At 60.4% G+C, this 57,671-nt stretch carries 53 protein-coding genes and 1 pseudogene (2 of these 54 running past the window's edge); 41 read left to right on the top strand and 13 right to left on the bottom strand.

Annotated features, from left to right (window positions below; genetic code table 11):
• The 4 genes from L0U82_RS39565 to L0U82_RS39550 all read left to right on the top strand — a co-directional run.
• Nucleotides 1–23, top strand: the end of a protein-coding gene (locus L0U82_RS39565; protein ID WP_233839275.1) for a haloacid dehalogenase type II. The gene continues 658 nt to the left of window position 1, outside the view; only the last 23 of its 681 coding nucleotides appear in the window; the start codon falls outside the window, past its left edge; it ends in the stop codon at nt 21–23.
• Between the two features lie 253 nt (nt 24–276).
• A complete protein-coding gene (locus L0U82_RS39560) occupies nt 277–1,500 on the top strand; it encodes a DUF5621 domain-containing protein (protein ID WP_233839268.1) in 1,224 nt (407 codons plus the stop codon).
• A 212-nt stretch (nt 1,501–1,712) separates the two neighbouring features.
• Complete coding sequence (locus L0U82_RS39555; protein WP_233839267.1) at nt 1,713–2,345, top strand: CGNR zinc finger domain-containing protein; 633 nt, start codon at nt 1,713–1,715, stop codon at nt 2,343–2,345.
• 99 nt (nt 2,346–2,444) lie between these two features.
• On the top strand, nt 2,445–3,029 hold the full coding sequence (locus L0U82_RS39550) for a TMEM175 family protein (RefSeq protein ID WP_233839266.1): 585 nt from the start codon (nt 2,445–2,447) through the stop codon (nt 3,027–3,029).
• Nucleotides 3,030–3,044: 15 nt separating this feature from the next.
• Here the strand turns inward: L0U82_RS39550 and L0U82_RS39545 are convergent, their stop codons facing one another.
• Nucleotides 3,045–4,817, bottom strand: a complete 1,773-nt coding sequence (locus tag L0U82_RS39545; protein WP_233839265.1) for an MOSC and FAD-binding oxidoreductase domain-containing protein — start codon at nt 4,815–4,817, stop codon at nt 3,045–3,047.
• Between L0U82_RS39545 and L0U82_RS39945 the strand changes: the two genes are divergently transcribed.
• The 6 genes from L0U82_RS39945 (at nt 4,816) to ggt (ending at nt 10,205) form a co-directional block, all read left to right on the top strand.
• Nucleotides 4,816–5,094 (top strand): hypothetical protein, encoded by a 279-nt coding sequence (locus tag L0U82_RS39945; protein WP_326489805.1) that lies wholly within the window; start codon nt 4,816–4,818, stop codon nt 5,092–5,094. The two genes, L0U82_RS39545 and L0U82_RS39945, sit on opposite strands and share 2 nt — an antisense overlap.
• Before the next feature lie 167 nt (nt 5,095–5,261).
• Nucleotides 5,262–5,945 carry a GntR family transcriptional regulator gene (locus L0U82_RS39535; protein ID WP_233839264.1) on the top strand — a complete coding sequence of 228 codons (684 nt, stop codon included), beginning with the start codon at nt 5,262–5,264 and terminating at the stop codon, nt 5,943–5,945.
• Between the two features lie 87 nt (nt 5,946–6,032).
• A complete protein-coding gene (locus L0U82_RS39530; RefSeq protein WP_233839263.1) occupies nt 6,033–6,854 on the top strand; it encodes an ABC transporter substrate-binding protein in 822 nt (273 codons plus the stop codon).
• 13 nt (nt 6,855–6,867) lie between these two features.
• Nucleotides 6,868–7,635 (top strand): amino acid ABC transporter permease, encoded by a 768-nt coding sequence (locus L0U82_RS39525; protein WP_233839262.1) that lies wholly within the window; start codon nt 6,868–6,870, stop codon nt 7,633–7,635.
• Between the two features lies 1 nt (nt 7,636).
• The gene (locus L0U82_RS39520; protein WP_326489804.1) at nt 7,637–8,467 is read left to right on the top strand and encodes an amino acid ABC transporter ATP-binding protein; all 831 of its coding nucleotides are present in this window, start codon (nt 7,637–7,639) and stop codon (nt 8,465–8,467) included.
• Nucleotides 8,468–8,612: 145 nt separating this feature from the next.
• Nucleotides 8,613–10,205 carry a gamma-glutamyltransferase gene (gene ggt, locus L0U82_RS39515; protein WP_233839260.1) on the top strand — a complete coding sequence of 531 codons (1,593 nt, stop codon included), beginning with the start codon at nt 8,613–8,615 and terminating at the stop codon, nt 10,203–10,205.
• An 87-nt stretch (nt 10,206–10,292) separates the two neighbouring features.
• On the opposite strand, the gene L0U82_RS39510 is transcribed toward ggt, so the two are convergent.
• Nucleotides 10,293–10,769 (bottom strand): SRPBCC family protein, encoded by a 477-nt coding sequence (locus L0U82_RS39510; RefSeq protein ID WP_233839258.1) that lies wholly within the window; start codon nt 10,767–10,769, stop codon nt 10,293–10,295.
• Nucleotides 10,766–11,098 carry an ArsR/SmtB family transcription factor gene (locus L0U82_RS39505; protein WP_233839256.1) on the bottom strand — a complete coding sequence of 111 codons (333 nt, stop codon included), beginning with the start codon at nt 11,096–11,098 and terminating at the stop codon, nt 10,766–10,768. Before L0U82_RS39505 ends, L0U82_RS39510 begins: the two co-directional genes overlap by 4 nt.
• A 281-nt stretch (nt 11,099–11,379) precedes the next feature.
• Between L0U82_RS39505 and L0U82_RS39500 the strand changes: the two are divergent.
• Nucleotides 11,380–11,788, top strand: a pseudogene (locus L0U82_RS39500) (IS6 family transposase); the annotation flags it as partial.
• Nucleotides 11,789–11,873: 85 nt separating this feature from the next.
• Here the strand turns inward: L0U82_RS39500 and L0U82_RS39495 are convergent.
• Nucleotides 11,874–12,599, bottom strand: a complete 726-nt coding sequence (locus L0U82_RS39495; protein ID WP_233839253.1) for a GntR family transcriptional regulator — start codon at nt 12,597–12,599, stop codon at nt 11,874–11,876.
• Nucleotides 12,600–12,719: 120 nt separating this feature from the next.
• Nucleotides 12,720–13,625, bottom strand: coding sequence for a dihydrodipicolinate synthase family protein (locus L0U82_RS39490; RefSeq protein WP_233839448.1), 906 nt, complete (start codon nt 13,623–13,625; stop codon nt 12,720–12,722).
• Between the two features lie 683 nt (nt 13,626–14,308).
• On the opposite strand from L0U82_RS39490, the gene L0U82_RS39485 reads away from it, so the two are divergent.
• Together L0U82_RS39485 and L0U82_RS39480 are read left to right on the top strand one after the other, a co-directional pair.
• Complete coding sequence (locus L0U82_RS39485) at nt 14,309–15,340, top strand: proline racemase family protein (RefSeq protein WP_233839248.1); 1,032 nt, start codon at nt 14,309–14,311, stop codon at nt 15,338–15,340.
• An 86-nt stretch (nt 15,341–15,426) separates the two neighbouring features.
• Nucleotides 15,427–16,548 (top strand): branched-chain amino acid ABC transporter substrate-binding protein, encoded by a 1,122-nt coding sequence (locus L0U82_RS39480; RefSeq protein WP_233839447.1) that lies wholly within the window; start codon nt 15,427–15,429, stop codon nt 16,546–16,548.
• Nucleotides 16,549–16,618: 70 nt separating this feature from the next.
• Here the strand turns inward: L0U82_RS39480 and L0U82_RS39475 are convergent, their stop codons facing one another.
• Nucleotides 16,619–17,422 (bottom strand): pyrroline-5-carboxylate reductase, encoded by an 804-nt coding sequence (locus L0U82_RS39475; protein WP_233839243.1) that lies wholly within the window; start codon nt 17,420–17,422, stop codon nt 16,619–16,621.
• 240 nt (nt 17,423–17,662) lie between these two features.
• Here L0U82_RS39475 and L0U82_RS39470 point away from each other — a divergent pair, with 240 nt between their 5' ends.
• From L0U82_RS39470 to L0U82_RS39455, 4 genes are read left to right on the top strand one after another with little or no spacing between them, the layout of a single operon-like run.
• Nucleotides 17,663–18,496 carry an ABC transporter substrate-binding protein gene (locus L0U82_RS39470; RefSeq protein WP_233839242.1) on the top strand — a complete coding sequence of 278 codons (834 nt, stop codon included), beginning with the start codon at nt 17,663–17,665 and terminating at the stop codon, nt 18,494–18,496.
• A gap of 30 nt (nt 18,497–18,526) precedes the next feature.
• Nucleotides 18,527–19,243, top strand: a complete 717-nt coding sequence (locus tag L0U82_RS39465; RefSeq protein WP_233839241.1) for an amino acid ABC transporter permease — start codon at nt 18,527–18,529, stop codon at nt 19,241–19,243.
• Nucleotides 19,244–19,273: 30 nt separating this feature from the next.
• Entirely contained in the window at nt 19,274–19,924 is a 651-nt protein-coding gene (locus L0U82_RS39460; protein ID WP_233839240.1) for an amino acid ABC transporter permease, read from the top strand.
• On the top strand, nt 19,918–20,664 hold the full coding sequence (locus L0U82_RS39455; RefSeq protein WP_326489811.1) for an amino acid ABC transporter ATP-binding protein: 747 nt from the start codon (nt 19,918–19,920) through the stop codon (nt 20,662–20,664). The genes L0U82_RS39460 and L0U82_RS39455 overlap by 7 nt, the downstream gene beginning before the upstream one ends.
• A gap of 64 nt (nt 20,665–20,728) precedes the next feature.
• On the opposite strand, the gene L0U82_RS39450 is transcribed toward L0U82_RS39455, so the two are convergent.
• Nucleotides 20,729–22,198, bottom strand: coding sequence for an amidase (locus L0U82_RS39450; protein WP_233839239.1), 1,470 nt, complete (start codon nt 22,196–22,198; stop codon nt 20,729–20,731).
• A gap of 121 nt (nt 22,199–22,319) precedes the next feature.
• Nucleotides 22,320–24,158 carry a gamma-glutamyltransferase family protein gene (locus tag L0U82_RS39445; RefSeq protein ID WP_233839238.1) on the bottom strand — a complete coding sequence of 613 codons (1,839 nt, stop codon included), beginning with the start codon at nt 24,156–24,158 and terminating at the stop codon, nt 22,320–22,322.
• A 107-nt stretch (nt 24,159–24,265) separates the two neighbouring features.
• Between L0U82_RS39445 and L0U82_RS39440 the strand changes: the two genes are divergently transcribed.
• From L0U82_RS39440 to L0U82_RS39410, 7 genes are all read left to right on the top strand, one after another.
• A complete protein-coding gene (locus L0U82_RS39440) occupies nt 24,266–25,225 on the top strand; it encodes a LysR family transcriptional regulator (protein ID WP_233839237.1) in 960 nt (319 codons plus the stop codon).
• A 238-nt stretch (nt 25,226–25,463) separates the two neighbouring features.
• Complete coding sequence (locus tag L0U82_RS39435) at nt 25,464–26,489, top strand: Bug family tripartite tricarboxylate transporter substrate binding protein (protein WP_233839236.1); 1,026 nt, start codon at nt 25,464–25,466, stop codon at nt 26,487–26,489.
• A 603-nt stretch (nt 26,490–27,092) separates the two neighbouring features.
• Complete coding sequence (locus tag L0U82_RS39430; protein WP_233839235.1) at nt 27,093–28,064, top strand: Bug family tripartite tricarboxylate transporter substrate binding protein; 972 nt, start codon at nt 27,093–27,095, stop codon at nt 28,062–28,064.
• A gap of 56 nt (nt 28,065–28,120) precedes the next feature.
• On the top strand, nt 28,121–30,184 hold the full coding sequence (locus tag L0U82_RS39425; protein ID WP_233839234.1) for an alpha/beta hydrolase domain-containing protein: 2,064 nt from the start codon (nt 28,121–28,123) through the stop codon (nt 30,182–30,184).
• Between the two features lie 222 nt (nt 30,185–30,406).
• Nucleotides 30,407–30,823, top strand: coding sequence for a tripartite tricarboxylate transporter TctB family protein (locus L0U82_RS39420; RefSeq protein WP_233839440.1), 417 nt, complete (start codon nt 30,407–30,409; stop codon nt 30,821–30,823).
• A gap of 3 nt (nt 30,824–30,826) precedes the next feature.
• Nucleotides 30,827–32,368: a tripartite tricarboxylate transporter permease gene (locus tag L0U82_RS39415; RefSeq protein WP_233839233.1), complete on the top strand. Its 1,542-nt coding sequence runs from the start codon at nt 30,827–30,829 to the stop codon at nt 32,366–32,368.
• Between the two features lie 162 nt (nt 32,369–32,530).
• Nucleotides 32,531–33,730, top strand: a complete 1,200-nt coding sequence (locus L0U82_RS39410; protein WP_233839232.1) for a porin — start codon at nt 32,531–32,533, stop codon at nt 33,728–33,730.
• Nucleotides 33,731–34,126: 396 nt separating this feature from the next.
• Here L0U82_RS39410 and L0U82_RS39405 read toward each other — a convergent pair whose 3' ends face one another.
• Nucleotides 34,127–35,017, bottom strand: a complete 891-nt coding sequence (locus L0U82_RS39405) for a LysR family transcriptional regulator (RefSeq protein ID WP_326489803.1) — start codon at nt 35,015–35,017, stop codon at nt 34,127–34,129.
• A gap of 99 nt (nt 35,018–35,116) precedes the next feature.
• Between L0U82_RS39405 and L0U82_RS39400 the strand changes: the two genes are divergently transcribed.
• The 5 genes from L0U82_RS39400 (at nt 35,117) to L0U82_RS39380 (ending at nt 38,703) form a co-directional block, all read left to right on the top strand.
• Nucleotides 35,117–35,509 (top strand): tautomerase family protein, encoded by a 393-nt coding sequence (locus L0U82_RS39400; RefSeq protein WP_233839231.1) that lies wholly within the window; start codon nt 35,117–35,119, stop codon nt 35,507–35,509.
• A 92-nt stretch (nt 35,510–35,601) separates the two neighbouring features.
• Complete coding sequence (locus tag L0U82_RS39395; protein WP_233839230.1) at nt 35,602–36,018, top strand: hypothetical protein; 417 nt, start codon at nt 35,602–35,604, stop codon at nt 36,016–36,018.
• A 102-nt stretch (nt 36,019–36,120) separates the two neighbouring features.
• Nucleotides 36,121–37,053, top strand: coding sequence for a 2-dehydropantoate 2-reductase (locus L0U82_RS39390; protein ID WP_233839229.1), 933 nt, complete (start codon nt 36,121–36,123; stop codon nt 37,051–37,053).
• A gap of 642 nt (nt 37,054–37,695) precedes the next feature.
• Nucleotides 37,696–38,091 carry an aldehyde dehydrogenase family protein gene (locus L0U82_RS39385; protein WP_267930084.1) on the top strand — a complete coding sequence of 132 codons (396 nt, stop codon included), beginning with the start codon at nt 37,696–37,698 and terminating at the stop codon, nt 38,089–38,091.
• A 60-nt stretch (nt 38,092–38,151) separates the two neighbouring features.
• The gene (locus L0U82_RS39380) at nt 38,152–38,703 is read left to right on the top strand and encodes an alpha/beta fold hydrolase (RefSeq protein ID WP_233839227.1); all 552 of its coding nucleotides are present in this window, start codon (nt 38,152–38,154) and stop codon (nt 38,701–38,703) included.
• Nucleotides 38,704–38,955: 252 nt separating this feature from the next.
• On the opposite strand, the gene L0U82_RS39375 is transcribed toward L0U82_RS39380, so the two are convergent.
• Nucleotides 38,956–39,540, bottom strand: coding sequence for a TetR/AcrR family transcriptional regulator (locus L0U82_RS39375; RefSeq protein ID WP_233839226.1), 585 nt, complete (start codon nt 39,538–39,540; stop codon nt 38,956–38,958).
• A gap of 158 nt (nt 39,541–39,698) precedes the next feature.
• On the opposite strand from L0U82_RS39375, the gene L0U82_RS39370 reads away from it, so the two are divergent.
• From L0U82_RS39370 to L0U82_RS39355, 4 genes are read left to right on the top strand one after another with little or no spacing between them, the layout of a single operon-like run.
• Entirely contained in the window at nt 39,699–40,982 is a 1,284-nt protein-coding gene (locus tag L0U82_RS39370; protein ID WP_233839225.1) for an efflux RND transporter periplasmic adaptor subunit, read from the top strand.
• A 9-nt stretch (nt 40,983–40,991) separates the two neighbouring features.
• A complete protein-coding gene (locus L0U82_RS39365; protein WP_233839224.1) occupies nt 40,992–44,156 on the top strand; it encodes an efflux RND transporter permease subunit in 3,165 nt (1,054 codons plus the stop codon).
• Complete coding sequence (locus L0U82_RS39360; protein WP_267929978.1) at nt 44,156–45,703, top strand: efflux transporter outer membrane subunit; 1,548 nt, start codon at nt 44,156–44,158, stop codon at nt 45,701–45,703. The genes L0U82_RS39365 and L0U82_RS39360 overlap by 1 nt, the downstream gene beginning before the upstream one ends.
• Entirely contained in the window at nt 45,687–46,319 is a 633-nt protein-coding gene (locus L0U82_RS39355) for a glutathione S-transferase family protein (RefSeq protein ID WP_233839223.1), read from the top strand. Before L0U82_RS39360 ends, L0U82_RS39355 begins: the two co-directional genes overlap by 17 nt.
• Before the next feature lie 68 nt (nt 46,320–46,387).
• Here the strand turns inward: L0U82_RS39355 and L0U82_RS39350 are convergent, their stop codons facing one another.
• The 3 genes from L0U82_RS39350 to L0U82_RS39340 form a co-directional block, all read right to left on the bottom strand.
• A complete protein-coding gene (locus tag L0U82_RS39350) occupies nt 46,388–47,419 on the bottom strand; it encodes an NADP-dependent oxidoreductase (protein WP_233839222.1) in 1,032 nt (343 codons plus the stop codon).
• Nucleotides 47,420–47,709: 290 nt separating this feature from the next.
• Entirely contained in the window at nt 47,710–48,183 is a 474-nt protein-coding gene (locus L0U82_RS39345; RefSeq protein ID WP_267929977.1) for an RrF2 family transcriptional regulator, read from the bottom strand.
• Between the two features lie 92 nt (nt 48,184–48,275).
• Nucleotides 48,276–49,031 (bottom strand): enoyl-CoA hydratase-related protein, encoded by a 756-nt coding sequence (locus L0U82_RS39340; RefSeq protein WP_233839220.1) that lies wholly within the window; start codon nt 49,029–49,031, stop codon nt 48,276–48,278.
• Between the two features lie 351 nt (nt 49,032–49,382).
• On the opposite strand from L0U82_RS39340, the gene L0U82_RS39335 reads away from it, so the two are divergent.
• The 8 genes from L0U82_RS39335 to hpaH form a co-directional block, all read left to right on the top strand.
• Nucleotides 49,383–51,551, top strand: a complete 2,169-nt coding sequence (locus L0U82_RS39335; RefSeq protein ID WP_233839219.1) for a molybdopterin-containing oxidoreductase family protein — start codon at nt 49,383–49,385, stop codon at nt 51,549–51,551.
• A gap of 146 nt (nt 51,552–51,697) precedes the next feature.
• Entirely contained in the window at nt 51,698–52,879 is a 1,182-nt protein-coding gene (bktB, locus tag L0U82_RS39330; RefSeq protein ID WP_233839218.1) for a beta-ketothiolase BktB, read from the top strand.
• Between the two features lie 101 nt (nt 52,880–52,980).
• Nucleotides 52,981–54,387, top strand: coding sequence for an AMP-binding protein (locus tag L0U82_RS39325; RefSeq protein ID WP_233839217.1), 1,407 nt, complete (start codon nt 52,981–52,983; stop codon nt 54,385–54,387).
• A 3-nt stretch (nt 54,388–54,390) separates the two neighbouring features.
• The gene (locus L0U82_RS39320) at nt 54,391–54,642 is read left to right on the top strand and encodes an AMP-binding enzyme (protein ID WP_233839216.1); all 252 of its coding nucleotides are present in this window, start codon (nt 54,391–54,393) and stop codon (nt 54,640–54,642) included.
• Nucleotides 54,643–54,783: 141 nt separating this feature from the next.
• Complete coding sequence (locus L0U82_RS39315; protein ID WP_233839215.1) at nt 54,784–55,371, top strand: TetR/AcrR family transcriptional regulator; 588 nt, start codon at nt 54,784–54,786, stop codon at nt 55,369–55,371.
• A gap of 371 nt (nt 55,372–55,742) precedes the next feature.
• Nucleotides 55,743–56,969, top strand: a complete 1,227-nt coding sequence (locus tag L0U82_RS39310) for an NAD(P)/FAD-dependent oxidoreductase (protein ID WP_233839214.1) — start codon at nt 55,743–55,745, stop codon at nt 56,967–56,969.
• 68 nt (nt 56,970–57,037) lie between these two features.
• Nucleotides 57,038–57,445, top strand: a complete 408-nt coding sequence (locus L0U82_RS39305) for a nuclear transport factor 2 family protein (protein WP_233839213.1) — start codon at nt 57,038–57,040, stop codon at nt 57,443–57,445.
• A gap of 30 nt (nt 57,446–57,475) precedes the next feature.
• Nucleotides 57,476–57,671, top strand: the beginning of a protein-coding gene (gene hpaH, locus L0U82_RS39300; RefSeq protein WP_233839212.1) for a 2-oxo-hept-4-ene-1,7-dioate hydratase. 608 nt of this gene lie beyond the right edge of the window; only the first 196 of its 804 coding nucleotides appear in the window; the start codon lies at nt 57,476–57,478; the stop codon falls past the right edge of the window.

Here is a 57,671-nt window from a genome sequence, read left to right as displayed (position 1 = left end):
AGTTGTTCAGCGCGACTGCGTAAGCGTTATCCGCGTGAGCGGACGTTGCACTCACTCCGAACGAACGCGCGATTCGCATCGAAAGCACGATCGATCGTTGACCTATTAGTCGTGATTCGCGCTTATTTTCCAGTCGCCATCGAACCGCCATCCGGGCGTTGCAAAATCGATTAGCACACTGGTAAGCTGCGACGCGGTGGCGCACTCGGGCATGGCAATCTGTGTCCGGCGAATCCGGCTAAATAACGTCGCGCTATCTGACTGGAGGAAGATTCGATGCCTGCATTTACGCCACCGGTATTTACCGTGTTCAATCATGGGACCAACGCCAGCCGCGACGGGCAGGGCGAAATCGTCGCCGAATTCGGCCGCCTCGCCGCGGGCGCCGAATATCAGGACTTCCTCATTTGCGACGGGCCGGGCAGCAGTCCGACCACGAGCGTGATACCCGGACAATTCAATCCGTTTACGCGCGACAAACAGCAAAAGGAAACCTTCGGCAACAAGGAGATGGGGCATACCCACATCAACTGGAAATTGACCGGTACGTTGTCGGGTGCGGGATGGGACGACAACGTGATGCATGCGGTTGCGACGATCGCTGGATTGAATCCGCCGCCCAAAACGATCAACATGCTCGGGTGGAGCCGAGGCGCGGTAACGTGCACGAAATTGGCATTCAAGCTTCGTGAAATCTTTCCGGATATCGCCGTCAATATTTTCGCGGTCGACCCTGTTGCCGGCATCGGCAACAAAAGCGATGAGGATGCCAGCACGATCCGCGGCAACGTGAAGAATTATTTTGCCGTGCTGTCGATGCATGAGACCCGCGGTTACTTCAAACCGCAGGACGCCAAGCGCGTCACTTTCACGAACCGTGGCACGAACGCGATATTCGTGCCGTTCCCGGGCAATCACAGCGGTCAGGTCAATCTCGACAAGAGCGTGAATAAAGATCTGGGCGAAGCGGCTCAGATGGTGTGGTTTCTTGCCTGGAAATTTCTCGATCATTTCGGCACACAGTTCACGTCGCAGCCCTCACCGAATTACGACGAGTTGGCTCAGTGCAACCTGTATGCGAAGATGAAACAGAAGATGCCCGGCTATCAGAAAACCGCGCCCGGCATGAGCTCGACGATGTTCATGGGCGGCGGCAAGACGCGCGATTTTCTCAACAACCGTATCGACCAATACGTCAAGTTCTCGGATTTTTTTATCAACGAGCACCATCGACGCATCTTCAAGCGCGCGATGCCGAACCTGTACAAGTGGGTGTTCGAGAATCAGGGCAGCGATTCCATTGCTGTCGCCACCGATTTCAAGAAAGCGGAGTTCCATGCCGCGCTGAAGCAGAGCCTCGTCGATATCGGTTTCCAGCCGACGGTGATGATGGGGCGGGCCACCGTGCTGCTGCCGATCCGCGGCGGCGGCCAGCAGACGATCACGACGATGAGCCAGCAGATTCAGGCAAGCATGTCGCAGATGGGGCTGTACGTCTGACCGTCGTTGCAATGGCTGGCGGCGGTGTCGACGCGGCGCCGATGCCGGTCGCGTCATTGTCATCAATCGCGAAGCCTTCGCGCCTATCACGGCCATTTTTGAGTAACCCTTCAATTTCCGCGTTGAAGGTTACTTTTTGCGTCATGTAACTTGTCAAAGATCGATTTGAAGGTTACGATGCGTTATCGTTTACCTGACATCCGTTTCCGCAAATGGACTATCAACCGATTCCCGCGATCTTCCTGGCCGATGCAACGGGCCTCGATTTCCTCAATTCGATCGCCACGCCGGTCGACGAGCAGATCGACTGGATCAGCGACGGCGAGGGCCTGCTCGCGTGGCTGGAACAGGCCGAGCTGGTGCCGGCCACTGCATTGGCGACGCTGCGCGCGCAGTCCAAACCGGCCGAGCTGGACGCGATAGCGTCGCAAGCCCGCGAACTGCGCGAGTGGTTCAGGGGATTCGTGCAGAAGCGCAAGGGCAAGCCGCTTGCGGCCAAAGATCTGCGCGAACTCGGCCGTTTGAATGCACTGCTCGAACGGGACGAGCGATACGGAGAAATCGTTGCCGACAGCACAGGCGGCGACACAGCTTTTGAATTGCGTACGAATCGACGCTGGAAATCGCCCGAATCGCTGTTGCTGCCGATTGCCGAGGCGATGGCAAAACTGGTGTGCGACGAAGACTTCACTTACGTGAAAGCGTGTGAAGGGCCGCGCTGCACGCTGATGTTCGCCGATCACACGCGAGGCCACGCGCGTCGGTGGTGCAGCATGGCGATCTGCGGCAATCGCGCGAAGGTAGCGGCGCATCGCAAACGGCTCAAGGAACAGGCGAACGGCTAAGGCGGCAGTGCAGTGGCGCGGTGTGTCGCGCCGTCACTGCCGCCATCGATCTGTCGCGATCGATCTGAACGGAAGTCCCCTTCACCGCAGGAGCGTGCGATGCATGAAGCAAAGACGACCGCGGATCGACTGATCGCGTTTTCCGATGCCGTGTTCGCGGTCATTGTGACGATCATGGTGCTGGAACTGAAGGCCCCGGACGACCCTGCGTTCTCGGCGCTGTTGCCGCTGTGGCCGGAGGCGGTCAGCTACGCGGTGAGCTTTCTGTTCGTCGTGATCATCTGGATCAATCACCACCACCTGATGCGTTTTGTCGAGCGGCCCACGCTCGGCCTGATGTGGGTCAACTTCGTTCATCTGTTCATCGTGTCGCTGCTGCCGTTCGCAACCGCGTGGGTCGCGCGCACGAAGCTCGCATCGAACCCGGTCGCCTTTTACGCGGGATTGTTCGTCTGCATCGACATTGCCTACAACATGTTCGAGCGTCAGGTGTTCGCGGGCGCGAGCGCGTCGCAGGTGTCCGCGCCCGCGCGGCGGGTGGCGCGGCGCCGTTCGCTGGCGGTGCTCGCAAGCTTCGTGATCGCGATGCTGGTCGCGTTCGTCGCGCCGCGCGTGAGCTTTGCTCTGATATGCGCGGCGTTGCTGCTGCATGTGCGTCCGGATGTTTCAGGCCACGGCCGGTGACGCGTACGCCGCGCCTCACACATCGACCACGACGTCGCCTTGCGGCTGCGCGCAACAGATCAGCACATTGCCTTGGGCGGGCGCATCGAGCGGATCCGGATCGTAGCTGACGGCACCGGAAATCAGGCCACTTTCGCAGTTGTGACAGACGCCGCTGCGGCACGACCATCGCACCGGCACGTCGCATGCCTCGGCGAGTTCGAGAATGCTGTGATAAGTCGAGCCGTTCCAGTGCGCGCTGATGCCGCTGCGCGCGAACGAAACGAGCGGTCCGACGCCGGCATTGCTGGCATCGTCCTTGGGCAGATGCGGCGTGCTCTGCGGTGCGGCGACGATACCCGGCGTCAGCGATTCGCCGCCGTTGAAGATTTCCGCGTGAATTCGCTCGGGTGTCACGCCTAACGCCGCGAGCGCGGTTTTCATATCCGCCATGAACCGCGTCGGTCCACACAGGTACGCATCCGCGTCGCGCGACACGCCAGCTTTCTCCAGCAATGCTTGCGACAGATGCCCCGTCGCATCGAAATCCCGGCCGAGCCTGTCGAGCGCATCGGGCCGGCTGTAACAGACGAAGCCGCGACCGTGCGGGAGCGCGAGCAGCAGATCGCGCGCTTCGGCACTGAACGGATGATGTTGCCGGTCGCGCGCCGCGTGAAGCCACAGCACGGGCCGCGTCGAACCGCTGGCGGCTAGCGCATGCAGCATCGCCAGCACCGGTGTCGCGCCGATGCCCGCGCTCAGCAGTACCACCGGCCCGGTGCCGGCCTGCAGCGTGAAGCTGCCGCGCGGCGAACTGACGTCGAGCACGTCGTCCACGCGCACATGCTCGCGCAGGAAAGTGCCCGCTGCGCCGTTCGGCTCGATTTTCACGCTGATCCGGTAATGCTCGGTTGAAAGCCCTCCCGACAGCGAGTAACTGCGCAACAGCGGCGCGCCATCTTGCGTGCGTTGCAGACGCAACACCACGTATTGGCCGGGCAGCGCGCTCGGTAGCGGTTGATTGTCTGCGGCTTGCAACGTCAGCGACAGCACGTCCGCGCATTCCTCGTCGATGGCCGTGACCGCGAGCGGACGAAACCCCGCTGCAACCGGATGCGCGGCAGAGGCGGGCGCGAGGCCCGCATTGCCGTTCGTGACGCCTGCCGTCTGGCTTCTCAGCAGCGCGTCGAACGAGCCGCGCCATCCGGGCGACAACGCATCGATTCGCAATGCACGTTCGAGCCGATCGCGCGGATGATCGGACGAATACAGCAATGCGTTGACTTCCGCGATGCTCATGCGCTCGCTGGCCTCACCGATCTTGATGATTTCGTCGCCCGGCGTAACGTCGCCTTCGCTCAGCACGCGCAAGTAGAAACCGGGCCGTCCGCTCGATGTCAGCAAGGCGGGCATGCGTGGCTCATTCATCCGGATTCCGACGCGATAGCAGGTGACGCGCGGCTGGGTCACTTCGAACAGCGCGCTGCCGATCCGATAGCGGTCGCCGATGCAAACGGTCGAATCGGCGAGTCCTTCGATCGTGAAGTTTTCGCCGAACTGTCCGTAGACGAAGTCGGTCCGCTTCAGTTGCGCCTGCCAGTAGCGGTATGACTCGATCTGATAGACGAATACGGCGCGCTGCTCGCCGCCGTGTCCGGCCAGATCGCCTTGACCGTCGCCGGTGAGATTCAGCCGGCCGGCCCGGCAGCGGCCAGGTACCGCGCTTTTCCAGATTCCGGTGCGAACGGTGCGGCCGTTCCATTCGATGTCGCGCGGCAAGCCGACATTGACCGACAGCAGTTGGGCCATGAGTGCTCTCCTTCGCGCATGCCTGTACCGCACTTCAATCCCACGCGACCTCGACCCGATTCCGCCCGGCGTTTTTCGCCTTGTACAGCGCCACGTCCGCGCGCTTCACCAGCGCTTCCACATCGCGTTCGCCGGCCGTTCAGCCCGCGACGCCGATGCTGACCGTGAATGGAACCGGTTTGCCCAGCCGCCACCGATGATCGAAGTCACCTCGCTCGATCGTCAATCTGAGATTCTCCGCGATCGACGCGGCTTCATCCACGCCATATCCCGGTAACGCGGCGACGAATCGAAAGATTTTGGTAAGAATTGACTGAGCTGCTGCAAGCTTTTCCGCGCGCGTTCCAGCCTCAGGACATTCCCTGATTCGTTTTTGAAAAACTGGATACAAAAAGCCACTTTGAGTATCCTGCCTCCGTGTTCCCGTGCGTTTGCCTCCGATTCATGCATAAATCCGCCGCGTTACGAAAGTCCGAACTCGGATCCACCGCCGAGCAGGCGGCCTATCGCTTCCTGTTCGACGCGATCTCGCAAGGGCGCTTCGCGACCGGGCAGCGCATCGTCGCCGAAACCATCGCGGCCGAACTGTCGATGAGCCGCATGCCGGTGCGCGAAGCGCTGCGCCGGCTGCATGCCGAAGGTCTTGTGGTGTTGCGCCCGAATCGCGGCGCGATCGTGCGCGGCCTGAGCGCGGACGAGCTGGAGGACATCTTCGATATGCGCGTCGCGCTAGAAGGCCTCGCGATGCGCGTCGCGGCGCCGCGCTGCACGGACGAGCACCTGCGCACGCTCGAACGCCTGCTCGACGACATGGACAGCTCCATCGGCGATATCGACCTGTGGGTTCAGCGTCATTGCGCGTTTCACGAATATCTGTGCGGTATCAGCGGCCGCACGCGCCTGTACGAACAGATCTGCTCGCTGTACGCGTTGATCGAAGGGCCGATGCGGCTGTGGATCGAGCAGGCAACCTTCAGACGCAAAAGCGCGCGCGACTACCACCAACTGCTGATCGACGCGCTTCGCAGCCGCGATCCGGAAGTCGCGGAGCAGGCCATGCGCGAACACATCGAATCGACGGTGCCGCGCGTGCTCACGCTTCTCGGCACCCCCAAACCTCGCGACTGACGGTCGTGCCAGGCCCCCGCATCGATGCCGGAACGCAGGGACGACATCGCGCGGTCGGAGATTACTCATCACAACAGGAGCAAGCCGATGTCAGGAAAAACAATCACGCGCTTTCGTTTTGCCGCGGTCTGCGCGGGCGTTTCGATGCTGTTGCACGCAGGTATCACGCTCGCGGACGACGCGCAGCCCACGGGCCTCGTCAAGAACGGCACGCTCACTTACTGCGCAAGCATGGACGCGCCGCCGCTCGCGTTCTATGACGAGCAGCAGCAGCCGCAGGGCTTTTCGATCGACGTCGCGCGCGATGTCGCGAAGTCGATGGGTAATCTGAAGGTCGACTGGCATATCGTGCCGTTCAGCGGCCTGATTCCGGCGCTGAAGGCACATCAGTGCGATCTGATCATCGGCCAGTTGTTCGACAAGCCGGAGCGGCGCGAGATCATCGATATTCACGACTATATGTACTCGAGCCAGTCGATCATGGTGCCGCGCGGCAACCCGCGCAAAGTGCATTCGCTCGATGATCTGTCCGGCCAGAAGGTCGCGGTGATCAACGGTTCGACGATGCGCTCGCTGCTGGAAAAGGAAAACGACAAACTGACCGCCGCGCATAAGCCGCCGATGAACATCGTCGTCTACAACACCGACGCCGACGCGTTCCAGGCATTCCGTCTGCAGCAGGTCGACTCTTACGGCACGACCGCCGAAAGCGCCGCGCAATTCCAGAAGGTGTCCGGCGACATGTTCGAGCAGGCGGTGACCGGCTTCGCGCGAATCGCGACGGGCATCGGCGCGCGCAAGGGCGAACCGCTGTCAGGCGCGGTCGCGAAGGCCACTTCCGATCTGACGAAGAGCGACCGCTATACGCAAATGCTCGCGAAGTGGCAACTGCAGAACGAGCGCTATTGAGCGGGACGACGCCATGAACTTCAGTTGGGAAATTTTCCGCAAGTTTCTGATGACGCCCAGTCCCGCGTATCTGCACGGACTGTGGCTGACTTGCGGGATCAGCGTTTCGGCGATTCTGCTCGGAGTGATGCTGGGTCTGTTCATCGCACTGTTGCGGTTGTCGCCGAACCGTCCGCTGCAGTACCTGGCGCGCGGCTATATCTGGGCGGTACGCGGCACGCCGCTGCTGGTGCAGATCGTGTTTCTGTACACCGCGTTCGCGGCCGCCAACATCTTCCGCTTTCACGATCTCGACTTCGGTGTATTCACGCTGCCCGGCAATATTCAGGCAGCGGTGCTTGCGCTCGGCATGAATTCGGCCGCGTATATGGCGGAAATCATTCGCGCGGGTCTGAGCGCGGTCGATCGCGGTCAGTACGAAGCATCGCGCTCGCTCGGCATGACCTCGGTGCTGCTGATGCGGCGCATCGTGCTGCCGCAGGCGTTGCGCGTGATCGTGCCGCCGATGGGCAACGAGTTCAACGTGATGCTGAAGAACACCACGCTCGTCAGCGTGATCGGCGTGCCGGAACTGATGCTGAGCACGCAGATGGTTACGTCGGTCAATTTCCGCGTCTTCGAGCTGTATCTCGTTCTCGCGATCTACTTCCTGCTGCTCACCACGTTATGGGGTTTCGTGCAGCGCCGCCTCGAAGCGCACTTCGGCCGTGGCGAAGCGCATGCGTCGTCCGGTAACCGCCTGTTCGGCGCGCAAACCATGAAGCTTCTGAGAGGGCGTTGAAGTGAGTCAGACAGACGAAGTCATTATCGAAGCGTCGGAGATTCACAAGTCGTTCGGCGCAACGAAAGTGCTCAACGGTATTTCGTTGAGCGTGAAGAAAGGCGAGGTGGTCGTATTGATCGGCTCGTCGGGCTCGGGCAAAACGACCTTCATTCGCTGCCTGAATCTGCTGGAAACCTTCGATGCCGGCCGGGTGCGCGTCAATGGCCGGTTGCTCGGCTTCGTCGAGCATGCGGACGGCCGGGTCGCGCGCGATTCGGCGCGTGAGCTGGCGCGGCAGCGTCGCGATATCGGCATGGTGTTCCAGCGCTTCAACCTGTTTCCCCATATGACGGCGCTCGAAAACATCATCGAGGCGCCGGTTCATGTGCTGAAAGTGCCGCGCGCCGAAGCGCTTCAGCAGGCCAAGCGGCTGCTGGCTCGCGTCGGCCTCGCCGATCGCGCGGATCACTACCCGTCGCAATTATCGGGTGGTCAGCAACAGCGCGTCGCAATTGCGCGCGCGCTGGCGATGCAGCCGAAGGTGCTGCTGTTCGACGAACCGACTAGCGCGCTCGATCCGGAGACGGTCGGCGAAGTGTTGCAGGTGATGAAGGAACTGGCCCGCGACGGCATGACGATGGTCGTCGTCACGCACGAGATGGAGTTTGCCCGCGAGGTCGCGCATCGTGTCGTCGTGCTCGACCAGGGCGAGCTGATCGAGCAGGGACCGCCCGAGCAGATCTTCACCGCGCCGACGCATGCGCGCACGCGTGCGTTCCTGCGCCGCACGCTGAAGGCGGCACCGGTGCTTGCGCCCGAATCCGCGCCGCTGTCGCCGCTTCCCGAATAGCCTGACGGCCTCGTCGCCGTCACTGTCAGCGCCGATGCCGCTTGTGCGGCGCGGCGTCACCTTTTCCCGAAGCGCGCATTCGATCAGGCGGCAGGATCTTCATAGGCCGCCGCGCGCGCTTCCATCATGGATGGAGAACGTTTGTATGCGTAACTTCGAAAAGCCCGGCCGTTCGCTCGCGTTTGCCCGCAACGGCATGGCGGCGACGTCGCACGCCGCGGCCACGCTCGCCGCGGTCAATGTGCTCGCCGCCGGCGGCAACGCGATGGATGCGGCCATTGCCGCGTGCGCGGTGCAGTGCGTGGTCGAGCCGGGTTCGACCGGAGTCGGCGGCGATTGCTTCGCTTTGTACTCGCGCGGCGGCAGCGACGATATCGTCGCGTATGACGGCTCGGGCTGGGCGCCGGCCGCGGCGACGGTCGAGCGTTTGCAGCAGCTTGGCGTGAGCACGATCGAGCGGCATTCGCCGCATGCGGTGACGGTGCCCGGCGCCGTGCATGCGTGGACGACATTGCATCGCGATCACGGCCGCATGCCGCTGCGCGAAATCTTCGCGCAGGCGATCCGCTACGCGGAGGACGGTTACGCGGTCACGCCGCGCAGTTCGTCGGACTGGTCGCACGAAGTCGACACGCTGCTGCGCGACGCCGAGGCTCGCACGACGATGCTGGTCGACGGCGCCGCACCGCGGCAGGGCACCGTGCATCGTCAGCCGCATCTGGCCAACACGTTGCGGCTGATTGCCGAAGAAGGGCGCGACGCGTTCTATCGCGGCCCGCTCGCGGAAAAGATCGTCGCGCATTTGCGCGCGCACGGCGGGCTGCATTCGCTCGACGATTTCGCCGACTACCACGGCGACTACGTGACGCCGATTCGCGCGAGCTTCCGCGGCTATGACGTGGTCGAATGTCCGCCGGGCGGGCAGGGCGTGATCGCGCTGATGATCCTGAAGATCCTGGAGAAGTTCGAAGCCGAAGGCGATCCGCTTGATGTTGATCGCATCCATCGCGAAGTCGAGGCGGCCAAGCTTGCCTATTCGGTGCGCGATGCAGTGCTCGGCGATCCGCGCAATCAGAAGATCGATGTGGACTGGCTGCTGTCCGATGCGCTCGCCGACGAACTGCGCGGCCGCATCGATCTCGCGCGCGCATTGCCGCCCGCGCCGGCGCTGACCCCGGTCGAGCACAAGGACACGGTGTACATCACCGTCGTCGATAAGGACCGCAACTGCGTGAGTTTCATCAACTCGCTGTTTCATCCGTTCGGCAGCGGTTTCATGGCGCCGGGGACGGGCGTGCTGCTGCATAACCGCGGGCAGAGCTTCGTCGTCGAACCGGGGCACCCGAATGCAATCGGTCCACGCAAGCGTCCGATGCATACGATCATCCCGGGCATGGTCACGCAAGGCGGACGTGTGCGCATGAGCTTCGGCGTGATGGGCGGCCACTACCAGGCGATGGGGCACGCGCACTTCCTGTCGAAAGTGCTGCACTACGGCGTGGATATGCAATCGGCGATGGACCTGCCGCGCATCTTCCCGCGCCCGGGCACCGATTCGGTCGACGTCGAGGGGACGATGCCCGCATCGGTGTGCGCGGAGTTGGCTGAGCGCGGCTTCAGGCTCGCGGCGCCGTCGTCGGCAATTGGCGGCTCGCAGGCGATCTGGATCGATTGGGAGCAGGGTGTGCTGGCCGGCGCATCGGATCATCGCAAGGATGGTTGCGCGCTTGGGTATTGAATTGATGGTGGCTTTGGGATCTTTGGGCGACCGGCGTGACGCTGTTGCAAACACACGCCGGCACCAACCACCCGCCGACACAACGTTTTAATGCTTTGCCGAACCGGCACTCTCCGCCGGATACGGTTCGTCCATCACGACCGAACCGGTTTCCAGCAGCGATTTGAGGTTGGAAATGACTTTCGGCCAGCCGCCCGACACCGCCTCGATGAGTTTCGACGGATCGCGCTCGATCGTGTGCGTGATCGACAGCTTGACCGCCGCGCCGAGCGGCTCGAGTTCCATCGTGCAGCGCGAATCGCCTTCGGCCGCAAGTTCCGGCCGGTTCTGATGCTGCCAGCGGATCACCAGACGCCGCGGCGGCTCAGCCTCGATGATCTCGCCCGCGTCGAAGATCTCCCCGCCGGGTGACACGAGTTGCCACGGCGAACCCGCCGTCCAGCCGCTTTCGCAGTGCATGCCGAACCAGTACTGCTTCATGAACTCCGCGTCGGTCAATGCGGACCACAGCTTCTCCGGCGTGGTGCGGATGTAAGTGACGTACACAAAGGTCGATCGGCTCATTTGTCCTTCTCCAGGCGTCGTTTCAGATTCGACAGCGCTTTGAGGCGCGGTTTCTCGAACTTGGCAATCCAGCGCTCGTAGATTGCCTGCAGCGGTACGGGATTCAGGAAGTGCAGCTTTTCACGGCCGCGCCGCATCGTGACGACGAGGTTCGCCGCTTCAAGCAGGCCGAGATGCTGTGTCACGCCTTGCCGCGTCATGTCGAGGTGCTCGCACAGTTCGTTGAGCGTCTGGCCGTCGTTTGCATGTAGCAGGTCGAGCAGTTTGCGGCGGCTTGGATCGGCGAGCGCTTTGAATAGCAGGTCGGTGTCTTCGGGGCGTTCGGCCATTGACGGCGATAGGCAAGTGATTTGTTGCTTTTAATATAGGCAAGGGATTGGTTGCGTGTCAAGCGAGTGGGGATTCGATTGCGCGGCAACTATGGGTGCACAACAAAGTCTGGTGGATGCGGCGGTTATGGGTATGACTCAGAAGTTCTAAAGAGAACGGCTGAAACCCACCCGACCTTATATAGATTGGAATGCCCTGCGACTGGATGCTGACGACGGTATCTGGCCACAGGGCGCTGTCATGTTGACGAGGTGTGCGCGTAACGTGATGCGATGACGACATCAACGAAATCGCTTTTTACGGCCACCGGTTTCCGGCGAGGGTCATCAGCCGCGCGGTGCGCTGGTACTTCCGGTTCCAGCTCAGCCTTGGGCGATATCGAAGAGTTGCTGTTCGAGCACGAAGTGACGGTCGGCTACGAGACGATCCGCACGCTGGTGCGAGAAAGTTCGGCGCGGCTTTGCTCACCGGGTGAAAGCGGCGCGCCGAGAGCCGGGTAGCACCTGGCACCTCAATGAGATGTTCTTCACACTGCGTGGCGAACCGTACCTGCTGTGGCGTGCAGTCGACGAGCACGGCGCCGAACTCGACATCCTGCTGCAAAAGCGGCGCGACAAAACCGCAGCCAGACGTTTCTTCACGCTGGTGCTGCGTTCGAACCCGGTGCCCGCAAGATCGTCACCGATCAATTTTGAGCCAATTCCCACTCCGTTTAATAACTCAAGCCGGTAACGAAAACCTACCAGCCCAGACGTCAGAGTGCGGAAAGCGAATTCAACGCGTAATGACAGACTCAACTACGGACACAATCTGGCGAGCCGCCGTTTTCACGTGCTGCTCGAGCAATTTCTCGCCCAGTTTGCGATCGCGCCTTCGACACGTGTCGACAAGCGCCATGTGTTCCGCGTGGGCCTGTTCGCGAATGGGAACCTGAACGATCTGGAAGCGGAAATAGCGATCGCTGCGGTCGTGAAGCACGCGCAGCATCTGCAGCGTGATCTCGCGTTGCGCGGGTATATAAAGCGTTTCGTGGAAACGCCAGTTCAACTGCCCCCACTCGCCCTCGTCTGCGCTGTCCATCTCGCTTACGAGACGCTCGGCCTTTTCGATTTCAGCTTCGGAGATTCGTGCAATCGCTTCAGAGAAAAGCCATGGCTCGAGGCGCAGGCGGATCTCGAAGGTTTCCTGAACGTCTTCGACCGACAGCTCCGCCACGTACGCGCCTTTGTGCGGCACATTCGTGAGCAACCCTTCGCCGGTAAGGCGAGTGATGGCTTCGCGAATGGGCACCCGGCTGACGCCGAGTTCGTCCGCGAGCGCTTCCTGCCGGAGGGCTTCCCCCGGAGCGAGTTCGCCTTTCAGGATTCGCTGCCGGATGGCCGTCGTGACAAGTTCGACCGTGGTCGGCCGCACGATTTTTCGCGTGACGACATCAGCGGCGACCCCGGCAGGAGCGGGGGGCGGATTTGTACGGCGGGGTTTGGCGGCAACCGGAGACATGGACTCTAAGTCGAATTGGATGTTCCGGCATCCTAGCATAATGTCGGACTTAGGATACAAAATCCAGAATGTGCGCTCCTCTGTTGCTCGCCATTACCAACCGGCACTCACTGTCGTTGGTTATTCGTTCGAGATAGCCTTGACGTTCGCCAGCGCCTTTTCAATGGTCGCGATCACGTTCCGGCGTTCTTCGCCCTCGAGCTTCAGACGCGGCGCTTTGACATTCTCCGAATAGCCGGCCGTGATGTGCTCGGCGAGCTTGATGTATTGGACCAACTTGACATGCACATCGAGGTGGAACAGATCGATAAGCGCGCGATATAGCGTGCGCGCCTTGGCGTAGTCACCCGAGACAGCCAGATTCAGCAGTTCGACGGATTCTTTCGGCACGGCATTGGCCATTCCCGATACCCAGCCTGTCACGCCGAGCGCGACCGATTCCAGCACCAGATCGTCTACGCCGCAGAACACCACAAAGCGATCGCCGAAGCGGTTGAAGAGGTCCGTCACGCGAGTCGTGTCGTAGGTCTCTTCCTTGATTGCGACGATGTTCGCCTCGTCCTTCAGTTGCTCGAGGAGGTCGGGGCGCATATCCACGCCATAGCCGCGCGGGTTGTTGTACACCATGATGCCGACATTGGTAGCCCGCGCAATCGCGCGATAGTACGCGACCGTTTCGCGATCGTCGGAGCGATACGTCAGGCCCGGAAACACCATCAGACCTTGCACGCCGATGGCTTGCGCATCCTTTGCGAATTGCTCCGCACTCGCGGTATTCGTTTCGGCCAGACCCGAAATTACGGGCACGCGACCAGCAACGGTTTCGACGGCGAGCTTCAGCACGGTACGCTTTTCTTCTGGCGAGAGCTGGGCGTTTTCCCCCACCATTCCCATCATCACCACACCGCCGACGCCGTTCTCGATAAGGCGATTCAGCCCCTTCCTGATGGCGTCGTGATCGAGCGAACCATCGTCCTTGAGTTTCGTAGTGACAGCGGGAAAAACACCTTTCCAATCGACTTTCATGGCTACACCTTTGTAGAAGAGTGAAACGTGGCAGGAAAGGTCAGCCTCAAAAGACCAACGGTCCGCTACCGGAGCCCGAGGCCATTCTTTGACTAACGTTAATATCCTGGATCCAATATACATGAACGAGGCGTATGATGCCGATGTACGGGTCACATGTCAAATCCTTTTGGAACGCGATGGAGGCTCTCCCCGATCAATTGGCGAACTCCGGGACGTTGGGGCTATTACGTGTAAATTCGCATTGACTCTTTTTTTTGTACGCAATATTTTGGATCCAGATTACAACATCCACAAACGATCGCGAAGGAGAGATGCGTTGAACTTCGGCAACGATTTCAGCGAAGCAGCGCCGACACCGGCATCAGACGCTCACGCCGCTGTCAGAAACGGAGTGCAATCGATGTGCGCCGTTCGGGCCGCGATTCGCGCGTCGAAGATCCGTCTCGCTACCCAACCACGCTTAATCAGCAAGGCCTCAATGTCTTCATAAAGAACGAGCGCTTTGTCGATAACACTTCTGTGCCGAACTCGCTGCCCCGACGCTGCCTTCGCAGCGTGACGAGGCGTCCAACGCGTTCCTCGGTCGTCGCGCGGCTCGGCGTTATGCGGCACCCACATCGCACGGCGATTCGCTTATCGACCGTGCATCCATCGGATCCCGTGCAGTTAAGGAAGACATCATGAAATTGGAGAGAAACGTCACCGTCGTTGGTGCTCATGCTGAAGGCGAAGTCGGGCGCGTGATTACGGGCGGCGTCCTGAGCCCCCGCGCTCGCGACATGTTCGAATGCCAACAAGCCCTGATCGCCGAGAAAGACTGGCTTCGAGGCATGCTGCTGTCGGATCCACGCGGAAGCGTCAATGCCGCGGTCAACCTCATAACACCGCCGCTCGCAGCCGAGGCCGATTTCGGCATGATCGTCATCGAAGCCGATTATTACCCGGCAATGTCCGGCTCGAATCTGATGTGTACGGTAACAGTCGCGCTGGAAACAGGCATCGTGCCCATGCATGAGCCCGTCACGACCCTGGTCGTCGATACGCCCGCGGGACTCGTACGTGTGAAGGCCGAGTGCGTGGATGGCAAGTGCCGCCGGGTCTCATTTTCAAACGTGCCTTCGTTCGTGATGCATCGCGCAGCGCCAGTCGAAGTGTCCGGCTTCGGCACGCTTACCGTGGATGTGTGCTACGGCGGCATGATCTACGTGATCGTCGATGCAAACGCCTTGGGCTTCAGCCTGGACAGGTCGGAAGCGCGCACGCTGGTCGAGGTGGGCGAGCGGATCAAGCTCGCCGCGGCAGAGCAGTTGCCTTCGGTACACCCGGAAAATCCCGGCATCCACACCATCAACCAAACACTTTTTGCGGGCCCGGTCGAGCAGCACGGCAACGAGGTCGTCGCGAAGAACACCGTCGTGGTCTCGCCCGGGCGACACGACCGTAGTCCATGCGGCACCGGAAGCTCGGCGCGCATGGCACTGCTTCACGCAACGGGCCAGCTCGCGGTCGGCCAGACGTTTCGCCATCAGTCGATTATCGACACCGAGTTCCTTTGCAGGATCGAGGCAACGACGATGGTCGGCCAGACGCCCGCTGTCGTAACGAACGTGAGTGGCCGCGCATGGCTGACGGGCATTTCGTACTACGGTGTCGATCCCGAAGATCCCTATCCGGAGGGCTATCGCCTCAACGACACCTGGTTTTCAAGCTGATCCCTGAACCAAAGCCGGGAGCAGCGGTTTCACCGGGCTCCCTGTCATTCGTCAGTTTCCCTGAATTATCTCAACTGGAGTTCGGTATGCGCTATCTAGCAATGATGGCGGTCGCGCTGGCGACGGCTGGCTTGACCCTTTCCGCAAGTGCCCAGGTGGTCGTCACCATCGGACATTCGGCTCCGCTTACGGGCCCCCAGGCAGCGAATGGCAAGGACAACGAGAACGGCGCGCGACTCGCCGTCGACGAGTTGAATAAAAGTGGCATCACTGTCGCGGGTCAGAAGGTAACGTTCAAACTGGACTCGGAAGATGACCAGGCGGACCCGAAGATCGGCGTGCAGATCGCCCAGAAACTGGTCGACAGTGGCGTGTTTGCCGTATTGGGTCCGTACAACTCTGGCGTGGCCATTCCTGCGTCGCGCATCCTCAATGCCGCCAATATGCCGATGCTGACAGTCGCATCCAATCCGTCGCTGACGAAGCAAGGCTTCAAGAACGTCTTCCGGATCAGCGCGAGCGACGAACAACTCGGTGGCACGATGGGTGTATTCGCCGCAAAAACGCTGAAAGCCAGGACGGCGGCAGTCGTCGATGACCGCACCGCTTATGGCGAAGGCGTCGCCGAGCAGTTCATCAAGGCGGCCAAGGCGAACGGCGTGCAGATAGTTGACCAGGAGTTCACAACCTCGTCGGCAACGGACTTTCTCGGGATTCTCACGAACATCAAGAGCAAGAATCCGGATGTGATCTTCTTTGGCGGGTATGCGGCACAAGGTGCGCCGATGGCCAAACAGATGCGCGAGCGCGGCATTCGCGCCAAGCTCCTGGGCGGTGACGGCATCTGCTCGGCCGATATGGGCAAGGTTGCGGGCGATGCCGCGTCGATTGTCTACTGCGCGCAGGGCGGCGTTGCGCTCGACAAGACACCGGCGGGTCGAGAGTTCCTGAAAAAATACAAAGCCGCCTACAGCACGGATATTCAGGTGTATGCAGTGAGCTTCTACGACGGCGTGAAGTTGCTCGCGGACGCAATGGTCAAGGCAGGCACGACGACCGACAAGACCAGGCTGATCGCCGAACTGGCGAAGGAAAACTACAAGGGCGTCGCGGGCACGTATTCGTTCGACGAGAATGGCAACATCAAGGGTGCGCCTACCGCTGTCTACGTCATCAAGGACGGCCAGCCCGTCCCGTATGAGAAGTAATCGCGACTGATGCACGGGGCAGGGGGAATGCTCCTGCGCCCCGCGCGGCGATCCAGACCGGTACTGCCGCTTACGCTTTCCGACCAGACTGACGTATCGCGGCAAGTCGCTTTTCAATGCTGTCGTAAGTGGAGTCGATATGTTCGAACATACCGGCTTGTGTCATCAGGGACACGACCTGCTCGTTAATGCCGCCGGTAGTCGAATAATGCCGCGCTAGCTGGTCGAGCGGGGTGTCATCGAGCAGCGCCGTGTCGGCCAGGCCCCGATATAGGGACATGAGATAAGCGCGCGCGACAGCGTAATCCACACCTCGCTCCGCTGCCCAACTGCTTTGTGCGTGCGCGGTCGCAAAGAAGAGACCCATACTCGCGCTGAGCGCAAGCATCGCGTCGTACTGATCCTCCGAATCGACGCTAAGAGAGCCGCCGATCGAATCGAAGATGTCCCGCACGCGCGTCTCCACGGGATAGAGAACAGTGCGGCTTGCGGCTCGCGCGACCATGAGAAGCGGCAGTGCCCGCACGATGCGCTCGGGCGCGTCGCGCAAGGATTCGCGCACCTTCTGCGTCCCATATCCGGCGATCAGACTTACCGCGCATTGATCCGGACGAAAGCTCAGCGCGCCCAGCACCTCCGATGCTATCTGCGGACGCACCGCGAGAAAAACGATCTCCGCCTGGCTGACCACGTGCTGATTGTCCTGAGCCACATGGACCTCGGGGTAGCGATCAGCAAGCTCTTTCGAGATGTGTGCATTGCGCGGAGAAAGCCAGACTTCGTAGCGCTGTCCGGTTTGTGCAAAAAGACCTGTCACGATGGCATGCGTGATGTCACCGCTACCTACGAATCCCAACGAAATTGGATGAATCATGCTCGATCTACTCGTCTAAGGAAGGGACCCGAACATCATGGATCCAACATTTTGATTCAATTATTGCACCGTGAAAAAGGATACCATATACTGGATCCAATGTTTTAAAGACAGTAAGTTCGTCTTATCGATGATCTCGAATCCGTTATTTCGAGTTCCGAAATCAGCCCCAAAAGCCGGGGTTCCGCGCACAACCATGATGATGGCTATCGCCGTCCCCACTAGCCGAGCACACATACCATGACTTTCGTCGGAGACAAGGCGCGCCTTGCGTGTCTGATTGCCGTGGCCGGCCTGCTGGCACTCGCCGGTTGCACCAGAATCGGCTCGACCGGTCAGGGCAGCCCGGAGGAATCAACACTCAAGGCCGTCCTGCAGCGTGGCACCTTGCGCGTCGGCGAATGCCTGTCGTCCGCGCCCTTCGGCTTCTACGACAAGAGTGGCAACCCCGATGGCTACGACGTGGACATTGCAAAAGAACTCGCCAGCCGGATGGGCGTGAAGCTCGAAGAAATCAACATCACGGGTGCCAACCGCATCCTGAATATCCAGACCAACAAGGTCGACGTCGTCATCTGCAATTTCACGCGCAATATGGAGCGGGCGAAAGAAGTTGCTTTCACCCATCCCTATGTCGTCGCGGGCCAGGCTCTGATCGTCAGAAAAAGCAGCGGGATCAAGTCGCTCAAGGACATGTCCGGTCACACCATTGCCACGGTGAAGGGCTCGACCAATGGGGACGAAGTGCGTTCGTTGAACACACAGATGAAGATTCAGGAATACGACAATTCGCTTGCGGCGATCCTGGCGGTCAAGCAAGGTCAGGTCGACGCCATGCTCGAAGATACCAACTTCCTCGCATACCAGGCGAAGCTCAATCCTGAACTGACGGTTACGGACGAAGCGCCCATTCCCTTGCAATACAACGGCTTTGGTGTGAGACAGGGTGACCAGATCTGGCTCAATTACCTCAACGAATTCCTGTTCGAGATCAACGCGTCCAAGCTCAATGCGCGGCTCTACAACAAGTGGTTCGGTGTCGATCCGCGTTTCCCGCTGAATCCGCAATACTGACGCCACCGACATGCACCCCGGGAGAAGCCGATGAGCTATCAATGGTTAACGCTGGCGGGCTACTGGGACGATTTTCTGAGCGCGGTATCGCTGACACTGCAGGTGACGTTCCTTGCTTTTGCACTCGGGCTCGCACTCGGAATGCTGGCGGCGCTCGCCAACGCATCGCGTATCGGGCCGTTACGCGCGGTATCGGGCGCCTATGTCGAAGTTATCCGCAATACACCGATGCTGCTGCAGATCTTTATCGTGTTCTTCGGCTTGCCGTCGCTAGGCATCAAGCTCGATGCGTACTGGGCTGGTGTGATCGGGCTGGGAATGAACGTGGGTGCCTACCTTGCCGAGGTGTTTCGCGCGGGGATCCAGTCGGTCCCGCGCGGTCAGATAGAGGCGGCCACCATTCTCGGGGTCGGGCGAGCGCAGATCTTCACCCACGTCGTGTTGCCGCAAGCGGCGCGCGCCGTGTACCCGGCCATCGTCAACAACCTGATCCACGTGTTGCTCAGCACATCGCTCCTGTCTGCGATCGCGTTGCCGGAACTGACCGGCACCGCGACCGTCATCAATTCGCGCACGCTGCTGTATGTGCAGACCTTCACGATCACCTTGGCCGGTTACCTGATCATGAGCAACGCGCTCTCATGGTTCGCGTCGTGCCTCGGACGCAGGCTCTTCCATCCGCCGCTCGTGATGCGCAAACAGCGGCAACGGCCGCGCTTCGGCAGGCTGCTTGCTGGACGGCAATGATCTCATGACCTTTACGAACGGAGGCTCGACATGCCGGACGACATCCTGACAGGCAGCATCCCGATACTGCTGCAGGGATTGGTCGTGACGCTCGCCCTGGCTCTGGCAGCTGCCGTCGGAGGCACGCTTCTCGGCTTGCTTGCCGCCGTGCTCCGCAGTTTCGGGTCGTGGGGCACGCCGCGGCTCGCGATCATCTATACGGAACTGTTTCGCGGCAGTCCGGCGCTCATCACGCTGATGCTCATCTACTTCGGCGTCTCGTACTTCGGCTACGTGATCGATGTCTTCGCCGCGGGCGTCGTGGGCTTGAGTGTCTATCAAGGTGCCTACATCGCCGAAGTGTTTCGTTCGGGCATCGAATCGGTTCCGAAGGGCCAGTGGGAGGTGTCGCAGATCCTCGGTTTGAGCAGGACGCAAGCCTTCTTCTCGGTCATCCTGCCGCAGACGGCGAAGCTCGTCATGCCGCCGCTCGTTGGTCAATATCTCGCGCTCATCAAGGACACGTCGATCGTGAGCATGATCGGCATGTCGGAACTGATGCACCAGGGCCAGGCCATCGTGGACAGAATCGGGCAGCCAGCGGAGATCTACGGGCTGGTGGCGGTGATCTATTTCATCATCTGCTTCCCACTTTCACGGTGGGTGCGCCGGCACGATTCCATAAGGAGGCAACTATCTTGACCACGCCGAACCCCATCATCAAATTGAACGGTGTCACCAAGTCGTTCGGGTCGACGCAGGTGCTCAACTCGATCGATCTCGACGTATCGCAGGGCGAAGTACTGGTCCTGGTCGGCGCGTCGGGTTCCGGCAAGAGCACGGTGCTGCGTATCATGAGCGGTCTTGAGAGCGCCGATTCGGGCGAGGTGTGGGTGAACGCCGTACCGCTGCACGACGCCCGCCGCGCGAAGGAAATCCGTGGCCACGTAGGCATGGTTTTCCAGCAGTTCAACCTGTTCCCGCACAAGAACGCACTCGGCAATGTGTCCCTCGCGCTCGTCAAGGCGCGCAAGATGAGTCCCGCCGCGGCGCGCGCACGCGCAATGGAGGCGCTCGAGCGCGTGGGGCTCGCGGATCGCGCGGAACACTTCCCGAGCCAATTGTCCGGCGGCCAGCAGCAGCGGGTGGCGATTGCGCGGGCGCTCGCAGTCGAGCCCGGCATCATGTTCTTCGACGAAGCGACCTCCGCGCTCGATCCCGAACTGGTCGGCGAAGTCACCGAAGTGATGCGCGGACTCGCGCGCGACGGTATGACCATGGTGGTCGTCACACATGAGATGGGCTTTGCGCGCAAGACCGCGGACCGCGTCGTCTTCATGGACAAGGGGGCGATCGCAGAACAGGGCTCGCCGGAGCAGATCTTCACGAACCCGCGGAATGCTCGCACGCAACAATTCCTGCATCGCGTACTCGATCATTAAGCCGCCGGCTCAAGCCTGACCGGCAACTGCCGGTCAGGCCTGAGGTACAGTACGTCGTCCACCGTCAGGCAGTTCCCAGCAACGGGCTCGACACGTTGACGCAATCGCATGCCTGCTCGTACGCATGACCGAGTTGCAGCAACGACCAGTCGGCGTCCGGACTGCCGATGACCTGCATGCCCATCGGTAGCCCGCCGGCGCCAAAACCGGCCGGCACATTAAGCACGGGCAGCCCGGCCATCGATGCCGGCACGACCACCTCCATCCAGCGATGATAAGTGTCCATCGCACGGCCCGCGACCTGCCGCGGCCAGTCGATCGAAGCGTCGAACGGAAACAGTTGCGCGGAAGGCAGCACGAGGAAATCGAAGCGCTGGAAGAGCCGCATGAGCGCCTCAAACCATGCGGTGCGTGTGACGGACGCGAGGTACACGGCGCTTGCGGATAACGCGTTGCCCGACTCGATCTCCCAGATTGCTTCGGGTTTCAGCAACGCTCGCTTCGCGGGATCCGCGTAATGCATGCGCTGCGCGCCGGCAATCTGAAAGCTCCGAAGCGTGGTCCATGCCTGCCAGAGTTGCTCCAGCTCGAAATCGACACGCGCGGGTTCTACTACGCATCCAATGGCCTCGAATCGACGCAGCGCGTTGCCGCACACATCGAGCACGCCCGATTCGATCGGCAAATAACCCTCGAGGTCGCCTAGCCAGCCGATACGCACATCGCGGCAATCGCGCGTCAGGGGCTTCGCGAACTGCGCTGGATCATCCCGCCTGCCGAGCGGCGATGACTGGTCGTAACCCGCCTGCACCGACAGCAGCATCGCCAGATCGGCAACCGAGCGGGCCATCGGGCCGCCCGTGCTCAATTGATCGAAGAACACGTCTTCCGCCGGATAACCGGGAACACGGCCAAACGACGGCCGCAAACCAAACACGTTATTGAACGCAGCCGGATTGCGCAGTGATCCCATCATGTCGCTGCCGTCCGCCACGGGCAGCATGCGCAGCGCTAACGCCACCGCTGCGCCACCGCTGCTGCCTCCGGCGGTGCGCGACTGATCGAACGCGTTGCGCGTCACGCCATACACCGCGTTATACGTGTGCGACCCCAGCCCGAATTCCGGTGCATTCGATCGAGCGATGAAGATCGATCCCGCCTGGCGCATGCGCGCGATCATCACGCTGTCCGCTTGCGTGACAGTGTCGCGGTAGATGCGCGAGCCGCGCGTGGTGACCATGCCCGCGACAGGGCTCGTATCCTTGGGCGCTTGCGGGAAACCGTGCATCCAGCCTCTGCTGACTCCCGCCGCGAGATCGGCATCGGCGCGCGCGGCCTCGCGTAGTGCGTCATCGCGATCGCCCAGCGCAACGAGCGCGTTGACGTGCGGATTCATCCGGTCGATATGCGCGAAATACGCGCTTATCACCTCAACGCATGACAGCGTGCGCTGATGAATCGCCTGCGATAACGCGACCGCCGTCAAGCTCACGATCCCGTCATTCACAGTGCCGGTTTTCAGTTCCAAAGTCATAGGGCTCCTTCGGTGTGGGACCCATCGATAGCGATGGAGCAACGGGTAACAGGATACCCCGCGTTCGACCCGGTATTCCCACGAAATCCCTTCAGCTCGACGTGCCGGACATGCGGCCTCGCTATCGTCCGACCGCGTAGCCTTGCATCCCCCGCGGGTTGGCCGCCGCTCGCAAGATTCTTTCTCCGCCGCTCAAGATTTCTTGCGCACATGCGGTGATTCTTCCTTCGGACCACGCCGGTCCGACAGAAACGTCGTGCCCCGCATGACGCAAGGCTTCGATGACCTGATCTGGAAAGCGGTCTTCGAGGATCAGTCGATTCAATTTCACCGGACGCGGCCAGAAAGAAGCGGGAAAATGTTCGATGTGCCAGGCCGGGCAATCTATGGCTTCCTGTAGATTCATCCCTTGCATATGCCGGATCAGGAATGCCACTGTCCACTGATCCTGCTGATCTCCACCAGGAGTCCCAAAGCACATATACGGTTGCCCATCACGCAGGACAAGGCCGGGTGACAGTGTAGTGGTTGGCCGTTTCTTCGGCGCGAGCGACCCGGGAAGTCCATCATCGAGCCAGGCCATCTGCAAACGCGTCGTGATCGCGAAACCGAGCGCGGGAATAGTGGGGCTCGCCGCCAGCCAGCCTCCCGACGGTGTTGCCGAGACCATATTGCCGAACCGGTCGATGACGTCGAGGTGGCATGTGTCGCCGACAAACAGCTCCTCGTCGATCCACCTGTCGAGCGGCGGCAAGCTCGCAAACGTAGGCTCACCGACCCCATAACGGACATCCGCGTCCTTCAAAGTTCGCTCGGCAATCGACAGGTCCGGTAACCGGGGCATGGCGCCGCCTGGTGCCCCGGGCCTGATCTCACGGTTCGCGGCCGCGCTGATCAATGCGGCCCGTTCCCTGGCATACGGTTGACTCAGTAGATCGGTGATCGGCACCGAAGTGAAAGCTGGATCTCCATACCATGCGAGACGATCGGCAAAGGCGAGTTTGGCCGATTCGGCGATGGTATGGACGAAGCTTGCGGAAAGCGGATCCTGGTTTTCGACACCCAGTTCTCTTAGCATGGCGAGTTGCTGAAGATGCACCGGACCCTGTGACCACGTACCGCATTTGGCAACTGTGTAACGGCCGTAGTCGACGGTCAGGGGATCTTCATAGGCAGGATGCCATTCGGCAAGGTCGGACTTACGCAGCAATCCCGCGTTCCGGTTGCCTGTAGTGTCCCAGATGCGTTGTTCGCGATAGAACGTATCGATCTCGTCGGCGACAAAACCGCGGTACCACGCATCGAGTGCGGCATTGATCTGTTCTGCCCGGTCGGTACTGCGGCTACGGGCGTGTTCTATCAATCGACGGTAGGTTTGAGCAAGCGCGGGAGGCGACTTGAGCAGGCGGTCGGGCCTTGGAATCTTGCCGCCCGGCATCCAGGCTTCGCGCGAGCTTGTCCATTCGTCACGGAAAAGTGGCGCCACGGCAAGGATAGCCGCTGACACTCGAGGAACGATAGGAAAGCCGTTTGTCGCGTATTCGATCGCTGGGAGTAATACGTCCGCCAACTCCCAGCTGCCGTAGTCGCGCAACAGCGTAAGCCACGCCCCAAAAGCTCCCGGCACCGTGGCCGGCAAAAGTCCAATCCCCGGGATCTGACTCACGCCCAACTCGCGGAAATACCCTATGGTCGCCAGCTCTGGCGCGCATCCCTGGCCAGATAAGCTGCGCATGCGCTTTTCCGCGTTGCTCCAGAAAAGAACCGGCACCTCGCCGCCGGGCCCATTCAGATGCGGCTCGACAATCTGAAGTACAAAGCCACCGGCGACGGCTGCATCGAACGCGTTCCCACCGCGCTCCAGAACCCCCATCGCCGTTTGTGACGCAAGCCAATGCGTGCTGGAAACAACCCCCATGGTGCCCTTGATTTCCGGCCGGGTGGTGAATGCGTCGGACATGCTGAGACTCGCGCTGATAAGAAGACCGTCTAGCTTAATTGGCGAGTGCGCAAGCTATTAGCGAATATATTTATGGCAGGATAAGCTCTGCCTTATAGGAAACGAAAATGACCGACGCGTCGTCCCATTTTGCCCGCCGGCTGAAATTACGGCACCTTTCGATCCTGGTCGCGATAGCAAAGCACGGCTCGGTGACGCGCGCGGCCGATACCTTGGGCATATCGCAATCGGCGCTAACGCAAACCCTGGCGGAAGTGGAGAGCATCTTCGGCAGTCCGCTGTTCTTGCGCTCGTCCCGCGGAGTTGTACCGACCGAATTGGGTGCCATGGCGCTGGCTCGGGCCAACCGGTTCCTGCAGGATATCGAGTTCTGGGAGCGTGAAGTACAAGCCATGAACTCGGGATACCGCACGCATTTAAACCTCGGCGTCGTCCCTCACGTATCCAGTGATCTGCTCACACGCACGGTGCGCACGCTCGTGCAGCGTGACAATCTTAGCCTGACGCTTTACCGCGACAACACGCGACAACTGTTGAAATTGCTTCGGGAGCGCAAGGTCGATTGCGTCATAGGAAGATTGCCGCAGGACGAAGATTTTACTGGTCTGAGCTATCGAGTATTGTATGAACAGCTTCCGGCGCTTGTCGCACATCCCGCACGGGTAAAGCGCTTTGCAAACCGCCAGGTCAAACTCGAAGATCTGCGCGATGCGCGCTGGCTGCTACCCCTGCCTGACACACCGACGCGGATACGCCTTAACGAAGAGTTCAGAAAAAATGGGCTGATCCCGCCTTCACCGGTCATCGAAACGGAGTCGTCTGAGATGATCGAAGAAATGATTGCCAGCGACGAGCGGATGGTATCGATCGTCCCGGACGATGTGGCCTTTGATTTCTTGCGTCGGCCACGCGTCCAGACACTCGACCTTCGATTCGAGTGGATGTTGCCCGCCATTCATCTGATCTCGGAAGTCAGGGAATACCCGCTTCCGGCGGAAGAACATCTCGCGACCAGCCTGGTCCGGTCGCGTAACGAGATGCGTGCTTCGACAAATGCGCCCAGATAAGGCATTGCCTCAATCGCGCCGCTATTTTTGACCCTGACAATCGGTGCTATTTCCTCATAGAACGGATCGTTTGCCATAAGCATGCACTAATTGCTCGATCAGAAAAATAATTTAGACAGAGTAAATCACGCTCCTAAGATGACCTATGGCCCATGGCCTGGAGCCGCGAAGTGCCGCGCAAGTACGAAGACGTTGCTGATCGCCATCGGCGGCGCGTGTCTCGCAACGGCACAACGACATGACCGGCTCCGAGAAAAAACGGTCTGAATTATTGTCAGTGCACGAAGGGAACGAGATGAAAGAAACTTTGATCAAGGGACTTACGGGTTTGCTGTTGTTTGTGTTGACGGTTGGACTCGCGCAGGCAGCCTGGCCTGACAGGCCTGTAACGTTGGTAGTCCCCGCGGAACCAGGCGGTTCGACCGACATTCTGGCGAGAGAACTGGCGCAACAATTGACTAAAACCTATGGTCAATCGTTCATCGTGGAAAATCGCTCCGGGGCAGGGGGAAACATCGGCACAAATTTTGTGGCGAAGGCACGCCCGGACGGCTATACGATCCTCATCAGCGCGATGACCAACCATGCCGTCAACCCGACCTTAATCCCCTCCACTCCTTTCAAGGGCGTAGACGACTTCGAGCCCGTTGCCTATCTCGCGACCGTATTGACGACCGTCGTAGTGAACCCCTCTCTCCCGGTACATAGCATCAAGGAGTTGATCGACTATGCCCATTCGCATCCGGGCAAAATCAACTATGCGACCGGCGGCGTGGGTAGCGTCAATCACATCGGCGTGCTGATGCTTCAAAAAATGGCAAACATCCAGATGGTTCATGTTCCCTACCGCAGCGGCGCGCCGGCGATCCTGTCGACCGTTATCGGAGACACACAGCTGAACATCAGCGCGGGAACCCAGACGCTGCCCTACGTCAAGTCCGGGAAGCTGCGTCTGTTGGCCGTGACTGAAGCACATCGCTCCACGTTGCTGCCCGACACTCCCACCATAGGCGAAACCGTTCCAGGCTACGACATGACGATCTGGTATGGCGCGCTCGCACCTAAAGGTACTCCGGCTGAGATCACCGCAAATCTCAATAAAGCGATGAACGCAGCCTTCATGGTCCCGGCTGTCAAGCAACGGATGGAAGGCATGGGCGTGATACCCATAGCCATGACGCCGGGTGCTTTTGGCCAGGTGCTACGCCGCGACAGTGACAAATATTCAAAGCTGATTAAGGACCTCGGCATCACCCTTAACTAGAAGGGGTCGATTTAAGGCCATTTCGCCGCCAATAAACTTAATCAGGAAGACAACCAGTTTTAATCTGGCCGCTTCTCTTTGCTCCGCGGTGTCGGTGCCGACATCGGAGCAAAGTAGCGTCGCGTTATATCGCATCCTGGACGCTGGCGTGTCCGATCAGGGAACAGCCCAGACGTCATCGGGATCGACTAGTGATGGCCGCTCGAACATAAAGCTTGTCTCGGGCGTCTAGTCCGGCAGCCGCCTTGAATCAAGGAAGCGGGAGATCTGGGTGGCGGATTGAAAACGACCGAAGGCCACCTACCCACATGACACAGGTGCAACTTCTTGACAAAATTTTTTGGATCCAGGATATTGAACTCAATATATGCATTGACCAAGTTGGAGACAGACGCATGACCAGCCGATTGTGCGTTGCAACTATGGGCAAATATCTGCCTCAGCACCTCAGTCATGCCGCACCGATTACGTTTTTAAGGTCTGGAATTTCTCTCAGCATTGCTTGGCATCCGATGGTTTGCCAATGCCTGAGTTGATCTCCGCCACGCGCCCGAGAGCCCTGCTGCGTTAGCGCAACATCGCCCATCTAACCGGAGAAATCTTATGTTCAAACGCTTCGCTGTTGGACTGGCTGCGGGTCTATCGATTGCGATTGTTCCGGCACAAGCCGATAGCGCTTATCCGACGGCGCCCATCAGACTTATTGTCGGCCAATCAGCAGGCTCCAGCGTCGACGCTGTCGCGAGAATCATGAGCGAAAGGATGTCGCAATCGCTCGGGCAGGCAATCGTGGTTGAGAACAGGCCGGGGGCCAACGGGGTGACCGCCACGGCTTATGTGGCCAAGGCCAGGCCGGACGGGTACACCCTGCTGTTCAGCGGGTGCTCTCCGATGGTGTTCAATCCCGGTCTGTACAAGAAGTTGCCCTACGATCCCGTTAAAGACTTCACCTACATAGCGGCGGTGTCCGAGAATCCCTTCGTGATGGTCGCGAGCAAGGCCAGCGGGCTGAAGTCGTTTGCGGATCTGACGAAAGAGGCCAAGGCAAACCCGGGGAAATTCACCTTCGCGAGCGCGGGAATCGGCAACTCGACTCAGCTCGCCACCGAACTGGTCGCCCAGCGCGCCAACTTCAAATTGCTGCACATCCCGTTCAGCGGCTCAGGTCCCGCTCTTGTCGCTGTCATCGGCGGGCAGGTCGATCTGATGTCCAGCGTCGTCGGGCCGGCGCTTCCCGAACTGAAGGCAGGCGCCGCGACGCCTTTGTTGATCATTGGCGGAGATCCTATTCCCGAGCTTCCCGGCGTTCCTGGCGCGAAGCAGATCGGATTGGATCTGCCGTCACTGCCGACCTGGACGGCCGTGGTCGGTCCGGCGGGACTGGATCCGGCCGTGGCAAAGCGGCTCGAGCAAGCTGTGCAGGAAGCGTTACAAGACCCAAAGGTGCAAAAACAGTTCAAGACGCAATATCTGTCGGCCATGAACGTGCCAGGGCCACAAATGGCGGCTCGCGTCGCAACGGAAATCAAGCTATGGAAAACGTTGCTCCACGATTTTGGCATCAAGCCTGAGTGATGGCATTGTGCGTGCCGCCCCGCCGACCTTCCACCGACAATGATCTGGAGACTGCGATGCCATCCTCGCTTCGCTACACCCTGAAAGACCGACGTCTGTTCGCGAACGGCCACGAGTTTGGAAATACCGGTCCCTACGAACTGCTCAGTGGCGAGATCGAATTTCAGGCCGACCCCGACGCGCCGGACATGGTCGACGTCGTAGACATCGACAAGGCTGCACGCAACGAGAATGGCCTGGTGGTCTATCGCGCCGGGTTCAATCTGCTCAAACCCATCGATATAAGTAAGAGCAATGGGCGCCTCTTTTTTGACTACGGGAATCGGGGCAACAAACGTGCGCTGCAGTTCTTCAATGATGCGAAGCCAGGCAATCTGCCTGTCGACGCCGTGCATGCTGGCAATGGCTTTCTCATGCGGCGCGGCTATGTGATCGCCTGGCTGGGCTGGCAAGGCGATCTGCTGCCGGGCGAAGGACGCCTGGTATTGGAAGCCCCGACCGCTACCGACGGCGCTGAGCCCATCCGCGGATGGGTCCGGACCGAGTATGTTGCAACCGCCCCCGACACCTTCGTATTCCCGCTGTCCAGCCTCGTTACGGTCAAAAGCTATCCCACGTCTGACATGAATCCGGCCCACGCCCAACTGACCAGGCGTCGTTATGCTTTGTCCCGGCGTGAGGTGATTCCCGCGCACGCATGGTCTTTCGCACGGCTCGAAAACGGCATCGGAGTGGATAGCCAGGGGGCGGAACAAGGCATCGTTCCATCGAATCAGCATCTTTATCTTCATGCTGGATTCGAGCCTGGATGGATTTATGAATTGTCCTACGTTGCACAGGATCCACTGGTATTGGGCCTCGGTCACGTAGCAGTACGCGACTTTGTCAGCTTCCTCAAGTTCGACGATGAGGATGCGTCGGGTCAACCCAACCCGTTGGGACAAGGCGCTTCGCGTCCAGAGAAAGTTTATGCCTGGGGGCGGTCCCAGACAGGTCGCGCCATCCGCGATTTTGTCTATGGGGGCTTCAATGCCGATGCCAAAGGGCGTCGGGTGTTCGATGGCGTGATGCCGCATGTCGCCGGTGCCGGCAAGCTCTGGATGAACCAGCGCTTCGCCAACATCTCGGTCTTGCCTGGGCAGCAATACGAGAACCACTTCACTCCCGCCGATCGTTTTCCGTTCTCCTATGCGGCGTGCACCGACGCGTATAGCGAACAAACCGATGCCATCCTGAAACGGCCGGCAACGGATCCGCTGGTCATTCACACCGACAGTTCCTCGGAGTATTGGCATCGCCGCGCCAGCCTGGTACTCACAGACACGCAGGGCCGGGATCTGCCTCAGCCGGACAATGTCCGGATCTACTTATGGTCTTCGTCCCAGCACTTCGCCGCACCCGGTCCGATTCGCCCCACGGCTGGCATCAGCAAGAATTATCAGAACAACGTGTCGACCTCGTTCTTCTTTCGGGCACTGCTGGATTGCCTCGACGCGTGGGCCACATACGGGACACCACCGCCGGCCAGCCGAATTCCGCTGCGCAGTACCGATACTCTGGTCGATTACGACACCTGGAGAACGCAGTTTCCGTCGATTCCCGGACAAACGATCCCACCCTCTCCCAGCACGCTGGAAGTGGTCGACTTCGGCCCCGACCTCAAGCACGGGAAGATGCATCGCGAACCACGCTTCACGGAAGGCAAGGCTTACCCGATCTTCGTGCCCGCCGTGGACAGAGACGGACTTGATATAGCCGGTGTGCGCGCCCCGGCGGTGAGCGCGCCGTTAGGCACCTACGTCGGTTGGAGCATGCGCCGGCGCGAGCTCGGCAATGGCGCGATGGTCGGCACCACGGGCAGTTACATCCCGCTTCCTGAGTCACCCGAAGAACAACATGAGACCGGCGATCCGAGGCGCTCCATCCTGAGTCGCTATCGAAGCGCCGAGGGTTATCTCAGCGCAATCGGCGCGGCTGCCAACGCTCTGGTTGGCCAGAGGTTCATGCTGGAAGAAGATCGCGAAAGGGCGATTGAGGATGCACGCAACTGGGGACGACCGCGTCATGACACCCTGCTGGGAGCTGATGAGATGCTCGATTCGGACACGCCGCCGCATTGATGCAGGCAGGTCCAATCGTCGCGGCGGCAGCAGTCTTGCCCCGCACGCGGCGTTGACGGCAGATTGACGTACCACAGGATTTTGCTACGACGTTTTTTGATTGCCGGCTCCGGGACAGACCCGGCAAGCGTACTAAAGGAGGGCGGCAACGTGAGTATCAAGTCGACACAACACTTTGGATTCCTACATCGCTATGGCAAGGATTTGTACGCCGGTGGCCTCATGGTGCTGATCGGCCTCGGTTCGATCCATGCCGGGCTGGGTTATGACGTCGGCTCCTTGAGCCGCATGGGTCCGGGCTTCTTCCCTGTCGCGGTCGGCACGGTATTACTGCTGTGCGGCCTCGCGATTGCCGCTTCGGCCAGGGCGCCAGAACCGCTCGCAACGATCGAAGAAGCGCCGCCACCTGAGTGGCGCGCGTGGGCTTGTATCGTCATCGGCATCATGGCTTTCGTGGTGCTGGGCCAATGGGGCGGATTGCTGCCCGCAACCTTCGCGATCGTGTTCATTTCGGCGCTCGGCGATCGTGACAACACCGTGGTGAGTGCACTGGTGCTGGCCGTTGCAATGTGCGTTGTCTGCGCCCTGGTGTTTTCGTGGGGTCTGAAACTGCAGTTTCCTTTGTTGTCCTGGGGTTGAAGCATGATTGGCCAATCTTTGTTCGACTTGATGCAGGGTTTTGGAGTTGCACTCCAACCCCATAATCTGATGTGGTCGTTTGTCGGCGTGCTGATCGGCAATCTGATCGGCGTGTTGCCAGGCATGGGCGCGTTGTCGGCGATCTCGATGCTACTGCCGCTGACCTATACGATGCATCCGATTCCCGCCATCCTGATGCTGGCGGGCATTTTCTACGGCTCGCAGTACGGCGGCGCGATCGGCGCAATTCTGCTGAATTTGCCATGCCACCCGCCGCACGCGGTGACCTGTCTCGACGGCTATCCGATGACGCGAGCCGGAAAAGGCGGGACGGCGCTCGGCATCACGATGATGTCGTCGTTCTTTGCCGCCTCGTTCGGTATCGTGGTGATGGTTTTCGCGTCGCCGCTGCTGGTTAGTGTGGCCTTCAAGTTTGGGCCCACCGAACTGTTCTCGATCATGTTGCTCGGCTTGCTGGCAGGCGGAACCTTGTCGCGCGGCTCGCCTGTGAAGGGTGTAGCGATGACCGCACTCGGCCTGTTGATCGGGATTGCCGGCACCGACGTCAATAGCGGCGTGATGCGCCTTACGTTCGGTCTACCGCAACTGTCCGACAAGGTCGAGCTGGTGGCGCTGGCATTGGGGCTGTTCGGCGTGGCGGAGTTCTTGCGTAACGTGAACCGCATGGGGTCAGTTGGCAGCGGCACCAAGGTGAGCTTGCGGGACATGCGGCCTCGTTGGGCCGAAATCAAGCAGGCATTCTTTCCGATGGTGCGTGGCACCTTGATCGGCACTCTGTTCGGCGCAATGCCTGGCACCGGCCCGACTATCACGACGTTCCTGGCCTATGCGACCGAAAAGAAGCTCTCAAGGACGTCGGAACGATTCGGTCACGGCGCCCTGGAAGGCGTCGCAGCCCCGGAAGCGGCTTCGCACTCCAAGACCCAGGTCGACTTTATTCCGACCATGAGCCTGGGTATTCCGGGAGACCCCGTCATGGCGCTGATACTCGGCGCGTTGTTGATCCAGGGCATCCAGCCTGGTCCACAGCTGATCACCGAGCATGCCGACCTATTCTGGGGCTTGATCGCCAGTTTCTGGATCGGCAACGTATTGCTGGTGATTCTTAACGTGCCGATGATCGGCATCTGGGTGAAGCTGTTGCAAGTACCGTATCGCTATCTTTATCCGTCAGCGCTGTTTTTCATTGCGGTGGGGGTATATAGCACCAACAACAGCCTGTTCGAAGTCGGCGAGGTGCTGGTTTTCGGCATAGCGGGCGCACTGCTAGCCGCGCTTGATTTCCAGGTAGCGCCGATCCTGCTGGGCTACGTGCTGGGGCCGATGGTTGAAGAGTATTTCCGCCGTGCATTGCTGCTTTCGCGCGGCGACATGTCGGTGTTTATCGACCGGCCGATCAGTGCCTTTTTCATGGCATGCAGCGCGCTGCTGATCCTGGTACAACTGTATTTCTGGGTGCGTCGGACCATGCGCAAACGCAACAATCGACACGCGCGCAGTGCAACCAAACAAGCGTCGACGTAAGAATCCATATGCTAAATAGCACGATCTTTTCACGCATTGTGCGATGCGCTGTTGTCCCGCAGTCGCAAATAGCCACCCGGTATTCGGATCAAACAATCATCTTCCACACTCAGCGGCGCTTGCGCAGGCCGTCTATAGAAAGTTTTTAACAGAGGAGTAAAAATGAAAAAGGCACTCGTAACTTCGGCCTTGGGGTTGGTCGCCCTGGGCGCGCATGCACAAAGCAGCGTGACGTTGTACGGTATTGTCGATACGGGGTTGGGTTATCAAAGCAGCTCGGCAGCACTGGGTTCGAACTCGGGTGGCCGCTCGCAAGTCAAGATGGTCAACGGCGTTTGGGCCGGTAGCCGTTTCGGCCTGAAGGGCTCGGAAGATCTGGGCGGTGGCACGAAGGCGATTTTCCAGTTGGAACAGGGCTTCAACAGCGCGACCGGCGCGGAAAGCGTGTCGGGTCTGGCGTTCAACCGTCAGGCATGGGTTGGTATGACGAACAGCACGTTCGGTACCCTGACGGCTGGTCGTCAGTACACCTCGTACTACACGCTGCTGTCGCCGTACAGCCCGACCACGTGGCTGACCGGCGCATACGGCGCGCACCCGGGTGACATCGACTCGATGGATACGCTGTACCGCGCGAACAATTCGCTGGTCTACACGTCGCCGAACTTCCACGGCCTGACGGTCAGCGGTTCGTACTCGCTGGGCGGTACGCCGGGCAGTTTCAGCGCGGGTCAAACCTGGAGCGCGGCAGCACAGTACATTGCCGGCCCGATCGGTATCGCAGCAGGTATCCAGCGCATTGACAACGGCAACACGGCTGGCGGCGCATGGGGTGCGAACTCGACGACGTCGAACAACGGCGCGCAAGCAGGCGTGTCGGCTATCAACAACGGCTTCCAGACAGCAGCGAAGCAGCAGCGCGTTGCGGTGACCGGCGGCTACGCGTTCAACTCGGCATGGGATGTTTCGTTCGCGTACTCGAACGTGCAATATGCCGCGGGCACCGCGTCGCTGTTCCACGGCACGCAGATCTGGAATACCGGCGGCGCAGTGCTGCACTGGAAGCCGATCTCGGTGCTGGACCTGGCCGCTGGCTATAGCTACACCCGTGCAACGTCGTCGAATGGCATCCAGAACACGGCTAGCTACAACCAGTTCAACCTGTCCCAGTACTACACGCTGTCGAAGCGTACCGGCCTGTATGCACAGGAAGCCTATCAGCGTGCTGGCGGCCAGACGCTGGGCACGAACGGCAAGACGATCATCAACGCAACGGCGGACATCGGCGACGGCCAGAACAGCGCACCGTCGTCGTCGCGCAGCATGGTTGCTGTCGGCGTGGGCATCATCCATAAGTTCTAAACGCTTGGATGGAGGGGCGGCGCGTTGTCTTGGCAATGGAAAACCGTTAACGCCGCTTCGGAATGACCGGCACGGCAACTGCTGCCCGCAACGCGAGGTTGCACTGGCTATGATTCTTTCGATCCGAAAGGACGAACCTCTTACTGCGCCGCGATTATCACGATCCCAACCACGATCCTGACGAACAAGGCTAGCGCTAGCGTTTCGGAATTCTGGTTGGCTGTCGCGGGCAGCTGACATCTGCGCAGCAGGTGCCTTCGGTTGAGATATCGGCTGGAAGTCGAACATCTCTACTCGCTTTGTCTCGAAGAACAAGATGACATTCCATGCCGCGCAGATATCCTGAGTTCGTGGGCGGCAAACGCCTGCGTGAATACAACGGCGACATCCGCAATTTCAAGGTCTGAACGACTTCTCTATCGTGTCGCCGAGAAATTCCACTGCCTGTTTCAGATTTCCCAGTTGCTGTGGAAACACAAGCCATACATCAAGTTTCGGAGCGAAGCGTGTCACTGTGACCACTTCAAGCCGCCGGGACCAAACGCTGGACTCCAGGATGCTTTTGGGAACCAGCCCCAAACCCAACCCCGAAGCAATCAGTTGCAATTGCATTTCACTGCCGTAGGTGTCGGCTTTGACATTCAGCGACAACCCCGCTGCTTCAACGGCATGTCGCAGCGCGGCACGATACCCACATCCCTCGGGGTTAAGTACCCACTCTTTGCGGGCGACCGCGGATAGGGACGCACGTCCGGGAACGAGCGGGCGCTGGCGACTTTGGACGATCACCACTTCTACCGGCGCCAGAAGACGATACAGGTAGCCTTCGGGAGGCGTTCCTTTGGGCGTCATGATCGCGGCAACGTCCAGGGCGCCATAGTCCAGCAGACGGAGCAGACCGGAACTCCACTCCGACTGCAAAGTGACATCAAGCGCGGGAAACGCATCTCTCATCGCGGTCAGCGCATCGAAAAGAATGATGTCTGCTATTCCGTGAGGCAAACCGAACCGTAGCGTACCGGAGGGGGCGCCGTCCTCTTTTGAGAGATACATAAGCCGGTCAAACGCAGCTAGCAGAGGCACGGCATGTTCACGTATGCGGTGCGCTAAAGCGGTGACTCGCGGCGGCTTCGAGTTTCGGTCAAGCAACTGCGCATCGAACACTTCTTCAAGCCGCTGGATACGCTTCGAAATTGCCGACTGCGTGACGCAAAGCTTTTGCGCCGCGCGGGTGAGGGAGGCTTCCTCCACTACCGTCACAAACGATCTGAGCTCATCTATCATCATTCCAGTCCGTCATGTTAAACAGGAAAATTATTCGCTTTGGGATCATTGAAAATGAGCTTAGTCTACCCTTGATTCCACACTCTTTCACGCGAGGCCTAGATGCCAGTCGTCCGGATCGATCTCTCCAGAAGTGCAACCCGGCAAGTTGTTCAGGCTATCAGCGACACGATCTATCAGGCGATGACCGACGTCGCCAATGTGCCGGCCAACGACAAGTTCCAGATCGTCACCCTGCATGATCCGGATGAACTGATCTATCCGATCGACGGCTATCTTGGAACCTCGTATTCGCCTTCGATCGTTTTCATCCAGGTGACGTGGAATGCAGGTCGTTCGATCGAAGTCAAAAAGGCGTTTTATGCCGCTGTCGCCGACGGCATCAACAGGAAGACAGGGATTCGTAAAGAAGACGTGTTCATTAACCTGGTGGACGTCTCGCGCGAAAACTGGTCCTTCGGCAACGGTGAGATGCAATACGCGCCTGCCGAATAGTCCGCGCGAAGGGGCTGCGGTTGGATTGCCTGCTGGATTGTCACACGCAGCAGATCTCATTTGACGTATCACCGTTAGACCATGGAGGCGAGATGTCGACGTACGCCGATATCGTGAAGAGACTCAACGCGGTGGCCAGTCAAAGAGCGAAGATCGCAGCGAACCTGACGACACACGCTGCGGAATTCACACGCGAGTTGGATAGGCGATGGCAGGGCGGCGGCAAGATCACGTTCGGCGCCGAGGGCGACAATGGGGCTTTTCGGCAGAACGAAATCGGGCCGCCAGATGACAACCAGACGTGTGAGTTTCTGATTGCCATCGAGATGGAAGTGCATCTGGCTGCGACGGTCGAGAAATTTCCTGTTGTGATTCGAGAGACGCGTCACGGCGTTCAAATTGTTATTCCAGGGATTGGCAACTTTCATTCCGTAGACGCCGATAAACCCGCGACGTTCCTCTACCCGATCAATGATCTCAGAGGCGCGGTCTATGCGTGGCTACCTTAGAAGTGAAGAAGGTAGCGACGAAGTGAAAGTTCATCGTTGATCAAGCCAAAACTTGCTGGACGGGATGGGGCGTCGGTTCGCCCCAAGCTGAAGGGACTGAAGATGAAAATTCTGGTGGTGGGTGCTGGTGCGATCGGCGGCTATTACGGCTCAAGACTGATTTCTGCTGGCGCGGATGTCACATTTCTCGTTAGACCACGACGCGCAGCAGCGCTTGCCGCAGCGGGGCTGGAGATTCAGAGTGCGCTGGGAGACTTCAATGGCCGTGTTTCCATGGTACTGCGGGGCGAGATAAAGACGCACTACGATGTGCTTCTGCTAGCCTGCAAGGCCTACGACCTTCAAGGAGCAATCGACGATTTCTCTGCGGGCGTTGGTCCGGAAACCGTAATTGTTCCATTTTTGAATGGGCTCGGATCGTACGATTTATTAGACGCGAGGTTCGGACGCGAGCGTGTCGCGGGGGGAGTTTCGTATATTGCAACGACATTGCATTCTGACAATGTGATCCGTCACGATAGCGCGATGGACATTGTTATGGTCGGTGATCGGGCGCCGGGACAACGAGATACGATCCAAAGATTTCACAATCTGTTGAGTCAATCGAAAGGCATCAGAACGCTATCGTCTTCGATTGATCAGGCACTATGGAACAAATGGGTGATGTTGGCCTCCGGTGCATTGATGACCTGTCTGATGCGAGGGACGGTCGCTGATATCGTGGCAAGCCGGGATGGCGAGCAACTGATGCGTAGCGCAATCAACGAATGCCTTGCCGTTGCCGAGGCATGCGGATATCCCGTTCCGGACGCGGAAGCTGAACAGATACGCGCGCGATTGCTCGATCGTAATTCGCACTGGGCTGCATCGATGATGCGGGATATCTCTGTCGACGCGAACCAGATAGAAGCCGAAGCCATTGTCGGTGACTTACTTTCGCTGGCAGAGAAGCACGGGTTGACTGCCGGTCTTATTCGTACGGCGTATTGCCATTTGCAAGTCTATCAACGCCGCCACCACAATTCCGCGGCGTGAAGCGCGATACGTCCGATAAGCCGCTTGAAGCAGTTCCTTTCCTGAACTCTGCCTTCAGACATGTCGGAACCGGCTAACACTCAGCGCCGTCGTATATTGGGCAACACCTCTGCTCTGGCCGCACTTACATTGCTAGATCTGGCCGGGTCCGCAAAGAGCTTCGCTGAGGTGCAAGTCACCTATCCCGAGCTTGGATCGGTGCTTTCACGACCGCATTCGCGCTTCTCGTAGAGCCAGGAGCATCTCCGATACTGAGCTTACGGAAAGATGCACGCGACTTACACCTGCATTAGGCGAAAGTTATCGCGACGATGGCAACTGCGGCGAAGCTTTGCGCTGATGCCTCTGGCCTCGCGTGCAAAGGGTAGCTTGCCGATTCTGCAAATGTGTACTGCTGCCGTCGTGAGATGGGTTTCGTTTCGTATGAACTGGCTGCGGATACGCGCGATGATCGTCCGTTCTATTTAACGCGCTTGGCAGTACTCCGATGGCTGCACAAACATTTCACAAACAGTGATCCTTCGAACTATCCGGGGTATTTCCCGGTGGCGGCTGTCAAAGCCGCGCTTGCTCCCGTCCGCATGAGGATTGCGGTGTTGACGCGGGAGATCGAGCATCTAGTCGCCGCGTAATGCACCATCACTGAGGACTTCAGTTCGTGTACGCCGCAAAGATCCGCCCATTGACGGTGAGGGCAACTTCTACGCGCCGACGATTCTGGCCGACGTGCGTCTCGGAATGGCCGCCTTCGACGAAGAAACGTTCGGTCCGGTTGCCGCCATCACGATTGCCGACAATATCGAGCACGCTATCGAGCTGGCCAACACAAGCGATTACGGCCTCGGCGGATGCCTGTGGACCTCCGACATCGCACGCGCGCAGCGTATTGCCCGGCGCCTCGAAACAGGCGGCGTCTTCATCAACGGAATCACTTCCTCGAATGCCCGTATTCCTATCGGCGGCGTCAAGAAGAGCGGCTATGGCCGTGAACTGTCGCACTTCGGCTTGCGCGAGTTCACGAACGCTCAGGCAGTGTAGGCAAAGACGGTGGACTGAGCCCGGTCCTCGTGGCTTCTGGTTATAGAGAGGGAGATAGCAATGAGCATTGCAGCGTTACGAACACCGGAAGAGCGCTTCCGGAACCTGCCGGGCTGGTCGTTTGCACCGAGATATATCGACACGTTGCCCGGCTATCAGGGCCTGCGTATGCACTATATCGACGAAGGTCCCAGCAACGCCGAAGTGACTTTTCTATGCATTCACGGCACGCCTTCATGGTCGTATCTGTATCGCAAGATGATTCCGGTCTTCGTCGCGCACGGCCATCGCGTCGTTGCCCTCGATCTGTTCGGATTCGGCCGCAGCGACAAGCCTGCGGATGATCTCGTCTATCGATACCACTTTCATCGGGATTCGATCCGCCAGTTCATCGAGCATCTTGATCTGAAGAATGTCTGTCTGGTGGGGCAGGACTGGGGAGGCATTCTCGGCCTGTCTCTGATCAAGGACATGTCCGAACGCTTTTCGCGTCTGTTCCTGATGAATACCAGTTTGCCTCATGGAGAAGAGCCGACGCCGGGATTCGACAAGTGGCGTGCTGAAAACCGGAGCAGACACTTCAATGCGGTGGGTGACTGGATCGGCATCTGATGATGGGTTGATTTCGGCAGGCTTTGCTTTAGGTCTGGCAGGTGCGTCGCAGTTCTCCGCACGCGATGATTCAAACATAGCAACTCGTCCGCTGGCTGGAAACGCACTCATGCTGACCACCTATCTGCTGCGGCTCGATAACGATTCTTCCGAGGTAGTAGCCCGCTTTATCAGAAGAGCGGGAACTCTGTAAGTGCCGATGGCTGACGAACAAGACAGCCGCGCATCCACCGCTTCATCGCCACGCGCCGATCACAGCGCGTCAAGATGCCGTTTAACGTCCTCCAATATGGACTCCGAGAATGCCGGATCGTCAATCACGCGTGACATCGTGATCGCACCGATCATCGCCGACAGCGCGAACACGGCATCCGCCCGCGCGGCCTCGGGTTTGCGTCGGCGGATATGCCGCGCGACCAGTTCCACGAGATCGGTAAACGCCTTCGTCGAGGCGGCGCGTGTCGGCGCGTCCGCGCGCGCCAGTTCACTGCCGAGCCCGGCGAGAAAGCAGCCCGCCGACGGATTGTCGCGATGCTCGACGGATAGATACTGTTCGACGATCGATTTGAATGCCGCCTTGCGATCGTCTTCGTCGGTCGCCGATTCGGCTGACCCTTCAGTCGCGCCGAGTACCACGGCCATCCCTGTCGCACACGCTTCGGCGACCAACTGATCCTTCGATTCGAAGTGCCGGTAAAAACCGCCGTGCGTTAGCCCGGCCTTCGTCATCACGTCCGCGAGCCCGGTCGCCTGAATGCCGTTGCGGCGGATTTCCTCCGCCGCGATTTCGATGATGCGTTTGCGCGTTTCCGCGGTTTCAGCCCTTGATTTGCGCACGATTCCTGACCTCCCGACTCTCGTTCCACCGTGTTGGACGACGTGGATACCGATGTTGATTATCATCTAATTCTTGACCGGCGTCACGTCGACCTGTATCTTTTGATGATCACAATCATCTAAAAGGGCGATCGTTCGCGATCGTGCCGATGCCAGACATGACCGGGAATCGAGAAGAAGCGGGTATCAGCGAAGCAGTGGCCGGCGACGGCGTGCTGTTCAGACAAAGCGTCGTCAGGACAAGGACGGGGACATGGGTCGTCATGATCCTGCTCGTGCTGATCGTCGGAGGCGGGTGGTGGTTCTGGTCGTCGCGCGGACGTGACGCACAGGCCAGCACTCCACATGCGGGCTTACCGCCGGTGACGGTCAGCGTGCCGCTACAACGCAATCTTTCCGCACGGCTTGGCTTTCTCGGCCAGTTTGCGGGCGTCGATGACGTCGAAATCCGCGCGCAGGTCGGCGGCACGCTGAAGGAGATTCACTTCAAGGATGGCGACATCGTCCACAAAGGTGACTTGCTGTTTGTGATCGATCCGGAGCCTTACGAGATCCGGCTCGCGCAGGCGAATGCCCAACTGGAAAGCGCGACCGCGCGCCTCGAACTCGCGAATCGCGAGTTCACCCGTGCGCAAACGCTGCGTCAAAGCGATGCCGGCAGCCAGGAGAACGTCGATCAGCGCGCGGCCGATCAGCGTGCCGCGCAGGCATCTGTCGATGCCGCGAAAGCGCAGATTCGCGACGCGAAGTTCGACCTCGACCACTGTCGCGTGACCGCGCCGTTGACGGGCCGCATCGGCGCGCATCTGGTGTCGATCGGCAACCTGATCGCCGGCAGTCGCGCGGGAACGAGCCCGACGACGCCGCTCGCGAAGATCGTGTCGCTCGATCCGGTGTACCTCGACTTCGACATGAGCGAGGCCGACCACGCGACGTTCGAGCGCGAGCGTGCAGCGCAGAAAGGGCCGCTCGCAAGCAGCGTCGAAATCGCGCTCGGGGACGACACGGATTTCAGCCGCCACGGTACGCTCGATTTCATCGATAACGCGCTCGACCGTTCGAGCGGTACGATTCGTGCGCGCGCAACGGTGCCGAATCGCGATTTCCGGTTGACGCCGGGCGAGTTCGCGCGGGTGCGGCTCACGTTGTCAGAGCCGGTGCCGACGCTGCTCGTACCCGATGCGTCCGTGCTGCCGGATCAATCGAACCACGTCGTGATGACGGTCGGGCCCGACGGTACGGTGGTGCCGAAGCCGGTGCAGATCGGCGAGTTGCGCGGCGGGCTGCGGGTCGTGCGCTCGGGATTGAAGGCGGACGATCGCGTGATCATCGACGGGTTGCCGTATGCGATGCCGGGCACGAAGGTGAAACCGACGGATGGCGAGATCGGGTTTGCGTCCGCGTCTGCGTCGACGTCCGCATCGTCGTCGCAAGGGGAGTGAGCGTCGATCATGCGTCTGACTCATTTCTTTATCGACCATCCGCGCTTCGCGGCCGTACTGAACATCTTCGTCGGACTGTTCGGGCTTGCCGCGCTGACGCTATTGCCGGTCACCCAGTATCCGGAGATCGTGCCGCCCACTGTGCAGGTGACGACGATCTATCCGGGCGCGTCCGCTGAAACGATCGCGCGCACCGTCGCGACGCCGCTCGAACAGCAGATCAACGGCGTCGAGAACATGCTCTATCTGAGCAGCCAGTCGACCGGCGACGGGCGTCTGACGATCACCGTCACGTTCCGCATCGGCACCGACCTGAACGTCGCGCAGATGCTGACGCAGAACCGCGTGCAGGACGCGCTGTCGCGTCTGCCCGAAGACGTGCAGCGCGAAGGCGTGACGGTGCAGAAGACGACACCCGCAATCCTGCTCGCGGTGCATCCGTATTCGCCCGATCATTCGCGCGACGCGCTTTACCAGTCGAACTACATCACGCTGCACGTGAAGGACGTGCTCGCGCGCCTGCCGGGCGTCGCGGACGTCGAGTTCGCCGGCGAGCGGCAGTACGCGATGCGGATCTGGCTCGATCCGGACAAGGCCGCCACGCGCGACGTGACCGCGGCCGAAGTACTCGCGGCGTTGCGCGCGCAGAACGTGCAGGTGTCCGCCGGCTTGTTGAATCAGCCGCCGACGCCCGGCGAATCCGGCTATCAGATCAACGTCGAGGCGCTCGGCCGGTTGCAGACGCCGGACCAGTTCGCGGACGTGATCGTGAAGTCGGACCCGGACGGGCGCGTCACGCGTATTCGCGACATCGGCCGCGTGGAACTCGGCGCGGCGGATTACGGTTCGTCCGCGTACAAGGATCTGACGCCTTCCACGCCGCTGCTGGTCTACGCGGAACCCGGCGCGAACGCACTGAGCGTCGAAGAGTCGGTAATCGCCAAGATGAAGGAACTGAAAACGACCTTCCCGCAGGGCCTCGATTACCAGATCATCTATGACCCGACACACTTCGTCGGCAAGTCAGTGAACGAGGTGATCACGACGATCTTCATTGCGATCGTGCTGGTGGTGGCCGTGGTGTTCATCTTTCTGCAGACGTGGCGCGCGACCGTCATTCCGGTGGTCGCGATTCCGGTGTCGCTCGTCGGCACGTTCATGGTGCTGAAGGCGCTTGGTATCTCGATCAACAACCTGTCGCTATTCGGGCTCGTGCTCGCGGTTGGGATCGTGGTCGACGATGCGATCGTCGTCGTCGAGAACGTCGAGCGCAACATGCGCGCGGGCATGTCGCCACGCGAGGCCGCGCACCGCACGATGGACGAAGTCGGCGGCGCGCTGATCGCGATCGCGTTGACGCTGTGCGCGGTGTTCGTGCCGTCGGCGTTCATCTCGGGTATCTCGGGCCTGTTCTTCAAGCAGTTCGCGGTAACGATCGCGGCGTCCACGGTGATCTCCTGTTTCGTGTCGCTGACGCTGAGCCCATCGCTGTGCGCGGTGCTGTTCAAACCGCACTATCACCACGACGCGCCGCGTGCAGGATTGGCCGGCTGGCTCGATCGTCAGTTCGGCCGCTTCAATCGCGGGTTCGATCGCGTATCGAGCGGATACGGCAATCTGACGCGGCGGCTCGTGCGGGCGTCATCGATGGTGGTGCTCGTCTATATCGGCTTGATCGCGGCCACGGGCGTGCTGTTCTCGCGCGCAACGACCGGCTTCATTCCGGAACAGGATCAGGGGCTGTTGATCACGCTCGTGCAGCTGCCGCCGGGCTCCACGCTTGCGCGTACCGAAAAGGTCGTGCTGGAAGCCGCGAGCATCATCGCGAAGACACCGGGCATCGAGCACATCGCGCCGTTCGTCGGACTCGACGCGACGACGACCACGATCGCGTCGAACGGCGGCACGATCTTCGTCGGACTGCCTTCGCTGTACAACCACGAGATTCCCGGGGTGACCGCGGCTTCGGTGCTCGCGACGTTGCGGCAGCGGCTGTCGGTGATCCGCGACGCTCGCGTGCTGGTGATCCAGCCGCCGCCGGTGCAGGGGCTCGGCAGCACGGGCGGCTTCAAGATGATGCTCGAAGACCGCGAAGGGCTCGGGCCGGCCGCGCTCGCGAAAGCGGCGAACACGCTGGTCGCGGCCGCGAACCAGGATCCGTCGTTTGCCGGCGTGTTCACGCTCTACAACGCGGGCTCGCCGCAGGTCTATACGGACATCGACCGTCTGAAGGCGGAAAAGGTCGGACTCACGCCGACCGACGTGTTCTCGACGCTGCAGGTCTATCTCGGCTCGCAGTACGTGAACGATTTCAACTATCTCGGACGGACTTACCAGGTGATCGTGCAGGCAGACGGACAGTTCCGGCGCACGCCGGAAGATATCGCGCGGCTCAAGGTGCGCAACGCGGCCGGTGAGATGGTGCCGATCGGCTCGGTCGCGCAATTCAGAACCGTGACAGCGCCGTATCGCGTGCCGCGCTACAACCTGTATCCCGCAGCCGAAATTCTCGGCGGCGCGGCACCGGGTGTTGCTTCGGGCACCGCATTGAAGCGCATGGAGGACATCGCGAACCGGGTACTGCCGAAGGGCATCGCCTACGAATGGACCGACCTCGCGTATCAACAGCAGCAGCGCGGCACGCCGACGCTCGTGATCTTCGGCGCGGCCGCGCTATTCGTGTTCCTCGTGCTCGTCGCGCAGTACGAAAGCTGGCGGCTGCCGCTGTCGATCGTGCTGATCGTGCCGATGTGCCTGCTTGCATCGGTGATTGGGCTCGACGCGCGCGGCATGCCGATCGACATCCTCGCGCAGATCGGCTTCGTCGTGCTTGTCGGGCTGGCCGCGAAGAACGCGATTCTGATCGTCGAGTTCGCGCGGCAGCGGCAGGACGACGACGGCGTCTCGGCCGGGAAGGCTGCCGTTCATGCGGCGCGTACGCGGTTGCGGCCCATTCTGATGACGTCGTTTGCGTTCATCCTCGGCGTGGTGCCGCTCGCGATTGCAACCGGTGCGGGCGCGGAAATGCGGCAGTCGCTCGGCACGGCGGTGCTGTTCGGGATGATCGGCGTAACGGGCTTTGGCCTCGTGTTCACGCCGACGTTCTACACGATCGTTCGCCGGTTCGGCCGCAAGCCCGTGGTTCAGCAGCTTGGTCAGGAGGAGCGCGCGTGATGGCCTTGCTTTATTCGATGACTCGTCATTCGACGACTCTTCACCCGACGACTCGTCTGCGCGGCGGACTGGTTGCGTCTGCACTCGTTATCGCACTGTCGGGCTGCATGGTCGGCCCGGACTATGTTGCGCCGAAGACGGAACTGTCGGCGTTTCACAACCTCGATGCGGTGTCCGCGCGGCAGACCACGCTGCCGGCGCCGCCGCTCGATCAGTGGTGGACCGGCTTTCACGATCCGATGCTGGTGACGATCGTGCAGCGCGCGCTCGCGCAGAATCTCGACCTCGCGGCCGCGTATGCGCGGGTTCAGCAGGCGCGTGCGGTTGCGTCGGGGTCAGGGGCGGAACTGCTGCCGACGCTCGATCTCGATGCGTCCGCAACGGCGCAACATCAGAGCATCGAAGGGCCGATCGGCACGCTCGCGCGCGGCTTTCCTGGTTATACGCGCGGCCAGCGCGAGTACACGTTGGGCCCATCGGCGAGTTGGGAGATCGACCTGTTCGGCGGATTGCGCCGAGGCGCAGGCGCGGCCACCGACGAAGTGCAGGCGGCGCAAGCGGACCATGCGGGCACACGCATCACCGTCGCGGCCGATGCGGCCGACGCGTATCTGCAGATTCGCGGCTACCAGACGCGGCTCGCGGTCGCGCAGGATCAGGTCGACACCAATGCGCACCTGCTGCGTCTCGTGCAATCACGCTATCAGGCGGGGCAGGCTGACGGACGCGAAGTCGCACAGGCCGAGGCGCTGTTGAAAGATGCACGTGCATCGATCCCCACGCTGCGTGTCGGTCTCGAATCGCAATCGAACCGGCTCGACGTGCTGATGGGCGTTCAGCCCGGCACCTACGCGACGCAACTGGCACTGCCGGCGGAAATTCCGTCGGTGCCGGCGATCGGCGGTAACGATCAGCCGCTCGATGTGCTGCGACGCCGGCCGGATGTGATCGCGGCAGAACGGCGACTCGCGGCGTCGAACGAACGTATTGGCGCGGCGATCTCCGAGTATTATCCGAAGATCTCGCTGTCCGGCGCGCTCGGCTTCGACAGCCTGAACGTCGGCCACTTCCTGAGTTCGGATGCGTTCCAGGCGACCGGTGGCGGTGCGTTACGGTGGCGTCTGTTCGACTTCGGCAAGGTCGATGCGGAGGTTGCGCAGGCCCACGGCGCGAATGCCGAAGCGTTGGCGCAGTATCGGCTGACGGTGCTGAAAGCTGCCGAGGATGTGGAGGACGCACTGAACGCACTGTCGCAGACGGAGATCCAGGTGACGGAACTTCAGGGCGAGGTCGATGCACTCACCCGTGCGCGTGATCTGTCGCAGAAGGCGTATGAAGCGGGCTCGATTCCGCTGACAGATGTACTCGATGCGAACCGTCAGTTGCTGGTCACGCGAGACCGGCTCGATGCGGGCCGTGCCGATGCCGCGCGCGCAGCGGTGGGCACGTTCCGCGCGCTCGGCGGTGGATGGAATGTGCAAGCGGACAGCAAGGAAACAGCGGCCGTCGCTGCACAACAGGAAGCCAGTGATGCAAAAACACGTTGAACTGTTCGGCGCTCAAACCGGCAATTGCATCCGCGCGGCGATCGCTCTTGAAGAGGCGGGGATACCGTACGTCGTTCGTCACGTCGATCTTGGTCGGGGCGAGCAGCGGCAAGCCGAATTTCTGTCGCTGAATCCGGCCGGTAAGGTGCCGGTGATGATCGACGATACCGATGCGGCGGCGCCAATGGTGCTTTCGCAATCGAACGCGATCATGCTGTACGCGATGGAAAAAGCACCGGGTCGCCTTCTCCCGGCAGACGGCGCGGCGGAACGGGCCGTTGCGCTCGAACGATACTTTTATTTCGTGACCGACGTGATAGGTCCGAGCCATGCTGCCTTCTACCTGAAGTACCAGCGCATGACCGATGCGGCCGCGGCGCTGCAATCGCTTGCCGTGCGCCGGCTGGCCGATGCGGAGCGTTTCGTTGCGCAGTCGCCGTTCATCGCCGGCGACCAGTTCACGATTGCGGATATTGCGGCCTTCACGATAGCCGGTTCGATGCAGGCGGAACTCGAAAGCCTGTCGCTGCCGAACCTTGGACGATGGTTTCGGGATGTCGCGGCGAGGCCGGCGGTCGCGCGGGGTTACCGCGCGTTTGCGTTGGATGTGGCGTGATAGGTGGTATCTGTTGAATGCGCGGCAATGAGGCTGCAGGGCAGCCTTTTCCACATCGCCGCGTGCTATCAGACCGCATCGCTCGCAATCTTGACGAGCAGCTTGCCCCTGTTCATACCGTCGAAAAGCATATTCAGCGCGGCCGGTGCATGTTCAAGACCATCGATCACGTGTTCGCGATACAGAAGTTCGCCTCGTTCGAGCCTGGGCAGCAGATCGGCCTCCGCCTCGTGAAACCTGTCGGCGTGGTCAAGATAAATAAACCCTTCCATGCGCGTGCGGTTGATCAGCAACTGAAGCCAATTCTTGAGGCTTTCCTGCTCGCCCCGGTAGCGGGAAATCGCTCCACACAGGATGATGCGGGAACTGACATTAAGGAATGGAAGCATCGAGTCGAGCATGGATCCGCCGACGTTGTCGAAAATGATGTCGATTCTGTCTGGACATAGTCTCGCAAGCGCTGCAGGAACATCGTCTGTTTTGTAGTTAATGCAATCCTCCGCGCCCAAAGAGCGGACCCACTCGCATTTCTCCGCATCACCGGCTAACCCGATCACTTTGCAACCGGCCGCTTTGAGCAACTGCACCGCAACGCTACCTACGCCGCCGGCGGCAGCTGTCACGACCGCAGTTTCGTCGGGCTGGGGTTGACCGATGTCATGAATGCCGAACCATGCGGTGAGCCCATTGATACCAAAGACGTTGAGCGAGGCGGCGAGCGGAATGGTCGCAGGAATGATGCGAATGCCGTTGCCGTCACTGAGCGCGTACTCCTGGCCGCCAAGAAGGCCCTCCACGAACGAGCCAACAGGGAAACTCGCGTGCTTCGATGACACTACCTCGCCCGCACACAAGGCACGCATTACATCGCCCACTTCGGTTGGCGCAATGTAATTGCGGGTGCCGTTCATCCATCCGCGAGTGCCGGGGTCGAGCGACATCCAGTAATTGCGAACGACGAACTGTCCCTCGGCGGGGACAGGCATGTCAGCGGCCTCGTAGCGCAGCACATCGTCTGCCAGCGGCCCTGTGGGGCTGTCGGGCCTTCGTGCGAGGATAAAGCGGTGGTTACGGATACGGTTAGCGGCGGATTCGGTCACGTCGGGTTCTCCTTATCTATGAGTGGTATTTTCACGATAGTGGTGAAACACGGAGCCCGTACTCGTTCGTGCGACGCTTTGCGCAAACTCGATGAATGTCGAGGAGTTTCAGGCTTCAAACGTAACGTTATAATAACATTAACATACGTGCGAAGATGCAAACCCGGGCACAGGAGACACGATGGATTTTCGTCAAAAAAATGGCGCATGTCCGCAATGCGAACTGCGCCTGATCAGGTTCGCCGCAACGAAGCGCGACGGACCATCAACGAGTCGACAAACCTGAGAGATCAGGCGGTCGCTGTCTTTTTCCTTGCACCGCGACGGGCAGCCTGGGACCTTTTCATGCTTTCTTCATCCCACGGAACAAACACTTGCGAGAGCCGCACAGTGCGCAATTTTTTGCGGGCATCGAGCTCGATGTCTTTGTGGAGTTGGATCAGCGTGTCGTGCACGCTGCAATGATCGGCCCACTCGGAGAAAGGATTCTCTACCGAGAAGAACGGCATCTCGCTGTCGCCGACCGCTTCGTAGATGTCTAGCAGGGTAATGTCTTTCGGCGGCCGAGCGAGTTTGACGCCGCCATTGCCACCGCGAGTTGCCTCGAGCAGGTTCGCCTTGACGAGCAATGAAACGATCTGCCTTGCGCGTGCGGCATGCGTGTCCACCCACTTCGCGATCGTTGTGGTAGAAAGCATGCGCGGCTGATGCGCTCCGACAAACGACATGATGTAGCACGCCGTAACGAATTTAGTGGACTTCAAGATTGACCTTTCAGGTGTTGCGGCAGCCGAAAAAAGATACGCATATAGGGCGTCGCGTAGTCGATTCTACCTCAGTCACCGATGGCCACCGGCTACGCCGTTTTGCGCTTTCCAAGGAATTTCGCAAATGCCTGTTGCGCCGCCGGAGCAATCACCGTGGCGGCAAGCGCCTCCCTCTCCGCAACATACTGGCGCGCGATATGAAGTTCGAGTCCATCCTGAATAAGACGCTTCGTCCTTCTCACGACGGCCTCTGGCAGTTGTGCCAGCGCATTCGCGTGCGATCCCGCCACGTCCAGCAATTCCTCGGGTGGCACAACGTCGTTCAACAAGCCAAGCAGCTCGGCACGCGCTGCGTCGATCTTTTTCCCAAGCATCAGAAGCTCGGTTGCGCGTTGCCGTCCGGCAAGCAGCGGCAGTAGGACCGTAGAGGCGCCTTCTGGCGTGATGCCGAGGCTTGTGAAGGGAAGAGCAAATACCGAGCGCGGCGTCGCGAACGCCAGGTCGCAATGCAGCAGCATCGTGGTCCCTATACCGATCGCTGCACCGTCGACTGCCGCGACGACTGGTTTGTCCAGTTCCATCAGCGCCGAAAAGAAGCTCCAGACGGGAGCGTCTGACTTGATCGGCGGCGAGGCAATGAAGTCGTCGATATCGTTGCCCGCGCAGAACACGCCAGGCTGCCCCTTGATCAGAACGACACGGACCTCGTTGTCTGTTTGCGCCTGCCTCAGCGCCGCTGCAAGCGCGCCATACATTTCGCCGGTCATCGCGTTCTTGCGCTCGGGTCGGCTGATCGTGATTTCGAAGACGTTTGCTTTCAGTGAAAGAAGGATATGTTCGGACATCGCCTATATGCTCGTCGAGAGGAGGATGCCGTGCTCATGGCATTTCTCCCATGTCAGGAATACCACCATGCAATGCCAATGTTACGGTGACGATAACGTAAGTGGCGTCAACGCATTGGCGAGACGGCGGCGGAATAGTTCGTGCGGGAACGAACCACTTGACGCCGATCGTGGTGGGAGCTATCTTAAAAGAAAATGTTATCGTAACAATAACGTATAAAGCCGCACAAAACAACGCCGGAAAATCTCGCGCTGTTGCCGTAACGCACGCATGTTTTCGTGCGGGCATGAGCGGCGCTCAGGCGGAGCATGCGTGGGTTGACAATCGGATTGGCGTAATCAGGATGAAGCATGGAAGAGAAGCGGGTGCTGTGTTCGGGCTGCGATACATATTGCCAGGTTCATGCGGAAGTCCCTGAATCGGGTCTTGTGGGCGACGTGAAGGTTCGCGCGATCGATCCTCGTCCACTGCGGGCCAACATATGCATGAAGGCGGTCTATGCGCCTGTAGGCTTCTCACATGCCGGCCGCGTTCTTTATCCGCTCAAGCGGGTAGGGCCGCGTGGCGGCGGAACGTGGACCCGCGTGAGCTGGCAGGAGGCGATGGACGATATTGCGCACCGGCTGTCGGATATCGTGGCCGCGCACGGTCCGGAAGCACTCGCGGTATCCACGTCGCAGTGGAACACGCAAAGCGACAATGGCGCGGCGCGCCGATTCATGAATCTGCTCGGCTCGCCCAACTGGATCAGCGGTGTGGCGATGTGCGCGGGAAATACCGCCGCGATCAATCGTATGGTGTACGGCTGGTATCCGTATCCGGACTATCCGCAAACCAACTGCATCGTGCTATTTGGGCACAATCCGAAGCAACATTCGTGGACGCCGATTTTCAACGCAATTCGCCGCGCGCAGCAACGGGGTGCGAAGCTGATCGTACTGGACCCAAGACGCAGTGAAAATGCCGAACTCGCCGATCTCTGGTTGCCGCTCAAGCCCGGGACCGATGCGGCGATGTGCTTCGGATGGCTCAAGGTCATTCTCGACGAAGGTCTTTATGATCGGGATTTCGTCGCGCGCTGGACGACAGGGTTCGAAGCATTCCGCGAACGCGTCAATCAGTTTCCGCTCGAACGGGTGGCAGAGATTACCGGTGTTTCATCCGATCTGATCGCGCAGGCGGCGCGGATGTACGCGACTTGCGGGCCGTCCGTCATTCCGTGGACTCCGATCACCGACCAGCAGCGCAATTCGACCTCGGCAATCCGCCTGATGTGCAGCTTGCGCGCACTGTGCGGATACCTCGATGTGCCTGGCGGAGAAGTGCAGCATGGCTTCCATCCGGACATCGTTCACGAATCCGATCTCGAGTTGCACGGCGCGCTGAGCGACGCGCAGCGTGCGAAACAGCTCGGATCGGACACGCATCCGGCCTTCACCTATCGAGGGACGGCGGCGCTGCGTGAACCGTCGATGCGGGTCTGGAACCATGAATGGCCGAATCTGATCAGCGGCAGCTACATGGCCAATCCGACAGCCGTGTTCAAGGCGATGGCGGACGCCGAGCCCTATCCGGTGAAGGCATTCTTCGTGCTGGGGAACAATGCGCTGTTGAGCTACGCGAATATGCAGCTGATTCAGCGGGCGATGTTGAATCAGGATCTGATCGTTGCGGTCGAACAGTTTCGTACCCCAACCGCGCAGCTCGCGGACTATATCTTGCCAGGCGATGCGTGGCTCGAACGCAGCGCGCTCTCGGATGGCTTCGGCTGGACCGCAATTTACCGGGCTTCGCAGAAGACCGTCGAGCCGCCGGGCGAATGTCGCGGCGTGTACGACTTCTGGCGTGAACTCGGCCTGCGTATGGGCATGCGTGAGCAGTTTCCGTGGCCATCGAACGAAGCCGTACTCGACTACCGGGTCAGGGCGCTCGGCATGAGCTTCGACGAATTCGCCAAACAGCATGCCTACCATTTCCACGATATCCGCTATCGGAAATACGAGCAAAGCGGTTTCGCGACACCAAGCGGAAAAGTAGAACTGTATTCGAGCGTGCTGGAAGATCTCGACTTCGATCCTCTGCCGTATTGGCGCGATGATCCACCGTTCGATCCGGCCTTTCCGTTCAAGATGTTCACCGGCATCCGCGACGACGAATTCTTTCAGACCGGTCATCGGCATATCGCCGCGTTGCGCGCACGATGCCCGGATCCACTGATGTTCATTGCGCAAGCCGACGCGGACGCCGCGGGCGTGACCGACGGAGAATGGGCAGAAGTCGTCACGCAACAAGGCCGCGTGAAGCTGAAAGTGTCCGTGCGGACAGACATGCAGACCGGCGTTGTGCGTGTGCCGCACGGCTGGTGGATGCCGGAGCGGCCCGAAGGCGACGGCACCTTGTCGGGCGCATGGGAGTTCGCGGATGCGCAGATTTGCCCTGACGATGCGGATCATCTCGATCTGGAGCAGGGTATCCCGCACTTCAAAGGTGTCGCCTGCCGCGTACAACCGCTGGCCTGACGCGCGTTGTGTGCCGAGCGATTCGCCGTCGCGCAAACCCCGTCTTGACGATGAGATAAAGTTACGATGACAATAACAAACAGGATATCGTGAAGTTCATCGTAGACACGTGGCATCGGTCGAAGCGCCGGTGAAGGGAGAGTGTGATGGAGGATGTATTCGTCATTTCCGCGGTGCGGACAGCGATCGGTGACTATGGTGGCGGCCTCAAGACCGAGGCGCCATCGACGTTGGGTGCGTCGGTCATCAAAGAGGCGGTCGAGCGTGCCAACGTGGCGCCGGAAAGCGTGGGCCATGTGGTGTTCGGCAACGTCATCCACACCGAGCCGCGCGACATGTATCTATCGCGTTTCGCAGCGATTCAGGCCGGTCTGCATGAGCACACGCCGGCCATGACACTCAACCGGCTGTGCGGCAGCGGACTGCAAGCGGTGCTGTCGGCGGCAGAATACGTCGCGAATGGCGATGCCGAGATCGCAGTGGGCGGTGGTGCCGAGTCGATGAGCCGTGCACTCTATTCATCCGCACTGACCCGCTGGGGGCAGCGCATGGGTGACACGCAGCTCTACGACATGATGATAGGTGCGCTGACGGACCCGTTCGGCAACGGACATATGGGCATCACCGCGGAAAACGTCGCCGACCGTTATCGCGTGTCGCGAGAAGAACAGGACGAGTTTGCAGCCGACAGTCACCGCAAGGCGGCACAAGCGGTTCGGCAGGGTCGTTTTGACACGCAGATCATGCCCGTGACTGTCAGGAAAGGCCGCGAAGAAAGCGTTTTTTCCGTTGACGAACATATTCGTCCGGATCTCGACGCTACCGCGCTCGCACAACTGCGTCCTGTATTCAAGAAAGAGCAGGGTACGGTGACGGCGGGCAACTCGTCGCCGATCAATGATGGTGCGGCCGCCGTTGTGCTCGGCAACGAACGCGCTGCCGCGGCGGCGGGCAAGGAGCCGCTGGGGCGACTCGTCGCGTTCGCACACGCTGGCGTCGATCCGGCGTTTATGGGTATCGGTCCGGTTCCCGCCGTGACGAAAGTGCTGAACAAAGCGGGCCTGCGCGCTGACGACATCAGTGTGATCGAAAGCAACGAAGCATTTGCCGCGCAGGCGTGTGTGGTGACCCGTGAATTGCGGTTCGATCCGACGCGGGTGAACCCGAACGGTGGCGCAATTGCGTTGGGCCATCCGATCGGGGCGACGGGCGCAATACTCGTTACGAAGCTGTTGTACGAACTCAAACGCATCAAAGGCCGTTACGGTCTGGTGACGATGTGCATCGGCGGCGGCCAGGGCATCGCCGCACTGTTCGAATCGGTCTAGCAACCGAGCGGGTCACGTCGAGTGCCGGCACGCGGTCGCATGACCGCGCGCGTGGCATTGACGTCTTATCCGTCATCAAAACAATAGCAGGAGACGTCAGAATGGATCATGCCGACCGTTGGCGCTTCGCGAAGCGACGGGCGAATTTCGAACCGCTCAGTCCAATTTCTTTTCTTAAACGCACTGCACGTATTTTTCCGGATCGCACTGCGATTGTGTATGGCGACCTGAGGCGCACGTACGCCGAAATGGAAAGCCGCTGCCGCAGGCTGTCGTCTTTCATCGACAGCCGAGGCCTGGGCCAAGGCGATGTGGTTTCGGTAATGTTGCCGAACCTGCCGGAAATGGTCGAGCTGCATTTCGCCGCGCCGGCGAATGGGCGCATTCTCCATACGGTTAGTACGCGGCTCGACGCGAACGGCGTGCGCTTTCAACTGCAGCACTCGAAATCGAAACTCCTGGTTTTCGACGCCGAATATGCGGGGGTTATCGAAGCCGCGGTGGCGGACATGACGTCGCCGCCCATTCTCGTGGAACTCGTGGACCGCGGTGCGCCCGTCTCTGTCCAGGCGTCATCGTCAGCGCATATGTCCTATGAGCAGGCTTTGGCACTCGGCGATGACAGCATCGCACTGCAAGGTCCGGAGGACGAATGGCAGCCGATCGCGCTGTCGTACACGTCGGGCACAACGGGAAATCCGAAGGGTGTGGTCACTCATCACCGGGGGGCGTATCTGAATGCCGTGGCCAATGTGCTGGCGTGGTCGGTGCCCGCGCATCCAGTCTATCTATGGGTGCTCGGAATGTTTCATTGCGACGGCTGGTGCTTTCCGTGGACGATCACGCATCAGGCGGGCACGCATGTGTGTCTGCGCAAGGTCGACCCTGCGTTGATTTTTACGCTGAGTGAAACGGAGCGAGTTACACATCTATGCGCGGCGCCGGTCGTGCTGTCCATGCTGACGACGGAAGCCCACGCGAATCACCGGCGCTTCGCGGAGCCGGTCGATATCCTGACCGCCGGAGCGCCGCCGGCCGCACCCATCATCGGCGCAATCGAGTCGATCAACGCGCGCATCACCCAGGTCTACGGTTTGACCGAGACCTATGCGTCGACCACATTCAGCGCATGGCGTAGCGAGTGGGACACACTGCCGCCTCAGGAGCGGCACCATCGCAAGGCACGCCAAGGTGTCGAGTATCCGGCGTGCGAAGAACTGGGTGTGATCGATGCGTTCGGCAACCAGGTGCCTTGGGATGGCGAAACGGTCGGCGAGGTCGTGGTGCGTGGCAATACGGTAATGGCCGGCTATCTCGACAACCCCGCGGCCACGGACGAAGCGCTTGCGAATGGCTGGTTCCATACCGGAGATCTTGCGACGCGCGATGACGAAGGCTACATCTCGATCAGGGACCGTATCAAGGACATAATCAATTCGGGTGGCGAAAAGATTTCCTCGATAGAGATCGAAGACGTGCTGTTCGAGCACCCAGACCTGCTCGAGTGAGCGGTGGTCGCGGCACCGCACGAGAAATGGGGTGAAGTGCCTTGGGCGTTCGTGCTGGCGAAGCCCGGCGCCGCGCTCAGTGAAGAACAGCTTCTGCAGCACTGTGGCGAACGGCTGGCCAAGTACAAGATACCGAAGCGCTTTGTGTTCGGTGCGCTCGAAAGGACCGCAACCGGCAAGGTGCAGAAATACAAGCTGCGGCAGATCGCTACCGAGGCCGTGATGCGAGAGCAGGCGAAATCCGACGCCGCATAGGTCTGCACCCATATCTACGGCAACGACCGGAGCACCATGTCGACGACAGCCATCCAGCGCGAGGGTCCGGGGTCAATAGACGGGTCGACCTTGCCGGACTCAGGGGATGCCACGTTCCCGTCGACGGAGCGGCGTCGACGAGTGCCGGCATCAACAGCTCGCCAGGCCATTCTGGAAGCCGCGACGACATTGCTCTCGTCGCAAACGTACGAGTCGGTGAGCATCGATGAAATCGCGAACCGGGCCGGCTTTCACAAGATGGCGATCTATCGGTCGTTCGGCTCGCGCGAGGGTCTCGCGATCGCGTGCGCCAACTGGCTGTGCCACGAGGAGCGCGGCAAGTTGGAGCGGGCAATCCTGCCGTACGAAGGCGATCCGTCCGCGCAATTGAAAGCGCTTTTCGCCAGTCTGTGCGCGAACCGCCTTACCGATCCGTCGCATGGCTGCCGGTTGCAGTTGCTGGCCGGCCGCTTCCCCGATCCCGATCATCCGGTGCGCGCGGTCATTGCGCGACAAAAGCGTGAGTGCCGGCGATGGCTGGCGGATTTGCTGACCGATGCGGGCATCGCCGGTTCGGCCAGCCGGGCGGCCGACATGCTGATCCTGATGTGGGACGGCATCGTGTTCAATCTGCACGGCACGTCCGAGTCGCGCCGCATGGCCGCGATGCTGTCGGATCTCGTCGACGAGATGCTGCGTCCCGACGCGGCCGATGCCACGCTGCGCTAGCGATGCGCGATTCGCTGCTGTTTCACGGCCATTTCTCGTGTGCTTTGCGCCCGTGATGCTTCGGTGGAACAACTTCTGTTCCAGTCAGACGGTTGTTCGCTTCGGCTCATGCGCGCACTATGAATACGCCGGCTCTACCTGAGCGGGCAGACAGGCCGGTAGGCCGACGAGAACCATTCGACGGAGACAGTCAATGCGAGTCCGCGATGCCACGCATCGCGCGAGTTCGCGCCCGAACAGGGCGATGGCCTGACTATCTTCTTTCGGCTACGCGCAGACCGATGAGCGGGCAACGCGATCGCGTAGCGCGCGATCATCGCGGACATGAGAGCGATTTTCCGCTTTAAACAAATACAGCATGGGCATCAGATATGGGAGCAGAACTAACCGGCAGCGCGGTCATCGTCGGCGCGGGGCAGGCCGGCGGCTGGGCCGCGCGCACGCTTCGTTCCGAAGGTTTCACAGGTCGCATCGTGTTGATCGGCGATGAAGCCGTGCCGCCCTACGAGCGTCCGCCTTTGTCAAAGGAGCAACTGCAACCGGTGGCTCCGGCATTGCCATTCCTTTTGACGCAGGAAGAACTGAAGCGCCAGGATATCGAATGGCTGGCGGGTGCACGCTGTGCGCGCATCGATCGGCGGCAACGCATCGTTCGGCTCGCTGACGACAGTGTGATCGATTACGACAGGTTGCTATTGAGCACCGGCGGGAGCGCGCGTCTGCCGGCGATCGACGGCATCGATGCGCGCTGCGTGCAGGTCTTGCGCACGATCGAAGACGCCACGCAGTTGCGCGCGGCACTGCGGCCCGGCGCGCGCGTGCTCGTGGTGGGCGGCGGTTGGATCGGACTGGAAGTGGCCGCAGCGGCGCGTGCGGTGCAATGCGAGGTGACGCTGGTGGAGGTCGGCAAGCAGTTGTGCGCGCGCACCGGTTCTTCGCACCTGTCGGACTATCTCGCTGCGTTACATCTAGAACGCGGCGTCGACGTGCGGCTCGGCACACAGATTGTCGCGCTCGACGAAGCGGGCGAAAGTGGTTGCCGCGCGCGCTTCATGGATGGCGCGAGCTTAGACGTCGACCTCGTCGTGGTGGGAATCGGACTCGTGCCGAATGACGAGCTGGCGCGCGCCGCGGACCTCGTCTGCGATCGCGGCATCGTCGTGGATCGGCAGTGCCGCACATCGGATGCGTCGATCTTCGCCGCCGGCGACGTCACCGCGCTGCGAACGGACGACGGCACGCTGCTGCGGCTCGAATCGTGGCAGAACGCGCAGGATCAAGGCATCGCCGCCGCGCGCGCGATGCTGGGGCAGGACGTGGACTATCGGCCGGTGCCTTACTTCTGGTCGCAGCAATACGACAGGATGGTGCAGATCGCGGGCCATTGCGGGCCAGTTGCCGAGATCGTGGTCCGTCAAGCGGCGGCTGGCGGCGTTGCGATCGCCGAACTGGATGCCGACGCTCGCTTGACCAGCGCAATCTGTATCGGTTCTCCGCGTGAATTCCGGCAATTGCGTCAGTTCGTAGGCGCTGGCGCGCGAATCGACCGGGCGCGTTTCGCGGACGCCGCCGTCAAACTGTCCGATACGGCTGTATAAGCCACGACCATTTCACCGCGTGTCAATACTCATCCGCTTGCACATTGCCGCCTTAAGGACCATCCAGAATGAACCAACACAATCTCGATACGCTGGCTGCGGTCGTATTCGAGTTCTTCCACGGACTCGACACGCGAAACCACGCGGCCACCGCGCAATTCATGGCGCGCGAGGGTATCTGGCGACGCCAGGGAACGGAACTCGTGGGGCCCGAAGCTGTTCTCGCAGTGCTCGAGAAGCGCGACGCGAGCCGCCGTACCGCACACCTCATCACCAATCTGCGGCTCGCGGAAGCGACTGACACGACCGCGCGGCTGCGCTACTACGTTACCGCTTTCGAACATGCCGTATCCGCGGATGGCCAGAACAGCCCGACGCAGATGGCGGGTGTGCTCGATAGCACCGACGACCTCGTACTGGAGGACGGTCAGTGGCGCATCCAGTACAAATCCAGCCAGCGGCTGCTCGCCGGCTAGGCGCACGTATTCATCACTTGACGACACATCATGCTATCCACCAACGTCATCGAATCACTCGCGCGGGAATTCTACGAGGCTGAAAAGACCCGCGAGCAGATCAGGCAGATTTCGCTGCGCCATCCCCACATCACGATCGCGGATGCCTACGCGATCCAGCGCAGCTGGGTACAAAAGAAGATCGACGGCGGTAACCGTCTGAAAGGCCACAAGATCGGCTTAACTT

It is taken from the genome of Paraburkholderia sp. ZP32-5 (genome assembly GCF_021390495.1).
Taxonomy (GTDB): Bacteria; Pseudomonadota; Gammaproteobacteria; order Burkholderiales; family Burkholderiaceae; genus Paraburkholderia.
Note: the sequence above shows the minus strand (reverse complement) of the source record. Positions and strands in the feature narration are given on the sequence as shown.

Excerpts from the sequence above, each read along its gene's own strand:
- L0U82_RS39560 (WP_233839268.1), top strand. The coding sequence starts at position 277 with ATGCCTGCATTTACGCCACCGGTATTTACCGTGTTCAATCATGGGACC.
- L0U82_RS39555 (WP_233839267.1), top strand. The coding sequence starts at position 1,713 with ATGGACTATCAACCGATTCCCGCGATCTTCCTGGCCGATGCAACGGGC.
- L0U82_RS39550 (WP_233839266.1), top strand. The coding sequence starts at position 2,445 with ATGCATGAAGCAAAGACGACCGCGGATCGACTGATCGCGTTTTCCGAT.
- L0U82_RS39945 (WP_326489805.1), top strand. The coding sequence starts at position 4,816 with ATGAGTGCTCTCCTTCGCGCATGCCTGTACCGCACTTCAATCCCACGC.
- L0U82_RS39545 (WP_233839265.1), bottom strand. The coding sequence starts at position 4,817 with ATGGCCCAACTGCTGTCGGTCAATGTCGGCTTGCCGCGCGACATCGAA.
- L0U82_RS39535 (WP_233839264.1), top strand. The coding sequence starts at position 5,262 with ATGCATAAATCCGCCGCGTTACGAAAGTCCGAACTCGGATCCACCGCC.
- L0U82_RS39530 (WP_233839263.1), top strand. The coding sequence starts at position 6,033 with ATGTCAGGAAAAACAATCACGCGCTTTCGTTTTGCCGCGGTCTGCGCG.
- L0U82_RS39525 (WP_233839262.1), top strand. The coding sequence starts at position 6,868 with ATGAACTTCAGTTGGGAAATTTTCCGCAAGTTTCTGATGACGCCCAGT.
- ggt (WP_233839260.1), top strand. The coding sequence starts at position 8,613 with ATGCGTAACTTCGAAAAGCCCGGCCGTTCGCTCGCGTTTGCCCGCAAC.
- L0U82_RS39510 (WP_233839258.1), bottom strand. The coding sequence starts at position 10,769 with ATGAGCCGATCGACCTTTGTGTACGTCACTTACATCCGCACCACGCCG.
- L0U82_RS39505 (WP_233839256.1), bottom strand. The coding sequence starts at position 11,098 with ATGGCCGAACGCCCCGAAGACACCGACCTGCTATTCAAAGCGCTCGCC.
- L0U82_RS39495 (WP_233839253.1), bottom strand. The coding sequence starts at position 12,599 with ATGTCTCCGGTTGCCGCCAAACCCCGCCGTACAAATCCGCCCCCCGCT.
- L0U82_RS39490 (WP_233839448.1), bottom strand. The coding sequence starts at position 13,625 with ATGAAAGTCGATTGGAAAGGTGTTTTTCCCGCTGTCACTACGAAACTC.
- L0U82_RS39485 (WP_233839248.1), top strand. The coding sequence starts at position 14,309 with ATGAAATTGGAGAGAAACGTCACCGTCGTTGGTGCTCATGCTGAAGGC.
- L0U82_RS39480 (WP_233839447.1), top strand. The coding sequence starts at position 15,427 with ATGCGCTATCTAGCAATGATGGCGGTCGCGCTGGCGACGGCTGGCTTG.
- L0U82_RS39475 (WP_233839243.1), bottom strand. The coding sequence starts at position 17,422 with ATGATTCATCCAATTTCGTTGGGATTCGTAGGTAGCGGTGACATCACG.
- L0U82_RS39470 (WP_233839242.1), top strand. The coding sequence starts at position 17,663 with ATGACTTTCGTCGGAGACAAGGCGCGCCTTGCGTGTCTGATTGCCGTG.
- L0U82_RS39465 (WP_233839241.1), top strand. The coding sequence starts at position 18,527 with ATGAGCTATCAATGGTTAACGCTGGCGGGCTACTGGGACGATTTTCTG.
- L0U82_RS39460 (WP_233839240.1), top strand. The coding sequence starts at position 19,274 with ATGCCGGACGACATCCTGACAGGCAGCATCCCGATACTGCTGCAGGGA.
- L0U82_RS39450 (WP_233839239.1), bottom strand. The coding sequence starts at position 22,198 with ATGACTTTGGAACTGAAAACCGGCACTGTGAATGACGGGATCGTGAGC.
- L0U82_RS39445 (WP_233839238.1), bottom strand. The coding sequence starts at position 24,158 with ATGTCCGACGCATTCACCACCCGGCCGGAAATCAAGGGCACCATGGGG.
- L0U82_RS39440 (WP_233839237.1), top strand. The coding sequence starts at position 24,266 with ATGACCGACGCGTCGTCCCATTTTGCCCGCCGGCTGAAATTACGGCAC.
- L0U82_RS39435 (WP_233839236.1), top strand. The coding sequence starts at position 25,464 with ATGACCGGCTCCGAGAAAAAACGGTCTGAATTATTGTCAGTGCACGAA.
- L0U82_RS39430 (WP_233839235.1), top strand. The coding sequence starts at position 27,093 with ATGTTCAAACGCTTCGCTGTTGGACTGGCTGCGGGTCTATCGATTGCG.
- L0U82_RS39425 (WP_233839234.1), top strand. The coding sequence starts at position 28,121 with ATGCCATCCTCGCTTCGCTACACCCTGAAAGACCGACGTCTGTTCGCG.
- L0U82_RS39420 (WP_233839440.1), top strand. The coding sequence starts at position 30,407 with ATGGTGCTGATCGGCCTCGGTTCGATCCATGCCGGGCTGGGTTATGAC.
- L0U82_RS39415 (WP_233839233.1), top strand. The coding sequence starts at position 30,827 with ATGATTGGCCAATCTTTGTTCGACTTGATGCAGGGTTTTGGAGTTGCA.
- L0U82_RS39410 (WP_233839232.1), top strand. The coding sequence starts at position 32,531 with ATGAAAAAGGCACTCGTAACTTCGGCCTTGGGGTTGGTCGCCCTGGGC.
- L0U82_RS39405 (WP_326489803.1), bottom strand. The coding sequence starts at position 35,017 with ATGATGATAGATGAGCTCAGATCGTTTGTGACGGTAGTGGAGGAAGCC.
- L0U82_RS39400 (WP_233839231.1), top strand. The coding sequence starts at position 35,117 with ATGCCAGTCGTCCGGATCGATCTCTCCAGAAGTGCAACCCGGCAAGTT.
- L0U82_RS39395 (WP_233839230.1), top strand. The coding sequence starts at position 35,602 with ATGTCGACGTACGCCGATATCGTGAAGAGACTCAACGCGGTGGCCAGT.
- L0U82_RS39390 (WP_233839229.1), top strand. The coding sequence starts at position 36,121 with ATGAAAATTCTGGTGGTGGGTGCTGGTGCGATCGGCGGCTATTACGGC.
- L0U82_RS39380 (WP_233839227.1), top strand. The coding sequence starts at position 38,152 with ATGAGCATTGCAGCGTTACGAACACCGGAAGAGCGCTTCCGGAACCTG.
- L0U82_RS39370 (WP_233839225.1), top strand. The coding sequence starts at position 39,699 with ATGACCGGGAATCGAGAAGAAGCGGGTATCAGCGAAGCAGTGGCCGGC.
- L0U82_RS39365 (WP_233839224.1), top strand. The coding sequence starts at position 40,992 with ATGCGTCTGACTCATTTCTTTATCGACCATCCGCGCTTCGCGGCCGTA.
- L0U82_RS39360 (WP_267929978.1), top strand. The coding sequence starts at position 44,156 with ATGGCCTTGCTTTATTCGATGACTCGTCATTCGACGACTCTTCACCCG.
- L0U82_RS39355 (WP_233839223.1), top strand. The coding sequence starts at position 45,687 with ATGCAAAAACACGTTGAACTGTTCGGCGCTCAAACCGGCAATTGCATC.
- L0U82_RS39340 (WP_233839220.1), bottom strand. The coding sequence starts at position 49,031 with ATGTCCGAACATATCCTTCTTTCACTGAAAGCAAACGTCTTCGAAATC.
- L0U82_RS39335 (WP_233839219.1), top strand. The coding sequence starts at position 49,383 with ATGGAAGAGAAGCGGGTGCTGTGTTCGGGCTGCGATACATATTGCCAG.
- bktB (WP_233839218.1), top strand. The coding sequence starts at position 51,698 with ATGGAGGATGTATTCGTCATTTCCGCGGTGCGGACAGCGATCGGTGAC.
- L0U82_RS39325 (WP_233839217.1), top strand. The coding sequence starts at position 52,981 with ATGGATCATGCCGACCGTTGGCGCTTCGCGAAGCGACGGGCGAATTTC.
- L0U82_RS39310 (WP_233839214.1), top strand. The coding sequence starts at position 55,743 with ATGGGAGCAGAACTAACCGGCAGCGCGGTCATCGTCGGCGCGGGGCAG.
- L0U82_RS39305 (WP_233839213.1), top strand. The coding sequence starts at position 57,038 with ATGAACCAACACAATCTCGATACGCTGGCTGCGGTCGTATTCGAGTTC.